Genomic DNA, 55943 nt, shown 5'->3' on the forward strand with positions numbered 1-55943 from the left:
ACTTAAATAACATTAGCCTGTCAATCAGGTAATTCGGTAAGGAACCCTTCGTGAAAAGGGTTCTTTACCTTTTTGTGTATATATTTAAAATTAAGTTCTACAAATCCATTAACAGATGTCTTCAAATACTGTAAATCAAAGAGTTAATTTTGCTTCGACTAAGAATCCGTTGGAATATCCGGATTTCCTGGAAGTACAATTGAAGTCATTCAAAGACTTTTTACAACTGGATACCCCACCCGAGAAACGTAAGAACGAGGGACTGTATAAAGTATTTGCTGAAAACTTCCCCATTGCCGATACAAGAAATAATTTTGTTCTTGAGTTTTTGGACTACTATATTGATCCGCCGCGTTATACTATAAACGAATGTATAGAGCGAGGGCTTACCTATAGTGTACCCTTAAAGGCAAAATTAAAATTATATTGTACCGACCCCGACCATGAAGATTTTGATACGGTTATTCAGGATGTATTCCTGGGTCCGATTCCTTACATGACGGATAAAGCTACGTTCGTCATCAACGGTGCGGAACGTGTTGTTGTGTCACAGCTTCACCGTTCTCCGGGCGTATTCTTCGGTCAGAGCGTGCATGCCAACGGTACTAAGTTATACTCAGCCCGTATCATCCCGTTCAAGGGTTCTTGGATTGAGTTTGCTACCGACATCAACAATGTCATGTATGCTTATATCGACCGTAAGAAGAAGTTGCCGGTAACCACATTGCTGAGAGCTATCGGTTTTGAGAATGATAAGGACATTCTTGAAATCTTCAACTTGGCAGAAGACGTGAAGGTGAACAAGACGAATCTCAAGAAGATTGTAGGTCGTAAGTTGGCGGCACGTGTATTGAAAACATGGATTGAGGATTTTGTAGACGAAGATACCGGTGAAGTTGTTTCTATCGAGCGTAACGAAGTTGTTATCGACCGTGAAACCATAATCGAGCCGGAACATGTTGACATTATATTAGAGTCGGGCGTTCAGAACATCCTTGTACACAAGGAAGAGCCGAACCAGTCTGACTACTCCATTATATATAATACTCTGCAGAAAGACCCCAGTAACTCGGAAAAAGAGGCAGTGCTTTACATCTACCGTCAGTTGCGAAATGCAGACCCGGCCGATGATGCCAGTGCACGCGAGGTTATCAACAACCTGTTCTTCTCAGAAAAGAGATATGACTTGGGTGATGTAGGTCGTTACCGTATCAACAGAAAGTTGAACTTGACGACAGATATGGACGTACGTGTCCTCACCAAGGAAGATATTATCGAGATTATCAAGTATCTGATCGAGTTGATTAACTCAAAAGCAGATGTTGATGATATCGACCACTTGAGTAACCGTCGTGTACGTACAGTAGGCGAACAATTGTCCAACCAGTTTGCTATCGGTTTGGCACGTATGTCACGTACCATCCGCGAGCGTATGAATGTTCGTGACAATGAAGTCTTCACTCCGATTGACTTGATTAACGCCAAGACTATTTCTTCCGTTATCAATTCATTCTTCGGAACGAACGCCTTGTCACAGTTCATGGACCAGACCAACCCGCTTGCCGAAATCACTCACAAGCGTCGTATGTCTGCTCTGGGTCCCGGTGGTTTGTCGCGTGAGCGTGCCGGTTTCGAGGTGCGTGACGTACACTATACTCACTACGGACGTCTGTGTCCGATTGAAACGCCTGAAGGTCCTAACATCGGTTTGATTTCTTCACTCTGTGTATTCGCCAAGATTAATGAGCTGGGTTTCATCGAGACTCCGTACCGTAAGGTGGCTAACGGAAAAGTAGACCTTTCGGATGAAGGTCTGGTTTATCTCACAGCCGAAGAAGAAGAAGAAAAGATTATCGCTCAGGGCAATGCGCCTTTGAACGATGACGGAACTTTCGTACGCGACAGAGTAAAATCACGTCAGGACGCCGACTATCCGGTTGTAGCGCCTGATGAAGTGGAATTGATGGACGTATCTCCCCAGCAGATTGCTTCTATTGCGGCCTCTTTGATTCCGTTCTTGGAGCATGACGATGCCAACCGTGCGTTGATGGGCTCTAACATGATGCGCCAGGCAGTTCCTTTGTTGAAGAGCGAAGCTCCGATTGTAGGTACAGGCATCGAACGTCAGCTCGCACGCGACTCTCGTACGCAGATTACTGCCGAGGGCGAGGGTGTGGTTGATTTTGTGGATGCTACGACTATCCGCATTCTGTATGACCGTACGGAAGACGAAGAGTTTGTAAGCTTCGAATCTGCACTGAAAGAATATACGATTCCTAAATGGCGTCGTACCAACCAGAACATGACGATTGACCTTCGACCTATTTGTGAGAAAGGTCAGCGTGTGACGAAAGGACAAATCCTTACCGAGGGTTACTCCACCGAACAGGGCGAGCTTGCTTTGGGTAAGAACCTGTTGGTTGCCTACATGCCTTGGAAGGGATATAACTATGAGGATGCCATTGTCTTGAACGAACGTGTGGTTCGCGAAGACCTTTTGACTTCCGTACACGTAGAAGAGTACTCTTTGGAAGTTCGTGAAACAAAGCGCGGTATGGAAGAGTTGACTTCCGATATTCCTAACGTAAGCGAAGAAGCTACAAAGGACCTCGACGAGAACGGTATCGTTCGCGTGGGTGCCCGTATCGAGCCGGGCGACATCCTAATTGGTAAGATTACTCCGAAGGGAGAATCAGACCCTTCTCCGGAAGAAAAGTTGCTTCGCGCCATCTTCGGTGATAAGGCTGGCGATGTGAAAGACGCTTCTTTGAAGGCATCTCCGTCTTTGAAAGGTGTTATTATCAGTAAGCGTCTGTTCTCCCGCGTCATCAAGACTCGTAGTTCCAAATTGGCGGACAAAGCGTTGCTGCCGAAGATCGACGATGAGTTCGACGGTAAGGTAGCCGACTTGAAGAAGATATTGGTGAATAAGCTCTTGAAGCTCACTGAAAACTACACATCCGAGGGTGTGAAGGACTATATGGGAGCCGAAGTAATTAGTAAGGGCGCTAAGTTCTCAGCTTCCGATTTCAGTGATATGGACTTCACCGCCATTCAATTGAGTAACTGGACAAAAGATGAGCACACAAACGGATTGATCCGTGCATTGGTGATGAACTTCATCAAGAAATATAAAGAGCTCGATGCAGAGTTGAAGCGTAAGAAATTCGCTATTACCATTGGTGACGAGTTACCTGCGGGTATCATTCAGATGGCTAAGGTTTACATTGCCAAGAAACGTAAGATTGGTGTTGGTGATAAGATGGCCGGTCGCCACGGTAACAAGGGTATTGTTTCGCGCGTGGTACGTCAGGAGGATATGCCGTTCTTGGCGGACGGTACTCCGGTAGATATCGTATTGAACCCACTGGGTGTGCCTTCACGTATGAACATCGGCCAGATATTCGAGGCGGTTCTGGGACGTGCCGGAAAGAATTTGGGCGTTAAGTTCGCTACGCCTATCTTCGACGGTGCCACGCTGGACGACCTGAACGAATGGACCGACAAGGCAGGTCTGCCCCGCTATGGCAAGACTACTTTGTTCGACGGTGGTACAGGTGAGGCGTTCGAGCAACAGGCTACGGTAGGTGTGACATACATGTTGAAACTCGGCCACATGGTTGAAGACAAGATGCACGCACGTTCTATCGGTCCGTACTCACTTATTACGCAACAGCCGCTGGGAGGTAAGGCGCAGTTCGGTGGTCAGCGTTTTGGAGAAATGGAAGTTTGGGCGCTCGAGGCATTCGGTGCGGCACACATCCTGCAAGAGATTTTGACTATTAAGTCTGATGATGTTGTCGGACGCTCCAAGGCTTACGAAGCAATCGTTAAGGGTGAGCCGATGCCTGCTCCGGGTATCCCCGAATCACTGAATGTATTGCTGCACGAGTTGAGAGGTTTGGGCTTGAGCATCAACTTAGAATAAATTGAAATTTGAGAATTGAGGATTGGGAGATGATACCTCTCAACCCTCAGTTCCCGACTTATCAACATTTATTTTTCAATTTTTAATTCTCAATTATCAATTATATATAAAAGTATGGCTTTTAGAAAAGATAACAAGATAAAGAGTAATTTCTCGAAAATCTCTATCGGTTTGGCTTCTCCCGAAGAAATCCTGGAGAATTCGAGTGGTGAAGTTTTAAAGCCTGAAACCATCAACTATCGTACGTATAAGCCAGAGCGCGACGGTTTGTTCTGCGAGCGCATTTTTGGTCCTATCAAGGACTATGAGTGCCATTGCGGTAAGTATAAACGCATCCGTTACAAAGGCATTGTCTGCGACCGTTGCGGTGTGGAAGTGACAGAAAAGAAAGTACGTCGCGAGCGTATGGGACACATCCAGTTGGTTGTGCCGGTAGCTCACATCTGGTATTTCCGTTCACTTCCTAATAAAATCGGTTACTTGTTGGGCTTGCCTACCAAGAAACTTGATGCCATTATCTACTACGAGCGTTATGTGGTTATCCAGCCGGGTGTATTGGAAGGCGAGGTAGCACAGTTCGATTTGCTCGAAGAAGGAGAATACCTGGATCTGTTGGACAAGTTGCCAAGCGACAACCAGTACCTCGAAGATTCAGACCCCAATAAGTTTGTTGCCAAGATGGGTGCGGAAGCTATTTACGACCTGCTGTCACGCATCGACCTCGACTCATTGTCTTACGACCTGCGTAACCGTGCGGGCAGCGATGCTTCGCAACAGCGTAAGAGTGAAGCTTTGAAGCGTCTGCAAGTAGTCGAGTCTTTCCGTGCATCACGCGGACGTAACAAGCCCGAGTGGATGATTGTACGTATCGTGCCGGTTATCCCACCCGAACTCCGTCCGTTGGTACCGTTGGATGGCGGACGTTTCGCCACTTCCGACCTGAACGACCTTTACCGTCGCGTTATCATCCGTAACAACCGCTTGAAGAGATTGATTGAAATCAAGGCTCCCGAAGTGATTTTGCGTAATGAGAAGCGCATGTTGCAGGAGGCTGTCGACTCATTGTTCGATAACTCCCGTAAGTCGAGCGCGGTGAAGACCGATGCCAACCGTCCTTTGAAGTCCCTTTCCGACAGCTTGAAAGGTAAGCAGGGACGTTTCCGTCAGAACCTGCTGGGTAAGCGCGTCGACTATTCCGCACGTTCCGTAATCGTTGTAGGTCCGGAATTGAAGATGGGCGAGTGCGGTATTCCTAAACTCATGGCAGCCGAACTCTATAAGCCGTTTATCATCCGCAAGCTCATCGAGCGCGGTATCGTAAAGACGGTGAAGAGCGCCAAGAAGATTGTAGATCGCAAGGAACCCGTTATCTGGGACATACTGGAACACGTAATGAAAGGACATCCGGTATTGCTGAACCGTGCCCCGACACTTCACCGTCTGGGTATTCAGGCATTCCAGCCTAAGATGATTGAAGGTAAGGCAATCCAGTTGCATCCGTTGGCATGTACGGCATTCAACGCCGACTTCGACGGTGACCAAATGGCCGTTCACTTGCCTTTGAGCAACGAAGCTATTCTGGAAGCGCAGATGCTGATGCTCCAGTCACATAATATCCTGAACCCTGCCAACGGTGCGCCTATCACAGTGCCTGCACAGGATATGGTACTCGGTTTGTACTATATCACCAAGTTGCGTAAGGGAGCTAAGGGTGAAGGCCTTACTTTCTACGGCCCCGAAGAAGCGCTTATTGCCTACAACGAAGGTAAGTGCGATATCCACGCGCCTATCAGCGTTATCGTTAAGGACATTGACGAAAACGGCAATGTAGTGGATAAGATGATGCACGACACTTCGGTAGGCCGTGTTATTGTAAACGAAATCGTACCTGCCAAAGCGGGTTACATCAATACGATTATTTCCAAGAAGTCACTTCGTGACATCATCAGCCACGTAATCAAGGTTTGTGGTGTGGCAGAAGCGGCCGAATTCCTCGACGGAATTAAGAACCTCGGTTATCAGATGGCCTTCAAGGGCGGTCTTTCGTTCAACTTGGGCGATATCATCATTCCCGAAGAGAAGGAAGCGCTGGTACAGAAAGGTTACGAAGAAGTAGAGCAGGTAATCAACAACTATAACATGGGTTTCATCACCAACAACGAGCGTTACAACCAGGTAATCGACATCTGGACACACGTAAACTCCGAGTTGTCAAACATCCTGATGAAAACCATTTCAAGCGACGACCAGGGATTCAACTCCGTATACATGATGTTGGATTCGGGAGCCCGTGGTTCTAAGGAACAGATTCGTCAGCTTTCCGGTATGCGTGGTTTGATGGCGAAGCCTCAGAAGGCAGGTGCCGAAGGTGGTCAGATTATCGAAAATCCGATTCTTTCTAACTTTAAGGAAGGTCTTTCCGTGTTGGAGTACTTTATCTCTACCCACGGTGCCCGTAAGGGTCTTGCCGATACCGCTTTGAAGACGGCCGATGCCGGATACCTGACCCGTCGTCTGGTCGACGTGTCTCACGATGTGATTATCAATGAAGAAGACTGCGGTACGCTCCGCGGACTGGTTTGTACGGCTTTGAAGAACAACGATGAAACAATCGCCACGCTGTACGAACGTATCCTGGGACGTGTATCCGTACATGATATCGTTCACCCTACAACCGGCGAATTGCTTGTTGCAGGCGGTGAGGAAATTACCGAAGCCATTGCGCAGAAGATTGAGGACTCTCCGATTGAGAGCGTTGAAATCCGTTCCGTATTGACTTGTGAATCCAAGAAAGGTGTTTGCGCCAAGTGTTACGGACGTAACCTGGCTACCAGCCGCATGGTTCAGAAGGGTGAAGCTGTCGGCGTAATCGCCGCACAGTCCATCGGTGAGCCGGGTACGCAGTTGACGTTGCGTACGTTCCACGCCGGTGGTACGGCGGCCAACATCGCTGCCAACGCAAGTATCGTTGCCAAAAATCCTTCCCGTCTGGAATTCGAAGAGCTCCGTACGGTAGATATCATTGACGAAGCAGGCGAACCCGCAAAAGTAGTGGTAGGTCGTTTGGCCGAAGTGCGCTTCGTAGATGTCAACACCGGTATCGTGCTTTCCACACACAACGTACCCTACGGTTCTACACTCTACGCAGCCGACGGCGAAGTGGTAGAGAAAGGCAAGTTGATTGCCCGTTGGGACCCGTTCAACGCGGTTATCATTACTGAAGCTACCGGTAAGATTGAGTTTGAAGGCGTTATCGAGAACGTTACCTATAAGGTGGAATCCGATGAATCTACCGGTTTGCGCGAAATCATCATCATCGAGTCTAAGGACAAGACGAAGGTTCCTACCGCGCATATCATGACCGAGGCCGGCGAGCTTATCCGTACTTACAACCTTCCTGTGGGCGGCCACGTGGTAGTAGAAGACGGACAGAAAGTAAAAGCCGGTGAAGTAATCGTGAAGATTCCGCGTGCCGTTGGTAAGGCGGGTGATATCACGGGTGGTCTTCCTCGTGTCACCGAATTATTCGAGGCCCGTAATCCGTCTAACCCTGCCGTGGTTTCCGAAATCGACGGTGAGGTTACAATGGGTAAAGTGAAACGCGGTAACCGTGAAATCATCGTTACCTCTAAGACCGGAGAAGTCAAGAAGTACCTTGTGCCGCTGTCCAAGCAGATTCTGGTACAGGAGAACGACTACGTGCGTGCTGGTACTCCGTTGTCCGACGGTGCTATTACGCCTGCCGATATCCTTGCCATTAAAGGTCCTACGGCTGTACAGGAATATATCGTGAACGAAGTACAAGACGTTTACCGTCTGCAAGGTGTGAAGATTAACGACAAGCACTTTGAAATCATCGTTCGCCAGATGATGCGTAAGGTTGAAATCGACGAGCCGGGCGATACCCGCTTCCTGGAACAACAGGTAGTGGACAAGCTCGAGTTCATGGAAGAAAACGACCGCATCTGGGGTAAGAAGGTAGTAGTAGACGCCGGAGATTCTCAGAACCTGCAACCGGGACAGATTGTCACTGCCCGCAAGTTGCGTGACGAGAACTCCATGCTGAAACGTCGCGACTTGAAACCCGTTTCGGTACGTGATGCAGTGCCCGCTACTTCTACACAGATTCTTCAGGGTATTACCCGTGCCGCTTTGCAGACTTCGAGCTTCATGTCGGCCGCTTCCTTCCAGGAAACGACGAAGGTGCTCAATGAAGCCGCTATCAACGGTAAGGTAGACCGTTTGGAAGGTATGAAGGAGAATGTTATCTGCGGTCACTTGATTCCTGCCGGTACAGGCCAGCGTGAGTTCGACAAGGTCATTGTCGGTTCAAAAGAAGAGTACGACCGTATGCTTGCCAACAAGAAAACGGTGCTCGACTATGCTGTGGATGATAAAGTAGAAGAGTAATATACTACGCTAATACAATCAGTGATTTTTATAATGAAAAAAGAGAGCCTTGCAAGAGGTTCTCTTTTTTCTTTTATCACATGGAGGCAAGAAGCTTTTGGATGGATATGGAGAAGATGGAGAGTTTACTTGCAATGCTTCAGCATATACTCCATTGGCGGCACATAGTCTCCGATGGCGGTTATGCTCTTGTTGTGTCCGAAGTAAACGTTCCCTGTTTCACCGTTACGGTGTTTCGCCACCATGATTACACCCAGTCCATCGGACGGATAGCCGCTCTCTCTGCATCTCTATACTGTAAAACACCACATGCCGTCCGGCGCTTGCAGCGGCTTTTGCCAGATGCAGGGCTATGGCAGTCTTGCCCACCGAGGGACGGGTGGCGATGATGTTCTGGTCGCACGCTTGCCAACCGGACGTCAGGCGGTCTAATCCGGCCAGTCCGGTGGGTATGCCCGTTACGCCGTTCTTGCTGTTTCCGATGCTCTGCTCCGCTTCGGCTATGGTCTCTTCCATAAGCTGCTGCATAGGGCGCAACTGTTGCGTCCAGCTACATTCGTTTTCGATACGGTCTGTCAGCAGGTGCGGGGCATTCAGTATATCTTCGATGTCGTAGGTAGGGGCCTCGGATCGGGAAGTCAGGCTGTTGATACCTACAATCAGTTCACGCCTCAGGTAGCGGTCTTTGATATGCTCGGCGTGCAGTTCGATGTGTGCCGAACTCGTCACTTTCGATGATAGACGGACGATGTCGTATGCACCGCTCGCTTCATCCAACTTACCTTGCTTTTGTAAAGCCTCTTTCACTGTCAGTATGTCTATCGGTTCGTTGTTGCGGTGCATGTTTTCAAGCACCGCATACAACGTTTGTGCCTTTTCGTGATAGAACATCTCCGGGCGCAGCGTCTGTGCCACCAGCGGGAAAGCTTTTTTCTCTATTATCAGCGCTCCAAGCACAGCCTCTTCTATTTCCGTTATTTGAAAATTCGTAGTATCCACTCTGTTTTGTTTTTTTATGTTTTTCCCCTGCTATCTCATATTTCACCCATTATGCTTTGCCTTTCCTCTCGCTTTTGTCAGTACCCGTCTTTCTCGTCCAGAAAACATTTGTCAGCCAGATAACTTGCCGCCTGTTTGTAATAGCGTATGTTGGTCAGCCCTTCGTAGTAGTAGGGTATCTGCTCTATCGCCATGTTGCGTTCTTCGTAGGAGAGGCGTAGCCATTCTCGGCGGGCGCGCCCTATGCTCCGCTTGGGCAAGAGGGTGAGGTCGTGATATGCCTGCCAGAAGCGGTCGAACTGTTCGTCCCGGCAGTCGCTTGCGGCAGGAAATCCACTACATAGATGTGGGCAAGGCTGTGGTCTATGCTGTACTTTATCAGTTGCAGTTTTTGCAAATTCAGGAAGAATCGGCGAACGCGGGTTTTGCTCCAGCGGAAAAGGCGTGCCCAGTGTCGAGGCTCTTAATGGAGTCGCCGCGCGGGTAGGTTATCGTCCGGTCATAGAGCGTCATGCTGCCTTCGCGATAGTTGACGTTGGCGATAAGGATGCAGTAGGCTTCCGTCTCGCTGGCGGGAGAGAAGTGGTGAAAAGGATGGGGGAGTGAACGAGCAAGTGTGCAAGGCTCTGGTTCTGGATACATCCGTATACCCGGGCAACCGTCGGCAACGTTCGCCGGTCGGCCTTACTTCCTCTTTGCAGTATCTTTGTTTTCCCAAGCCGGCGGAACCGGTAGCCGGCGAAGTGAACATAAAGATAGTATTCATTTAAAATCAAAAAGGAAACAAAAGTATGGCTATTGTATTTAAAAAGACATTGTGTAAGAATGTGACGGATAAGTCGGTGGTGGCAAAGTATCATCCGCAGTTGCTTACTTTAGGGCAGAGCGTAGGCATCGACCGCATGGCTTATCAGATGAAAGAGAACAGTTCGCTTTCCAAAGGAGATATCCTCAGTGTGATTGCCAATTTTGTGGAGTGTATGCGTACGAATCTGTATAACGGACATTCGGTAAACATCCGCGACTTTGGAGTGTTCAGCCTCTCGGCGCGTACCGAAGGTGCGGAAGCGGAAAAGGATTGTACGGCGAAGAAGATTCGGACGGTACGTATCAAATTCCGCCCCTCTATCGGTGTACGTCCCGACCCCGCTTCCACACGTGCGGAAGATGCCATGGAATTTGTAGACTTACAGACTTATCTGGACTCCCAGAAGGGTAACGGCGGGAATGGCGGCGGTAATGACGGGGAAGAAGAGAATCCGTTGGGATGAACCGTATCTGTGTGGTATGAACGAAAATAATGGAATGAAAGATGAAAGCGATTATTGAAAAGGTGTTGGAATGTCTGATGGCATACCTTCCGTTCCTGTCCAAACGAGGCAAGAAGAAAATGGAGAAAATGAAAAAGTTCAGCGAATTGGTCAGAGAACAGTATGCGTTCCTGGTCGGGCAGTTGGAGAAAGTGCTGCAGGATTATTTCGGGCTGAGTACGCGGGTCAAAGAAATGCATACCGAAATATTCTCGTTGAAAACGAAGCTGGTAAAAGAACTGCCCCGCCGGTGCATGCGTGAGAGTTGTGATAAAAGGCGACCGGAAAATAGCGTAACGGCAGTATAGAGGTTTCGCCCTTGCAGGTTGACAGGCTTGCAGGGGCGGACTTTTTTATTCTTTCCGGTAGGCGGCTGCTTTTGCATCGAAGTATTTTGTATGTTCTGAACGAAAGAAGTATATTTGCCTCTTAATTATAATGTATGGATAATATGGAAAATCAAGAGAATAATAACGGACAGTTGCAGATAGAACTGAAAGAAGAGGTGGCGCAAGGCACTTATGCCAATCTTGCCATCATCACTCACTCCAGCTCGGAGTTTATCATGGATTTTATACGGGTGATGCCGGGGATGCCCAAGGCCGGAGTGCAGTCGCGCATTGTGCTGGCGCCCGAGCACGCCAAACGTCTGCTGCGCGCGCTTGAAGAAAATATAGGTAAATACGAACGCACTTTCGGTTCTATCCGTATGCCGGACGAGCAACCTCTTCCGCCGCTGCCCAACATTAAGGGGGAAGCATAAAATCAAAAAAAAACTTGTAGTGCATTGATTATTCAAAACTTATTAGTATCTTTGCAGCCCAAAAGTGTATAGTTTTGAATTAATATAAACAATAATATATAACTAAAAACAATTAAAATGCCTACAATTCAGCAATTAGTAAGAAAAGGACGCGAGGTTTTGGTAGAGAAAAGTAAGTCTCCCGCCTTGGATTCTTGTCCTCAAAGACGTGGCGTTTGCGTGAGAGTGTACACTACCACTCCGAAGAAACCGAATTCAGCTATGCGTAAAGTAGCTCGTGTGCGTTTGACCAACGGTAAAGAGGTGAACTCTTACATTCCGGGAGAAGGTCACAACTTGCAGGAACACTCAATCGTATTGGTACGCGGCGGTCGTGTAAAAGACCTTCCGGGTGTACGTTATCACATCGTTCGTGGTACTTTGGATACCGCAGGCGTTGCCAACCGTACTCAAAGACGTTCCAAATACGGTGCTAAGCGTCCGAAACCGGGACAGGCCGCTCCCGCTAAGAAGAAATAATCAAGCGGCCGAAACTGATAAACAGTAAAATTAAAAGTAATAACTTACGTTTTAGTTTGTTGGAAATGCTAAAGGTTGAGTAAACACTCCGGTGGGAGAGTTGAAGAAGACAGAAGTAAACAACCAAGAACGAAAAACATTATTCTTTCAGACAAATGAGAAAAGCAAAACCTAAAAAACGTATCATCCTTCCGGATCCCGTTTTTAATGATGTGAAAGTTTCCAAGTTCGTTAACCACTTGATGTACGACGGAAAGAAGAATACCTCTTATGAAATCTTCTACGCCGCTTTGGAAACAGTGAAGAACAAAATGCAGAATGAAGAGAAATCAGCTCTTGAAATCTGGAAAAAAGCTTTGGATAACGTAACTCCTCAAGTGGAAGTGAAGTCTCGCCGTGTAGGTGGCGCTACTTTTCAAGTTCCTACTGAAATTCGTCCCGACCGCAAGGAGTCAATCTCAATGAAGAACCTGATTATCTTTGCACGCAAGCGTGGCGGTAAGTCTATGGCTGACAAACTGGCTGCTGAAATCATGGATGCTTTCAACGAACAAGGCGGTGCTTTCAAACGTAAAGAAGATATGCACAGAATGGCTGAAGCTAACCGTGCATTTGCTCATTTCAGATTCTAATACTATAAGAAACTAACCAATCGAAGATTAAAAACTTAAAGTAAAAGGAATTAGAAAATGGCAAAGAATGATTTACATTTGACACGTAATATCGGTATCATGGCCCACATCGATGCCGGAAAGACAACAACCTCTGAACGTATTTTGTTTTATACGGGTTTGACCCACAAAATCGGTGAGGTACACGATGGTGCCGCTACAATGGACTGGATGGAGCAAGAGCAGGAACGTGGTATCACTATCACTTCCGCCGCTACTACCACTCGTTGGAAATATGCCGGTGATACTTATAAAATCAACTTGATTGATACCCCGGGACACGTTGACTTTACCGCTGAGGTAGAGCGTTCTTTGCGTATTCTTGACGGCGCTGTTGCTGCTTATTGTGCAGTAGGTGGTGTTGAACCGCAATCCGAAACCGTTTGGCGTCAGGCTGATAAATATAACGTGCCGCGTATCGCATACGTTAATAAAATGGACCGTTCGGGTGCCGATTTCTTCGAAGTTGTTCGCCAGATGAAGGACGTTTTGGGTGCTAATCCTTGTCCTATCGTTGTGCCTATCGGTGCTGAAGAGTCTTTCAAAGGTCTGGTAGACCTTATCAAGATGAAAGCTATCTACTGGCATGATGAAACGATGGGTGCTGACTATACGGTAGAGGAAATCCCGGCCAACTTGATAGACGAAGCTAACGAATGGAGAGATAAAATGCTCGAAAAAGTAGCTGAGTTTGACGATGCTTTGATGGAGAAATATTTCGATGATCCTTCTACTATCACAGAAGAAGAAGTGTTGAGAGCTCTCCGTAACGCTACGGTACAAATGGCTGTTGTTCCTATGTTGTGCGGTTCTTCATTCAAAAACAAGGGTGTACAGACTTTGCTTGACTACGTTTGCGCATTCTTGCCTTCTCCGCTGGATACAGAAAATGTTGTCGGTACAAATCCCGAAACCGGTGCTGAAGAAGACCGTAAGCCGAGTGAAGACGAAAAGACTTCTGCCTTGGCGTTCAAGATTGCGACCGACCCGTATGTAGGCCGTTTGACTTTCTTCCGCGTTTACTCAGGTAAGATTGAAGCCGGTTCTTATATTTATAACTCTCGCTCTGGCAAGAAGGAACGTGTTTCCCGTCTGTTCCAGATGCACTCAAATAAGCAGAATCCTGTTGAAGTGATTGGTGCCGGTGATATTGGTGCAGGTGTAGGCTTTAAGGATATTCATACCGGTGATACGCTGTGCGACGAAACTGCGCCGATCGTATTGGAGTCTATGGACTTCCCCGAACCGGTAATCGGTATCGCAGTCGAACCTAAGACTCAGAAGGATATGGATAAGCTGTCTAACGGTTTGGCTAAATTGGCCGAAGAAGACCCGACGTTTACAGTCAAGACTGATGAGCAGACAGGCCAGACGGTTATCTCCGGTATGGGTGAGCTCCACTTGGATATCATCATCGACCGTCTGAAACGTGAGTTCAAGGTTGAATGTAATCAGGGTAAACCTCAGGTTAACTATAAGGAAGCTATCACGAAGACTGTTAACTTGCGCGAAGTTTACAAGAAGCAGTCGGGTGGTCGCGGTAAGTTTGCGGATATCATCGTGAATATCGGCCCTGTTGATGAGGACTTTACTCAAGGCGGTTTGCAGTTTGTTGACGAAGTGAAGGGCGGTAATATTCCTAAGGAATTCATCCCGTCTGTACAGAAGGGTTTCACAACTGCAATGAAGAACGGTGTGTTGGCCGGCTATCCGCTGGATTCACTGAAAGTGACTTTGGTCGACGGTTCTTTCCACCCGGTTGACTCTGACCAGTTGTCATTTGAAATCTGTGCTATTCAGGCATATAAGAACGCTTGTGCTAAGGCCGGTCCGGTATTGATGGAGCCTATCATGAAGCTGGAAGTTGTTACTCCGGAAGAAAACATGGGTGATGTTATCGGTGACTTGAATAAGCGTCGCGGTCAGGTAGAAGGTATGGAATCAAGTCGTTCGGGTGCCCGTATCGTGAAGGCGATGGTCCCGCTGGCAGAAATGTTCGGTTACGTGACTGCGTTGCGTACTATCACTTCTGGTCGTGCAACTTCTTCAATGGTATATTCTCACCATGCTCAGGTTTCTAACTCTATTGCCAAGGCAGTATTGGAAGAAGTAAAAGGTCGTACAGACTTAATCTAAAAAAATAACTAAAGTCCGTAGGTTAGCGAATGACTCTTAACCTACGGAACTTTATCTTATATAATAACACTATTAATAATTAAGACAGTAATGAGTCAAAAAATTAGAATCAAACTGAAATCTTACGACCACAACTTGGTTGACAAGTCAGCTGAGAAGATTGTAAGAACGGTGAAGACGACGGGCGCCATCGTTAGCGGTCCGATTCCTCTTCCTACGCATAAGCGTATCTTTACCGTAAACCGTTCGACTTTCGTTAACAAGAAGTCGCGTGAACAATTCGAACTCTCTTCTTACAAGAGATTGATCGACATCTATAGCTCAACAGCTAAGACAGTAGATGCTCTGATGAAGTTGGAGTTACCGAGTGGTGTGGAAGTAGAAATCAAAGTGTAAGTATTAAAAATTTAGTGAAATGCCAGGATTATTAGGAAAAAAAATCGGAATGACATCCGTTTTCAGTGCCGAGGGTAAGAATGTACCATGCACTGTTATCGAAGCAGGTCCTTGTGTTGTTACTCAGGTGAAGACTGTAGAAAAGGATGGCTATCAAGCTGTTCAGTTGGGTTTCCAGGACAAAAAGGAAAAGCACACTACAAAGCCTCTTATGGGCCACTTCAAGAGAGCCGGAGTAACTCCCAAGAAACACTTGGCTGAGTTCAAAGAATTTGAGACAGAATTGAATCTGGGTGATACTGTTACCGTAGAATTGTTCGAAGGCGTTGACTTCGTTGACGTTGTAGGTACTTCTAAAGGTAAAGGTTTCCAGGGTGTTGTGAAACGTCATGGTTTCGGTGGTGTAGGTCAGACTACTCACGGTCAGCACAATCGCGCTCGTAAGCCGGGTTCTATCGGTGCTTGTTCTTACCCTGCAAAAGTGTTCAAAGGAATGCGCATGGGCGGACAGCTTGGTGGAGATAGAGTGACTGTTCAAAATCTGCAGGTATTAAAAGTAATCGCGGAGCATAATCTCCTTTTGATTAAGGGTTCTGTTCCTGGTTGCAAAGGTTCAATCGTAATAATTGAGAAATAATGGAAGTTAACGTATATAACATTAAAGGTGAAGACACTGGGAGAAAGATTACGTTAAACGAGTCTATCTTCGGAATTGAGCCCAATGATCACGCTATCTACTTGGACGTTAAACAGTTTATGGCTAACCAGCGTCAGGGTACACACAAGTCAAAAGAAAGAAGTGAAATCAGCGGTTCCACTCGTAAAATCGGTCGCCAGAAAGGTGGCGGTGGTGCACGTCGTGGTGACATGAACTCACCGGTACTCGTTGGTGGTGGACGCGTATTCGGTCCGAAACCGAGAGATTATTACTTCAAACTGAATAAGAAAGTAAAGGCTCTGGCACGTAAGTCAGCTTTGTCATATAAAGCTCAGAACAATGCTATCGTTGTAGTAGAAGACTTCAATTTTGAAGCTCCTAAGACAAAAGATTTTGTTGTTATGACAAAAAAACTTAAAGTTTCTGACAAAAAGCTGCTTGTAGTTTTACCGGAAGCAAATAAAAACGTATATTTGTCGGCTCGTAACGTGAAGGGCGCCAATGTGCAGACTATCTCAGGGTTAAATACTTACAGAGTATTGGACGCTGGTGTTGTTGTGTTTGCTGAAAGTGCACTTTCTGCTATCGACAATATCTTAATGTAAAAAGGAGGCTTAAATAATGGGAATTATTATTAAACCGTTAGTGACAGAAAAAATGACTGCAATTACAGATAAGGCGAACAATCGTTTCGGCTTTATCGTGCGTCCTGAAGCTAATAAACTGGAAATTAAGAACGAAGTTGAAGCCCTTTACAACGTTACCGTGGTTGATGTGAACACCATTCGCTATGCCGGCAAAAACAAGAGCCGTTATACGCGTGCAGGTATCATCAACGGACGTACGAATGCTTATAAGAAAGCTATTGTTACGTTGAAAGAAGGAGATACTATTGATTTTTATAGCAATATTTAAAAGAAATGGCAGTACGTAAATTTAAGCCCACAACACCGGGGCAAAGACATAAAATTATTGGTACTTTCGAAGAGATTACTGCACGAGTACCAGAAAAGTCTCTTGTATTTGGTAAGAAATCTACCGGTGGTCGTAACAATACCGGTAAAATGACCATGCGCTACATCGGTGGCGGTAGTAAGAAGATTATCCGTATCGTAGACTTCAAGAGAAATAAGGACGGTGTACCTGCAGTGGTTAAAACAATTGAATACGATCCGAATCGTTCGGCTCGTATCGCTTTGTTGTTTTATGCAGATGGTGAAAAAAGATATATTATTGCTCCCAATGGATTGCAAGTTGGTGCGACTTTGATGTCAGGTGAAACTGCTGCTCCGGAAATCGGTAATGCTCTTCCGCTTCAGAATATTCCGGTCGGTACCGTAATTCACAACATCGAATTACGTCCGGGTCAAGGCGCTGCTTTGGTTCGCTCGGCCGGTAACTTCGCTCAGTTGACTTCAAGAGAAGGTAAATACTGCGTTATCAAGTTGCCTTCTGGTGAGGTTCGTCAGATCCTCAGTACATGTAAGGCTACTATCGGTAGCGTTGGTAACTCAGATCATGGATTGGAAAGTTCAGGTAAAGCTGGACGTTCTCGTTGGTTAGGACGTCGTCCGCGTAACCGTGGTGTTGTTATGAACCCGGTTGATCACCCGATGGGTGGTGGTGAAGGACGTGCTTCAGGAGGACACCCGAGATCTCGCAAGGGATTGTACGCTAAGGGTCTTAAGACAAGAGCTCCGAAGAAACAATCGTCTAAGTATATTATTGAGAGAAGAAAGAAGTAATCTGATTAATTGAGTAAATTATGAGTCGTTCATTAAAAAAAGGTCCGTATATTAACGTTAAGCTTGAGAAAAAAGTGCTTGCCATGAATGAGTCGGGCAAGAAAGTGGTAGTTAAGACTTGGGCCAGAGCTTCAATGATTTCGCCTGATTTCGTAGGCCATACTGTTGCAGTTCACAATGGAAATAAATTTATTCCTGTTTATGTTACCGAAAATATGGTAGGACACAAGTTGGGCGAATTCGCTCCAACTCGTACATTCAGAGGACACGCTGGTAACAAGAAAAAATAAAACAGGATTTATCTGAAATAATAAAGTAATAATATAATGGGAGCAAGAAAAAAAATATCGGCTGAAAAAAGAAAAGAAGCCCTTAAGACCATGTATTTTGCGAAATTGCAAAATGTTCCTACTTCCCCCCGTAAAATGCGTCTCGTGGCTGACATGATTCGTGGAATGGAAGTGAACAGAGCACTCGGCGTTTTGAAGTTCTCTTCAAAAGAGGCTGCAGCCAGAGTGGAAAAGTTGCTGCGCTCTGCAATTGCTAACTGGGAGCAGAAAAACGAACGTAAAGCTGAAAGCGGCGAGCTGTTCGTAACCAAGATTTTTGTTGATGGTGGCGCTACACTCAAAAGAATGAGACCGGCTCCGCAGGGTAGAGGTTACAGAATCCGCAAACGTTCAAACCACGTAACGTTGTTCGTTGGTTCTAAAAGTAATAACGAAGATCAAAATTAAGGTAAATGGGACAAAAAGTTAATCCAATAAGCAACCGTTTAGGAATTATCAGAGGATGGGATTCCAATTGGTATGGTGGAAAGAATTACGGCGACTCTTTGCTGGAAGATAGCAAGATTCGTAAATATTTGAACGCTCGTCTTGCTAAAGCAAGCGTTTCAAGAATTGTAATCGAACGTACACTGAAACTCGTGACTATTACCGTTTGTACAGCACGTCCGGGTATTATTATCGGTAAAGGTGGCCAAGAAGTTGATAAGCTGAAAGAAGAATTGAAGAAGGTCACTGATAAAGATATCCAGATCAATATCTTCGAAGTGAAAAGACCTGAGCTGGACGCTGTTATCGTGGCTAACAACATCGCTCGCCAGGTAGAAGGTAAAATCGCCTATCGCCGCGCTATCAAAATGGCTATCGCCAATACTATGCGTATGGGTGCGGAAGGTATCAAAATTCAGATTTCAGGACGTTTGAATGGTGCAGAAATGGCCCGTTCTGAAATGTATAAGGAAGGAAGGACTCCGTTGCACACTTTCAGAGCAGACATCGACTATTGTCATGCAGAAGCATTGACTAAGGTAGGTCTTCTCGGTATTAAAGTTTGGATTTGTAGAGGTGAAGTTTATGGTAAGAAGGAATTGGCTCCGAACTTTACGCAAAGCAAAGAAAGTGGTCGTGGAAGCAATAGCGGAAACAATGGCGGAAAGAACTTCAAAAGAAAGAAAAATAATCGCTAACGAATTTGATTTTTAGGAATTATGTTACAACCGAAAAAGACAAAATTCAGAAGACAACAAAAAGGCCGTCAAAAAGGTAATGCCCAAAGAGGAAACCAGTTGGCTTTCGGTTCTTTTGGTATTAAGGCCTTGGAGACGAAATGGATTACAGGCCGTCAGATTGAAGCTGCGCGTATTGCAGTGACAAGATATATGCAACGTCAAGGACAGATTTGGATTCGTATTTTCCCGGATAAACCTATTACAAGAAAGCCTGCTGACGTACGTATGGGTAAAGGTAAAGGTAGCCCCGAGGGATTCGTTGCTCCTGTTACACCGGGTAGAATTATTATCGAAGCTGAAGGAGTATCTTATGAAATCGCAAAAGAAGCTTTGCGCCTAGCTGCACAGAAGCTTCCTATCACAACCAAGTTTGTGGTTAGACGTGATTATGATATCCAAAATCAAAATGCGTAAGAAGTATGAAAATTGCAGAAATTAAAGAAATGACTACCAATGATTTGGTAGAAAGAGTAGAAGCAGAAGTGGCTAACTATAGCCAAATGGTTTTAAATCATTCTATTTCTCCTTTGGATAATCCTGCTCAGATCAAACAATTACGCAGGACTATTGCGCGTATGAAAACTGAATTACGCCAGAGAGAACTTAACAATAAATGATGAGCTTGATGGAAGCAAGAAATTTAAGAAAAGAAAGAACAGGGGTTGTGCTGAGCGATAAGATGGATAAGACTATCACCGTTGCAGCTAAGTTTAAGGAAAAACACCCCATATATGGTAAGTTCGTTAGTAAGACGAAGAAGTACCATGCTCATGATGAAAAGAATGAGTGCAATATCGGCGATACTGTACGCATCATGGAAACTCGTCCTTTGAGCAAGACTAAGAGATGGAGATTGGTTGAAATAATTGAAAGAGCTAAGTAATTATGATACAAGTAGAATCCAGACTTACAGTATGTGATAATAGTGGAGCAAAAGAGGCTCTCTGTATTCGCGTTTTGGGCGGTACAGGTCGTCGCTATGCTTCAGTAGGGGACGTGATTGTTGTTTCTGTAAAGAGCGTTATCCCTTCAAGTGATATTAAAAAAGGTGCAGTGTCTAAAGCTTTGATCGTACGTACTAAGAAAGAAATCCGTCGTGCTGATGGTTCTTATATACGTTTTGATGATAATGCTTGCGTGTTGCTGAACAATGCAGGTGAAATTAGAGGTAGTCGTATTTTCGGTCCGGTAGCTCGTGAACTTCGTGCTACTAACATGAAAGTTGTGTCACTCGCTCCTGAAGTACTTTAATTTTGTAAAAGATTTAAGTAATGAGTAAATTACATATTAAAAAAGGCGATACAGTTTACGTAAATTCTGGCGAAGACAAAGGTAAGACTGGTCGTGTATTGAAGGTTCTTGTTGATAAAAAACGTGCAATCGTTGAGGGTATCAACATGGTGTCTAAGAGCACAAAACCGAATGCAAAGAACCCGCAAGGTGGTATCGTGAAGCAAGAAGCTTCTATCCACATTTCAAACTTGAATCCGGTTGATCCAAAAACTGGTAAAGCAACGCGTGTTGGTAGAAAATTAAGTGCTGACGGCACTTTAGTGCGTTATTCTAAAAAATCAGGAGAGGAGATTAAGTAATGAGTAATACTGCTAGCCTTAAGAAAGAATATGCAGAGCGTATTGCGCCTGCATTGAAATCACAGTTCCAGTATTCTTCTTCAATGCAGGTACCCGTACTTAAGAAGATTGTTATCAATCAGGGTTTAGGTATGGCCGTTGCTGATAAGAAGATTATCGAAGTGGCAATTAATGAAATGACTGCGATCACTGGCCAGAAAGCCGTTGCAACCATTTCTCGTAAAGATATCGCTAACTTTAAGTTGCGTAAGAAAATGCCGATTGGCGTTATGGTAACTTTGCGTCGCGAGAGAATGTACGAATTCCTTGAAAAATTGGTTCGTGTAGCTCTGCCGCGTATCCGTGACTTCAAGGGTATTGAAAGTAAGTTCGATGGAAAGGGTAACTATACCCTTGGTATTCAGGAGCAAATCATTTTCCCTGAAATTAATATCGATAGTATTACCAGAATTCTCGGAATGAATATTACCTTTGTAACCTCTGCGCAAACAGATGAAGAAGGTTATGCCTTGTTGAAAGAATTCGGTTTACCGTTTAAGAACGCTAAAAAAGATTGATAATATGGCAAAGGAATCAATGAAAGCACGCGAAGTAAAGCGTGCCAAATTAGTAGCCAAATATGCCGAGAAAAGAGCTGCATTGAAGCAAATCGTTAGAACAGGTGATCCTGCTGAAGCTTTTGAAGCTGCACAGAAATTGCAGGACCTGCCTAAGAATTCTAACCCTATTCGTATGCACAACCGTTGTAAATTGACTGGTCGTCCTAAAGGATATATCCGTCAATTCGGTATCTCCAGAATTCAGTTCCGTGAGATGGCATCCAATGGTCTTATCCCAGGTGTAAAGAAAGCAAGCTGGTAATTTTTGTTTTTTAAATATTGTCAGGGTAGTCCTGATTAATTTAATTTATTTTTATATGACTGATCCAATAGCAGATTATTTGACGAGGTTGCGGAACGCTATTCAAGCAAAGCACAGAGTTGTTGAAGTTCCCGCTTCAAATTTGAAAAAAGAAATCACTAAGATTCTTTTTGAAAAAGGCTACATCCTTAATTACAAGTTTGTAGAAGATGGTCCTCAAGGTACTATTAAAGTTGCCTTGAAGTATGATCCGGTTAACAAAGTTAACGCTATCAAGAAACTGGAAAGAATTTCTTCTCCGGGTTTGCGTCAATATACCGGTTACAAAGATATGCCGCGAGTTATTAATGGTTTGGGTATTGCTATAATATCTACTTCCAAAGGTGTAATGACCAACAAAGAAGCCGCTGAACTGAAGATTGGTGGTGAAGTTTTGTGTTATGTATATTAATAGGAGGAATTAGCAATGTCAAGAATAGGAAAATTACCCATTAGTATCCCCGCTGGAGTAACAGTTACTCTGAAGGATAATGTGGTTGCCGTAAAGGGACCCAAAGGCGAAATGAGCCAATATGTAGATCCTGCTATCAATGTTGCCATCGAAGAAGGCCATGTCGTTTTGACAGAGAATGAAAATGCAATGCTGGATAATCCGAAGCAGAAGCATGCATTCCATGGCTTGTACCGTTCATTGGTTCACAACATGGTTGTTGGTGTATCTGAAGGATATAAGAAAGAGTTGGAGCTTGTCGGTGTAGGTTATCGTGCTTCTAACCAAGGCAATATTATTGAATTGAACTTAGGTTACACGCACAGTATCTTTATTCAGTTGCCTGCTGAGATCAAAGTAGAAACAAAATCTGAAAGAAATAAGAATCCTCTTATCATTTTGGAATCTTGCGACAAACAATTGCTTGGTCAAGTTTGCTCTAAAATACGTTCTTTCCGTAAGCCTGAACCGTATAAAGGTAAAGGTATTAAGTTTGTTGGCGAAGAAATTCGTAGAAAGTCTGGTAAATCAGCCGGTGCTAAATAATCATTTAAATTGATAGTATTATGACAACAAAAATAGAAAGACGTATTAAGATTAAATATAGAGTACGCAATAAGATTTCAGGTACAACTGAATGTCCGCGTATGAGTGTGTTTAGAAGCAATAAGCAAATCTATGTTCAGATTATCGACGATTTGTCCGGTAAGACGTTGGCTGCGGCTTCTTCTTTGGGTATGACTGAAAAAATGCCAAAGAAAGAACAAGCTGCCAAAGTAGGTGAACTGATTGCAAAGAAAGCTCAGGAAGCAGGTATAACTACTGTTGTTTTCGACCGTAATGGTTACTTGTATCATGGGAGAGTAAAAGAAGTGGCTGATGCTGCTCGTAACGGTGGACTTAAATTTTAATCATTATGGCAGGACTTAATAATAGAGTTAAGATTACAAACGATATAGAACTGAAAGACAGATTGGTTGCTATTAATCGTGTAACCAAAGTAACCAAGGGTGGTAGAACTTTTAGTTTCTCTGCTATTGTGGTAGTAGGAAATGAAGAAGGTATCATCGGTTGGGGCCTTGGTAAAGCTGGCGAAGTAACTGCCGCTATTGCTAAGGGTGTTGAATCTGCAAAGAAGAACCTGACTAAAGTGCCTGTACTGAAAGGTACGGTTCCTCACGAACAGTCTGCTAAGTTTGGTGGTGCTGAGGTATTCATTAAGCCGGCTTCTCACGGTACTGGTGTTGTGGCAGGCGGTGCGATGCGTGCAGTGCTTGAGAGTGTTGGGGTAACGGACGTTTTGGCTAAATCCAAAGGCTCTTCCAACCCGCACAACTTAGTGAAAGCTACTATTTTGGCATTAAGCGAAATGCGTGATGCCCGTATGGTTGCTCAGAACAGAGGAGTTAGTATGGAAAAAGTATTTAGAGGATAAGGAGGAAGAATATGTCGACTATAAAGATTAAACAAGTTAAAAGTAGAATTGGTGCTCCTGCTGATCAGAAGAGAACTCTCGACGCACTGGGACTTCATAAGTTGAATCGTGTGGTTGAACACGAATGCACTCCTTCAATTCTTGGAATGGTGGATAAGGTTAAACACTTGGTTACCATTGTTAAGTAATTATTTGTTGAATATAAAACGAATTACAATATGAACTTAAGTAATTTAAAACCTGCAGAGGGATCTACTAAAACAAGAAAGAGAATCGGACGTGGTCCGGGTTCTGGTTTGGGAGGTACTTCTACCAGAGGTCATAAAGGAGCTAAATCAAGATCTGGATACTCTAAGAAAATCGGTTTTGAAGGTGGTCAGATGCCTCTTCAACGTCGTGTTCCTAAGTTTGGCTTTAAAAATATCAACCGTGTAGAGTATAAAGCTATCAATTTGGATACAATTCAAAAACTGGCCGAAGCTAAAAAATTGCAGACTGTAGGTATCAATGACTTCATCGCTGCTGGTTTCATTTCTGCAAGCCAGTTGGTAAAAGTATTAGGTAACGGAACTTTGACTGCTAAGTTGGATGTACAAGCACATGCATTCTCTAAGACTGCTGTTGCTGCCATCGAAGCTGCTGGTGGACAAGTAGTAAAACTCTAATTCGATGAGAAAAGCTATTGAAACATTAAAGAATATATGGAAAATTGAGGATCTGAGACAACGGATCCTCATTACCATATTGTTTGTGGCAATTTACCGTTTTGGTTCGTATGTTGTATTGCCGGGTATTAATCCGTCAATGTTGACACAATTGCATCAACAAACAAGCGAGGGTCTTTTAGCCTTGTTAAACATGTTTTCTGGAGGAGCATTCTCTAATGCATCTATCTTTGCATTAGGTATCATGCCTTATATCTCCGCTTCCATTGTGATTCAGTTGCTGGGTATTGCGGTACCGTATTTCCAGAAATTGCAACGCGAAGGTGAGAGTGGTAGAAGAAAAATGAATCAGTATACTCGTTATCTGACGATTATCATTCTGTTGGTTCAGGCTCCTTCTTATTTGCTCAATCTTAAAATGCAGGCTGGTCCTTCCTTAAATGCTTCATTAGATTGGACTCTGTTTATGCTTACTTCTACCATTATATTGGCGGCTGGAAGTATGTTTATTTTGTGGCTTGGTGAGAGAATTACAGACAAAGGAATTGGTAATGGTATTTCTTTGATTATCATGGTAGGTATCATTGCACGTTTACCGCAGTCTTTATTTCAGGAATTGATTTCCCGTATGACTGATAAGACCGGTGGTTTGGTGATGTTCTTGATTGAGCTTGTAGTCTTATTGCTTGTTATTGCGTTTGCCATTCTATTGGTGCAAGGTACAAGAAAGATTCCTGTTCAATATGCAAAGAAAATTGTTGGTAATAAACAATATGGCGGTGCAAGACAGTACATTCCTTTGAAAGTAAATGCAGCTAACGTGATGCCTATCATTTTTGCTCAGGCAATCATGTTCATTCCTATTACTCTCGTTGGATTTTCGAATGTAAATAATGCGAGCGGTTTCATACATGCATTAACTGATCATACAAGCTTTTGGTATAATTTGATTTTTGCGGTATTGATTATACTGTTTACGTATTTCTATACTGCAATTACCATTAACCCGACTCAGATGGCTGAGGATATGAAGAGGAATAACGGTTTCATTCCGGGTATCAAACCGGGAAAGCAAACGGCAGAGTACATTGACGTGATTATGTCACGTATCACTTTGCCGGGTTCTTTCTTCTTGGCTTTGGTTGCTATTATGCCTGCATTTGCCGGTATATTCGGTGTGAAAGCAGAGTTTGCTCAATTCTTCGGCGGTACATCTTTGTTAATTCTTGTAGGTGTGGTTCTTGATACTCTCCAGCAGGTTGAAAGTCATTTGTTGATGAGACACTATGACGGTTTGCTGAAGTCAGGACGTATTAAAGGCCGTAGCGGTACAGTGGCTGCGTATTAATCTTATTTGAAGAATGATATTTCTTAAAACTGAAGATGAAATAGAGCTGCTCCGTAAGAGTAATTTGCTTGTGGGGAAAACGTTGGCTGAGATAGCTAAGGTTATAAAGCCCGGAGTTACTACGAAAGAGTTGGATAAAGTAGCGGAAGAGTTCATTAGAGATAATGGTGCTGTTCCTACTTTCAAAGGTTTTCCCAATCAATACGGTGATCCGTTTCCGGCTTCAATTTGTACTTCTGTAAATGAACAGGTAGTACATGGTATTCCAAGTGATGATGTGGTACTTAAAGAAGGTGATATTGTTTCTGTTGATTGCGGTACGTACATGAACGGCTTTTGTGGTGACTCGGCTTATACGTTTTGTGTAGGTGAGGTTGATGAAGAAGTTCGCAAATTACTGAAAGTTACTAAGGAAGCGCTATATATAGGGATACAGAATGCTGTTCAGGGCAAGCGGTTGGGTGATATAGGATATGCTATACAACAACATTGTGAGTCTAATTCTTATGGTGTAGTGCGTGAGTTTGTCGGTCATGGCATTGGCAAGGAGATGCATGAAGATCCTCAGGTTCCTAATTACGGTAAGCGTGGTTACGGGACGATGTTGAAAAAAGGTTTGTGTATCGCAATCGAGCCGATGATTACTTTAGGTAATCGGCAAATAGTAATGGAACGCGACGGCTGGACGGTTAGAACCAAAGACTGTAAATACGCAGCTCATTTTGAGCATACCATAGCAGTTGGAAGTGGTGAAGCTGATATATTGTCATCGTTCAAATTCATTGAAGAAGTATTAGGAGATAAAGCAATTTAAGAAGTTAATATGGCAAAGCAATCTGCAATAGAACAAGATGGAGTTATAGTTGAAGCATTGTCTAATGCAATGTTTCGTGTTGAATTAGAAAACGGACATGAGATTACTGCGCATATTTCCGGTAAGATGCGGATGCACTACATCAAGATCCTGCCGGGTGATAAAGTAAGAGTCGAAATGTCTCCTTACGATTTATCGAAAGGAAGAATTGTATTTAGATATAAATAAAATTAAGATATGAAAGTAAGAGCATCCTTAAAGAAACGTACGCCAGAGTGTAAGATCGTTAGACGTAATGGCCGTTTGTATGTTATTAACAAGAAAAATCCTAAGTATAAACAACGTCAAGGATAATATTATTATTTTTGCAAAAAAAATAATTTAGTATATGGCTATAAGAATAGTTGGTGTCGATTTGCCTCAAAACAAGAGAGGTGAAGTTGCGTTGACCTATGTATATGGAATAGGTCGTAGTAGTTCAGCAAAGATTTTGGACAAAGCAGGTGTAGACAAAGACCTGAAAGTAAAAGACTGGACGGATGATCAGGCTGCCAAGATTCGTGAGATCATTGGTGCAGAGTATAAAGTAGAAGGTGATCTTCGCTCTGAAGTTCAATTGAACATCAAGCGTTTAATGGATATCGGTTGCTACCGTGGTGTACGTCACCGTATCGGTCTCCCTGTTAGAGGCCAGAGTACAAAGAATAACGCTCGTACTCGTAAGGGTAGAAAGAAAACCGTTGCTAATAAGAAAAAAGCTACTAAATAATAATTGTTGATATGGCAAAAAAAACAGTTGCAGCAAAAAAGAGAAATGTAAAGGTAGATGCTAATGGACAGTTGCATGTTCATTCATCTTTCAACAACATTATTGTTTCTCTGGCTAATAGTGAAGGTCAGATTATTTCTTGGTCTTCTGCCGGAAAGATGGGATTTAGAGGTTCTAAGAAGAACACTCCTTATGCAGCACAAATGGCTGCTCAAGACTGTGCTAAGATAGCATACGATCTTGGCTTGAGAAAGGTAAAAGCATATGTGAAGGGTCCAGGTAACGGACGTGAGTCTGCTATTAGAACTATCCACGGTGCAGGTATCGAAGTTACCGAAATCATTGACGTAACTCCGCTTCCACATAATGGTTGTCGTCCTCCGAAAAGACGTAGAGTTTAAGATTTACCTTTAATAAAAATGAAACTTGATATTGTTATTGGATTGTAAATTCTTCTCTACAATCGCGGCTGCAACAAATTAAGTTCATGAATAACAATTAAATATTTAAAAAGAAATGGCTAGATATACTGGACCAAAATCAAGAATAGCCCGTAAATTCGGTGAAGGTATCTTTGGAGCAGATAAAGTATTGTCAAAGAAGAACTATCCTCCCGGACAGCACGGTAATTCAAGAAAGAGAAAAACTTCTGAATATGGTGTTCAACTTCGTGAGAAACAGAAAGCCAAATACACCTATGGAGTTTTGGAAAAACAATTCCGCAACCTGTTTGAGAAGGCAGCTACCGCTAAAGGTATTACCGGTGAGGTACTTCTTCAATTATTGGAAGGTCGTCTCGACAATGTAGTATTCCGTTTGGGTATTGCTCCGACTCGTGCAGCTGCTCGTCAGTTGGTTAGTCACAAGCATATTACTGTAGATGGTGAAGTGGTAAACGTTCCTTCATATGCAGTAAAACCGGGTCAGGTTATTGGCGTTCGTGAAAGATCTAAATCTTTGGAAGTTATCGCTAACTCATTGGCTGGCTTTAATCACAGCAAGTATCCTTGGTTGGAATGGGATGACAACGCTAAAGTAGGTAAGTTATTGCACATACCTGAAAGAGCGGACATTCCTGAAAACATTAAAGAGCATTTGATTGTAGAATTGTATTCTAAATAATAATTAATTTCATGGCGATATTAGCATTTCAAAAACCTGATAAAGTATTAATGTTGGAAGCGGACTCTAAATTCGGAAAGTTCGAATTTCGTCCGTTGGAGCCCGGTTTCGGTATTACCGTGGGTAATGCACTGCGCCGCATCCTGCTTTCCTCATTGGAGGGTTTTGCCATCACTACTATCAAAATAGAAGGTGTTGAGCATGAATTCTCCAGTGTTCCGGGAGTTAAAGAGGATGTTACTAACATTATCTTGAATCTGAAACAAGTGAGATTCAAGCAAGTAGTTGAAGAATTCGAGAGCGAGAAGGTAAGTATTACAATCGAGAATTCAAGTGAATTTAAAGCAGGTGACATAGGTAAGTATTTGACTGGATTTGAAGTGTTAAATCCTGAATTAGTTATTTGTCATTTAGATTCAAAATCAACTATGCAGATAGATATTACGATCAACAAAGGTCGTGGTTATGTTCCTGCTGACGAAAACCGCGAATATTGCACCGACGTGAACGTAATTCCTATCGATTCTATTTATACTCCGATACGTAATGTTAAGTATCAGGTAGAAAACTTCCGCGTTGAGCAGAAGACTGACTACGAGAAGCTGGTGCTTGAGATTACTACGGATGGTTCCATTCACCCGAAAGAAGCTCTGAAAGAAGCTGCGAAAATTCTGATTTATCACTTCATGCTCTTCTCTGATGAGAAGATTACGCTGGAAAGCAACGATGTTGACGGCAATGAAGAGTTTGATGAAGAAGTATTGCACATGCGTCAGTTGCTGAAGACCAAGCTTGTTGATATGGATCTCTCGGTTCGTGCTCTCAACTGTTTGAAGGCCGCCGATGTAGAGACTTTGGGCGACTTGGTACAATTCAACAAGACCGATTTGCTGAAGTTCAGAAATTTCGGAAAGAAATCGCTTACCGAGCTTGATGATTTGCTGGAAAGTCTGAATCTGTCGTTTGGAACTGATATTTCTAAATATAAATTAGATAAAGAATAAAAAATGAGACATAATAAAAAATTCAACCATTTGGGTCGTACTGCCTCTCATAGAAACGCTATGTTGGCTAATATGGCGTGTTCTTTGATTAAGCACAAAAGAATCACTACGACCGTTGCAAAGGCTAAAGCTTTGAAGAAATTCGTTGAGCCTTTGATTACAAAAGCTAAGGACGATACGACAAATTCTCGTCGTGTAGTATTTAGCAATTTGCAAGACAAGTATGCTGTAACTGAGTTATTCAAAGAAATCTCTGTGAAGATTGCTGATCGTCCGGGTGGTTACACTCGTATCATCAAAACCGGTAACCGTTTGGGTGATAACGCAGAAATGTGCTTCATTGAACTCGTTGACTACAACGAAAACATGGCTAAGGAAAAGGTTGCTAAGAAAGCTACCCGTACCCGTCGTTCAAAGAAGGCTGCTGCTGAAGCTGCTCCCGCTGCAGAAACTGCACCGGTTGCCGAAGCTCCTGCTGCTGAAGAAGCGAAAGCAGAATAATTCAACTATTCTTTTTATATATAGAAAGCCGTCCCAGCGATTGGGGCGGCTTTTTTGTTTATACTTTTATTTACATGAACAAACATTAAAAGATGTGTGTATAAAGCTAATCAATGAAATAAACTGTTATATTTGCAGATAGTTATGGGCAAATACTTAAAAGTCATAGGTTTTTTGGTGCTTGCGTTGGCTTTGTGGCAGACGTCGGGTGCTGCATTTACTGTCAGTGGTGCGGTAAGTGCGGAAGATTCTGTGAATATCCGGACAGTGACTGCCGCTCATTATCAGGACGAGGCATGTTTCACTTCACCCCAATTGCCCTATCTGCCGGTTGCTGAGCTGGCAAGTAATAACGGACATGTCCAGTCGCTTACCATGTCCCGTATTCAGCGTTCCTATATCACTGAATATATCTTTTCACTGAAAGACTGGGTGGATAAGCTTGCCCAGCGCGAAGCGGTTCTGTCTTTACATAGAGAGAAACTCTATGATGCTACCGCTTACTACCGTTGCCAGCCTGTGTGTGAGTACTACATCTTCACACTGAGGCGAATCCTGATTTAATGTCTTATTGTACTCGGGCTTTTCCCTTGTGTACGGGCGCTGAGTGTCCGTATGGGGAGAGATTGTATTCTTTATTTCAATAATTCATTAATTCATAAAACTATTTATATTATGGCAACTCAAACAATCGACGCAACTCTTTTCGCGTCTTCACATCCCGATATCGCAAAACGTACAAGTGTTTCCGGACTCATCATCTCCTTGGTAATGATGGTAGTGGGTATTCTTATCTTTGTATCTATTTTTGAAATGAACGATAAATCCTCTACCATAAGCATGGGGCTGATGGTACTGGGCACGGCATTGATTTTATTGGGAGTATTCCGTTTGTTCTGGAAATCCAAAGAAATCGTGTACCTGCCTACGGGAAGCGTGGCAAAGGAACGCAGCATGTTTTTCGATTTGAAATATATAGGCAAGCTGACCGAGATGATTGAAAACGGTAATCTGGACAGTGAGGCCGGAGTGAAAAGCGAATCAAGCGGTAACGTGCGTATGGATATTATGATTTCGCAGGACAACAAATTTGCTGCGCTGCAACTGTTCCAGTTTGTGCCTTACACCTATACTCCGGTGACTTCCGTACGCTATTTCACGGGTAGCGAGGCGGCGGCGGTTTCGGCTTTCTTGTCTAAATGCAAGGCTGTCTAAATAAGTTCGCGTAAATAAAAAACAATCAATTTAGCTTTTCAGTATAAAGTGGGGATTAGTCAGTGACGGCAATCCCCATTTTTTTCATAAGGAAGCAGGCGTTCATATTCTGCGCCACGCCCGGGCGGAGACGGTAGGAGAAGGTCAGCTCGTTGTCGGTGATATCCGCTTCGAAGCGGCAGTTGCGGATATTCTTCGGGAAAAGGTCGATAAGTGTGCCCAGCAGCAGGTCGTGGGTAGCGATGATACCATTTGCCTGCAAAGTCATGAACTGCTTGATGAGTGCAAAAGACCCTTTTTGTTTATCCATTGAGTTTGTTCCTTTCAAAATTTCGTCCAGAATGATAAACAGTTCCTCTCCCGATTGCAGTTTGTCGATAATGAGTTTCAGACGCTTGAGTTCGGCAAAAAAGTAGGACTCGTTGTCGGTCAGGGAGTCGCTGGTGCGCAGACTGGTGATAAGGCGGGCGGGATACACTTCCATTTCTTCCGCGCAGACAGGCATACCGGTACAGGCGAGCAGATAATTGATACCTATCGTACGCAGGTAAGTACTTTTTCCTGCCATGTTGGCGCCGGTGATGATGATGAAGAAAGGCCGCTTCTCCATATCGATGTCGTTGCGCACACAGCGGTCACGATGCATCAGAGGATGTCCCAAAGCCTTTGCACGGAGCATGAAATGGGCATTGCCGTCGGTATTCTCCGTATCGGCGCCCTTTGCACCGGAAGGGATGCCGGCTTTGGCGGCAATCATATCAGCCTTGTCGAGCAGGGTAGGATAAGAATAGCCGGGATGATTATAAGCAAAAGTTGCCAACGAGTTAAGAGCGTCCATCTGTCCGAGGGCGTCGAGCCAGTGAGGCAGTTCGCCGGCATATTGCTCTTTCCAGGCTTCGATGCGCATCACCTGCCGCAGTTCCCAGAAGAAGAGACCGTTGAGAATGACGTACATAAACACATTGTTGCGTTGGTCCAGCTCATTCATCAGTTTGCTCAACCGGCTGATGGAGAGAGAGGCTTTCCGCTGTTCGCCGCCGATTTCTTCTTTGATACTTTTCAGCAAACCGCATTGCATGGGGCGGGCTTCCATGAGCTTGAGCAGTCCGGCATACGTGCCGAGAATTTGCAGTTTCTTGCCGTACACGGCTTGCATCCTGGTAATCTTTCCGGTAAAGGCGAATCCGGCGGTGACGAAGAGTGTCCAGATTATTCCCCATATACTTACCGGCAAATAACCGGCAACGACCGACAGCAAACATACACTATTGATGCCCGTAACGATTATCGGCAGAACGCGCAAGAACCTGTTCCTGCGAAATACGCCGGGACTTGCCGCCCATGCTTTCAACTCGGTTTCGTCGGCCGCCTTGCCTTTATGCAGCAGGCCGAGGACGCGGAAACGCTGGCGGAATTTCAGTGCGGGAGCCAGCTCGCGTACGGCTGCCTGCCGTTTCTGTATCTCTTCTTTCTTTTCGAGATGTCGCCCCAGCCAGTCGGCCAGCAGACGTTTTCCCGGTTCGGTGCAAGTGCGGTTGACGTACTGAAACAACGAATGCGCACCGAATACGTCCAGGTCGTAGGCATACAGATGCGCAGGGTCGGTAAACTCCTCGCCGCTGTCGAAGCAGGATGTGTCATAGTCCAGTGCGGCCAGTTCCTGCCGGTTGACCTCTATCTTTTTCTCCAGATAGTCTTTGCGGTGGAACAGACGGTTATGGTATTTTATCAGCAGGATAAAAGGCAGAAGGGTGACAAGCGCAATCCCTGCCAGTACCGCCCAGCTTTCCGCCCGGAAACAGATAAGTCCTGCCACTCCCGCGATAAACAGCAGCAACCGCAACGTGCCGATGCGGTAAATCTGTCGCTGTACTTTATTCAACTGCTGTTGCGCTTCGTCCGCAATGCGGCGGTAGGTTGATTTTATATTCTCGATGCTTTCCATTTATTTTCATGCTTTATTGGTAGGCAAAGATAAGCAAATATATGGTTTTCCCCCTAAGGATAGATGAAATACCAACCGTTGGTATTCAAAGTACCATGGTTTGGTACGAGGCCTACCAACCGTTGGTACGGAAGCTACCATTGCTTGGTATTCGAACTGCCAACGGTTGGTATTTGTATTTTCCCCCGCAGCGGCGGGATTCTGCAAGGCCGGTGCCGGTATATGGAAATCACTTTGTGGGAGATACGGCGTTTTTTTCTTCTGTATGTTTGCTGAATAACGATAAAAAATGTACCTTTCGCTCAAGAAAGCAAAGTTCCAAAAAGAAAGGATAGCGATATGAAAAGAAGTTGGGTGTTAGGAATATGGGCGTTATTGGCTTTGCCGTGCTCGGCGCAGCAGATAATGTATTCCAACTTGAAAGAATTGGTGGAAGACCGCGGAGATACGGTCACCATATTGAAAGTTGAGAAGCGTTCCAAGAACCAGATTTATTTGATGGGGGGAGCGGATTATCGTATAGAGGCTGAGGATAACTCAGGTTTGTGTCGTTATTTGAAATCCCGTTGTTATGCGGTGCGGATAGACACGTCGCTTTATGTCAACTGCAGGAAGATGCGCTATAAACGCTATCGTTTCGGCGGCTGGTATGCGCCTGCGATGTGGGTGAAAGGGAAGATTTATTACTGTGCGCAACCTGTGGGGCAGGTTGCCGCGAGCACTGCCACTCCGCCTGACGCGACGAAGCTGGGCGGTGAAGTGGGGGATGCCATCAATGCCTCGGGGCTGGTATTCGCGCGTGTGTACTATGAATTGAATCCGGAGACGGGACGCTCGGAGTTTGTAGGCAGGAAGAAGATGCTGGAATTGCTGGCGGGCTATCCGGAGCTGAAAGAAGCTTTTGAAAAAGAAACGAGCGAATCGTCCGAGGTCATCGGAAAGTATCTGAGACAACTTGAGTCTGAACCGACTTGTTCCACCGAATAGGCTCAAGCGCTTGTCGGGCTGACCCAAAAAGCGAAAGAAAAATGCCGGACTTTTCGGCGAAGATACGCTGAAGCAGATAAAAGTGCAGAAGAACGGAGATGTCAATATCAGTTTGCGAGTGCGGGACAGCCGGCATAATCGGGTATTTGAGTGGGCAATGACGCTCTATCATGATTCCAACCAATGTTTCGTGCAGGCAAGTAAAGTTTACATGGCAGGGAATTTCAGTTTCAAGGGGCGTATTCTGCCTTTACCGGCAAATTAATTCTGAATATATAGGCTTATGACGGAAAATATGAATTTGGCGATAAAGCCCGGCGGGATAATATTTCTGTGGACTGTTTCGGCATTGCTCGTATTGCTGCTTGTTGTCGGAATCTTTAGTAACAGAGTACGTCAGTACTTTTATGCCCACCCGAAGGTTGAGTTTTGGGTAGGTGGTACTTATTTTGTCTGCCCATTTCTTTTGCTGGAGCAATACATGGATTGGTGGCGGGCTGCTCTTATCGCCTTGGTACTTTCTCTCGTTTTCGAATTTCTTTTACGGAGAAATAAGCGGAAAGACTAATCCTGTGCGGGACTGTTTCGGATTATGCGATGATGTCGCTAAAATGAGAATCCGTAATCTAAATAAGCTGCGCACTGTTTCTACTTTACTAAATGATAAAATTCCCGGTGTTCTGTTGCGAATATCGGGAATTATTTTTATATTGCGGCAGATACGCGCCCGTATCTGTTGACAATTTGTAACTATTCACCTTAATATACTATGGAGATTACTTTAAGCAAAACACTGCCCCCTTATCCCACCTTCGTAGAAGGTATCCGGCGGGCGCCCGACCGCGGTTACACCCTCGACCCCGCGCAAACGGCTACGGCATTGAAGAATGCCCTGCGCTACATCCCTGAAGAACTGCACGAAACGCTTGCTCCGGAATTTATGGAGGAGCTCCGCACGCGCGGACGCATTTACGGTTACCGTTATCGTCCGCAAGGCGACCTCAAGGCGAAGCCCATTGACGAGTACAAAGGGCGCTGCATCGAGGGCAAAGCCTTTCAGGTGATGATAGACAACAACCTCTGTTTCGACATCGCCCTCTATCCCTACGAGCTCGTCACCTATGGCGAAACCGGGCAGGTATGCCAGAACTGGATGCAATACCGCTTGATAAAGCAATATCTCGAAGTCCTTACCGATGACCAGACGCTCGTTATCGAAAGCGGACACCCGCTGGGACTGTTCAAGTCGAAGCCCGAAGCGCCGCGCGTCATCATTACGAATGCGATGATGGTGGGGCTGTACGATAATCAGCGGGACTGGCACACCGCCATGCAGATGGGCGTTGCCAATTACGGTCAGATGACTGCCGGCGGATGGATGTATATCGGTCCGCAGGGTATCGTGCACGGTACTTTCAATACCCTCTTGAATGCCGGACGGCTGAAACTCGGTATCCCCCAGGACGGCGACCTGCGCGGGCGGCTTTTCGTTTCTTCCGGTCTGGGCGGCATGAGCGGCGCCCAACCCAAAGCCGCCGAGATGTCGGGAGCTGCCGCTATCATAGCCGAGGTGGACGCCTCACGTATCGAAACCCGTCATCGGCAGGGCTGGGTGGGGCATGTGACGGATTCGCTGCCGCAGGCTTTCGCATTGGTGAAAGAGGCCATGGACAACCATGCTCCGATTTCTGTGGCCTATCACGGCAATGTGGTAGACCTTTTGGAATATGCCGTAAAAGAACGGATACATATCGATTTGCTTTCCGACCAGACATCCTGTCATGCGGCGTACGACGGCGGCTACTGCCCCGTGGGACTGACCTTTGAGGAGCGTACCCGGATGTTGCATGAGAATCCGGCGGAGTTCCGCCGTAAAGTGGATGTCACGTTAAAACGTCATTTCCTTGCCATCAAGGAACTCGTGGGCAGGGGCACGTACTTCTTCGATTATGGCAATTCCTTTATGAAAGCCGTCTTCGATGCCGGTGTTCCCGAGATAGCGCGCGACGGCAGTGACAAAAACGGCTTCATCTTCCCCAGCTATGTGGAAGACATTATGGGACCGGAACTTTTTGATTACGGCTACGGGCCGTTCCGCTGGGTTTGCCTCAGTGGCAGGCATGAAGATTTGGTAAAGACAGACCGTGCCGCCATGGAGTGTATCGACCCTACCCGCCGCGGACAGGATTTGGATAATTATAACTGGATACGCGATGCCGAGAAGAACAATCTGGTGGTAGGTACGCAGGCGCGCATCCTCTATCAGGATGCCGAGGGGCGTATGAGAATTGCGCTGCGTTTCAATGAGATGGTGCGCCGTGGTGAGGTAGGCCCCATTATGCTGGGACGTGACCACCACGATGTCAGCGGCACGGACTCTCCTTTCCGCGAGACGTCCAACATAAAAGACGGCAGCAACGTAATGGCGGATATGGCGGTGCAATGCTTTGCCGGTAACTGCGCACGGGGCATGAGCCTGGTGGCGTTGCACAACGGTGGCGGGGTAGGTATCGGCAAAGCCGTCAACGGCGGCTTCGGCATGGTGTGCGACGGTTCCGAGCGGGTGGATGAAATCCTGCGTTCCGCCATGCTTTGGGATGTTATGGGCGGTGTGGCACGCCGTTCATGGGCACGCAATGCGCATGCCATGGAGACAAGTGAAGAATTTAACCGCACTCATTCGGAAGGTTATCACATCACGATACCTTACGTGGCGGATGAAGAACTGATAAACAAATACATAAATAAATGATGAATTAAGAATGAAGAATGAAGAATTAGGCTGCGCAATGTAAATGCGCCGCAAGGTAATTCTTCATTCTTCATTCATCATTCTTAACTTAAAAGGGTTATGAATAAAATCGTAGAATGTGTCCCTAATTTCAGTGAGGGACGTGATTTGCAGAAGATAGACCGGATAGTGGCTCCGTTTCGCGGCAGACAAGGCGTGAAGTTGCTGGATTACAGTAATGACGAAGACCATAACCGGCTGGTTGTTACCGTGGTGGGTGAACCCGAACCGCTTCGCGACGCCGTGCTCGAGGCCATCGGCGTGGCTGTGCAGCTTATCGACCTGAACAGGCATCAAGGCCAGCATCCCCGTATGGGAGCTGTGGACGTGGTTCCCTTTATTCCTATCAGGAATGTAACCATGGAAGAAGCCGTTGCGCTTTCCAAAGAAGTGGGCGCGGAAGTGGCAAAACGTTATAATCTGCCTGTCTTCCTTTACGAGAAATCCGCATCGGCGCCTCACAGGGAAAATCTGGCGGCCGTCCGTAAAGGAGAATTCGAGGGAATGGCGGAGAAAATAAAGCTTCCCGAATGGCAGCCCGATTTCGGTCCGGCGGAACGCCATCCTACTGCGGGAACGGTAGCCATTGGCGCACGTATGCCGTTGGTGGCGTATAACATCAATCTCAGCACTCCCAGTCTGGAAATTGCGCACGACATCGCCAAGAAGATACGCTTCATCGGCGGCGGCCTGCGCTACTGCAAGGCTATGGGAGTGGAACTGAAAGACCGGGGGATTACCCAGGTGTCCATCAACATGACCGACTATACCCGTACGGCGCTTTATCGTGCTTTCGAGTTGGTACGCATCGAAGCGCGCCGCTACGGCGTCAGCATTGTGGGCAGTGAGATTATCGGCCTTGTGCCTATGGAAGCGCTGATTGATACGGCTTCCTACTACCTCGGACTGGAGAACTTCTCGATGCGGCAAGTGCTGGAAGCCAGAATAATGGAGTAACTTCCCGATTCTTTTTTAAACCTGAAAATATGACGGAGAACCTTATCATCTTCAATGCCCGTGTCGTGACTCCGGTTGGCTTTTCCGCCCGCCGCGGCAGGGAAATGGAAGAACTTTGTATCATGGATAACGCTACGGTGGAAGTCACCGGCGGCGTCATTACCTACGTAGGCCCCAATCGTGGCGAAGAGCGCGACGGCTATTATCAGCGTTACTGGCATTACAATGCCCGCGGCAAGTGTCTTTTGCCGGGTTTTGTCGATTCGCATACGCATTTCGTCTTTGGCGGGGAGCGTGCCGAAGAGTTTTCCTGGCGGTTGAAGGGCGAAAGCTATATGTCCATTATGGAGCGTGGCGGCGGTATTGTCAGTACGGTGAAAGCCACCCGCGAGTGCAATTTTATCCAGTTGCGCGGCAAGGCGGAAGGATTTTTGAAACAAATGAGCGCTATGGGAGTGACCACCGTCGAGGGCAAAAGCGGATACGGGCTGGACAAAGAAACCGAGCTGCTGCAGCTCCGTGTGATGCGCAGCCTGAATAATGACGAACACAAGCGGGTGGACATCGTTTCCACTTTTCTCGGTGCGCATGCGGTGCCTCAGGAGTATGGCGGACGTACGGACGATTATGTGGATTTCATTATCCGTGAAGTCATGCCCGCCGTCGTCCATAACAGGCTGGCGGAATTTTGCGATGTCTTTTGCGAGCAAGGCGTGTTCTCCATCGAGCAGTCCCGCCGCTTGCTGACCGCTGCCCGTGAAATGGGGCTGGCCTTGAAACTCCATGCCGACGAAATCGTGCCGTTGGGCGGTGCGGGGCTGGCTGCGGAACTCTCCGCTGTCTCCGCCGACCACTTGCTGCACGCTTCCGATGCCGATATCCGTGCCATGGCAGACAAGGGCACGGTTGCCACATTGCTGCCTCTTACCGCCTTTGCCTTGAAAGAACCGTATGCCCGCGGACGTGAAATGATTGATGCGGGGTGCGCCGTTGCGCTTGCCACCGACCTTAATCCCGGCAGTTGTTTCTCCGGTTCCATTCCGCTGACCTTTGCGCTGGCGTGCATCTATATGAAGATGAGTATCGAGGAAGCCATTACTGCCCTCACGCTGAATGGCGCTGCCGCCTTGAACCGCGCCGACAGCATCGGCAGTATCGAGGTGGGGAAGAAAGGGGATTTTGTAGTGCTGAATACGGACAATTACCATTTTCTGCCCTACTACGTGGGGATGAACTGTGTGCACACCACGGTGAAGGAAGGCATGCTCTATCCCGTACTCTGAAACAAAGAACTTATGCTTTATACTGAATTACTTTATACTTAATTTACACTTAAATACCATGTTAGTCGATTTAACACTCAAAGAGTTTTTGAATAAAGTGGCGGGCAGCGATCCCGTCCCCGGTGGCGGCAGTATCGCCGCCTTGAACGGAGCCATTGCCTCGGCTTTGGCGGCAATGGTTGCCAACCTTACTATCGGCAAGAAAGGCTATGAGGAGCATGAAGAACTGATGCAACACATCGCCGGTGTGGCTTTGCAAGAGCAAAATACCTTTATCGAGGATATTGACCGCGATTCCGAAGCCTACGACAGTGTGTTTGCCTGCTTCAAGATGCCGAAAGCCACCGATGAAGAAAAGGCCGCCCGCAGCGCTGCCATTCAGGAAGCTACCAAGTTTGCCGCGCTTGTGCCCATGCAGGTGGCCCGCAATGCCTACGAACTGATGACCGTCATCATGGATGTAGCCCGCTTGGGAAACCGCAATGCCGTAACCGATGCCTGTGTGGCGATGATGTCCGCCCGTTCCGCCGTATTGGGAGCGCTGATGAATGTGCGCATCAACCTCGGTTCGCTGAAAGATAAGGAGTTTGCGGCCAAGCTGCAAACCGAAGCCGCCGAACTGGAGCGCCTTGCCTGCGCCAAAGAAAAAGAATTGTTGGACGAAATCAATGAGGAACTCAAAGTATGAAGAATGTCTACCATGTCGGTTCGGGCGAACTGACTTTCGACCTTATCGAACGCATCATCAACGAGAACCTGAAACTCGAGTTGGCTCCCGAGGCCAAAGAGCGCATACAGAAATGCCGCGACTACCTGGATAAGAAAACGGCCGAGTCCGCAGAACCTCTGTATGGCATAACCACCGGGTTCGGCTCCTTGTGCAGCAAGAACATCTCACAGGATGAGCTGGGCACTTTGCAGGAAAACCTCATCAAAAGCCATGCCTGCAGCGTGGGTGAAGAAATCCGCCCGGTCATCATCAAACTGATGATGTTGCTCAAGGCGCATGCACTGTCTTTGGGGCATAGCGGTGTGCAGGTCATTACCGTGCAGCGCATCCTCGACTTTTTCAATAACGACGTGATGCCTATCGTCTACGACCGCGGCTCGCTCGGAGCTTCGGGCGACCTTGCGCCGCTTGCCAATCTTTTCCTGCCCCTTATCGGTGTGGGCGATGTGTACTACAAAGGCCGGAAGCGCGAAGCGATCAGCGTACTCGATGAATTCGGCTGGGAACCCGTCAAGCTGATGAGCAAAGAGGGACTTGCCCTGTTGAACGGTACGCAATTCATGAGCGCCAACGGTGTCTTTGCCATTCTTAAAGCCTTCCGCCTCTCCAAGAAAGCCGACTTAATAGCCGCTCTTTCGTTGGAAGCCTTTGACGGCCGCATCGACCCTTTCATGGATTGCATCCAGCAAATCCGTCCCCACAAAGGACAAATCGAGACGGGAGAGAACTTCCGCAAACTCTTGGAAGGCAGCGAACTCATAGCCCGTCCCGGCAAGCATGTGCAAGACCCGTACTCTTTCCGTTGTATTCCTCAGGTGCATGGGGCGACAAAAGATGCCATCCGCTATGTCTCCTCAGTCTTGTTAACGGAAATTAATTCCGTAACGGACAACCCCACCATCTTCCCCGACGAAGACCGTATCATTTCGGGTGGAAACTTCCACGGCCAGCCGTTGGCTATTTCGTATGATTTTTTGGGCATCGCCCTTGCCGAGTTGGGGAATATTTCCGAACGCCGTATCGCTCAGCTTATCATGGGACTGCGCGGACTGCCGGAATTCCTGGTTGCCAACCCCGGCTTGAACTCGGGATTTATGATTCCCCAATATGCCGCCGCTTCTATGGTAAGTCAGAACAAAATGTACTGTTATGCCGCCAGCAGCGATTCCATCGTCTCCAGCAACGGACAAGAAGACCATGTAAGCATGGGTGCCAATGCCGCCACGAAGCTCTATCGCATCATGGACAACCTGGAGCACATCCTTTCCATCGAACTGATGAATGCCGCGCAAGGCATCGACTTCCGCCGTCCGCAAAAAACTTCACCCGTTTTGGAACGTTTCCTGCACGAATACCGCAAGGAAGTTCCTTTCGTGAAAGACGACATTGTAATGTATAAAGAAATTCATAAAACTGTGGCGTTCCTCAGTCGGACTAAGTTCGATTATTAGGAATCTTCCCAATAAATCTGCCATAACCCTAATTTTTATTAATCGTTTAACAAAAGAAAGAAAACTTAATTGGTGAATTGAGTTTTCTTTCTATATTTGCTTCGTTTTATTCCGAAAATGAATAAAAAGAGTTTTTGAACTTTAAAAGGAAGAGAAATGAGCGAATATACCAAGCACCTTACTCCCCGCCCTGAATTGAGGGAACGGATTATTGAGACTGCGGTGGAAGCTTTTTCTGCGCACGGTATTAAAAGTATTACAATGGATGATATTGCGACTTCATTGGGTATTTCCAAACGTACCCTTTATGAAGTTTTTTCTGACAAGGAAACCTTGTTGGAGGAGTGCATTCTGAAAGGTCAGAAAGAAGGGGATGAGTTTCTGAGAAATGTGCTTGCCACATCCGAAAACGTATTGGAAGTACTGCTGAAATGCTACCAACGCAGTATCGAGCAGTTCCATGCCACCAACAAGAAGTTTTTTGAGGACATCAAGAAGTACCCCAAAGCTTATGAACTGATGACGAGCCGACACAACCAGGACTCGGAAGAGACGGTAAATTTCTTTAAAGAAGGCGTAAAGCAAGGCATCTTCCGCGATGATGTGAATTTTGCCATCATCAACCTGTTGGTAAGGGAGCAGATTGATGTGTTGATGAATACGGACATTTGCAAAGAATATTCTTTCCTTGAAGTTTACGAATCCATCATGTTCACTTTCCTGCGGGGAATCTCTACGGAGAAAGGCGCGCATGAGTTGGAGGTGTTTATCCGGGAATACCGAAAAAAGACAATCACCGGAAATAACGAGACAGAGAACGATTAGAAAACGATTAATTGCTTTATGAAGATGCAGAGATTTTTTGAGGGTAAGAAATGGATGTTGGCCGTTGCCATACTATTGGCGGGCGGCTATACACGAGCACAAGGGACGCAAGATACCTTGACCCTGAACCTTGACAAAGCCTTGGAGATTGCTTTGAGCGACAATCCCACCATTAAAGTGGCGGAAGAGGAGATTGCTCTCAAGAAAGTAAGCCATAAAGAGGCTTGGCAAAACTTATTGCCGGAAGCAAGTATTTCGGGCACGATGAGCCATACCATTACGGCGCCGCAGTTCAGTATCGGCGACCAGACCGTGAAGATGGGTAAGGATAAGGCGAATACCGCTACCGGGACGCTGAATATCAGTCTGCCTTTGTTTGCTCCGGCTGTGTATCGGGCCATGTCGATGACAAAGACGGATATAGAACTGGCTGTGGAGAAGTCGCGGGCTTCCAAGCAAGACCTGGTGAATCAGGTGACCAAGGCCTACTACCAGTTGATGCTGACCCAGGACTCATACGATGTGTTGCAGAAAAGCTATAAACTGGCGGAAGACAATTATAACATCGTCAATGCCAAGTATCGGCAGGGTACTGTCAGCGAATTCGATAAGATTACCGCCGAGGTGCAGATGCGCAGCGTGAAACCGAGTGTCATCTCTGCCGGGAATGCCGTGACGCTTTCCAAACTGCAGCTTAAAGTGTTGATGGGCATTACCGCCGATGTGGATATTAAGATTGACGATAGTCTGGCGGCCTATGAGGGAGTGGTGTTTGCCAACCAGCTGGACAATACGGTTCACGAGGGTTTGGTGAACAATACTACCATGAAGCAGTTGGAGTTGAACCGCCTGATGCTTCAGAAGAACATCAAGTCGCTGCGCACCAACTTCATGCCGACGTTGGGTCTGGGCTATTCGTATCAATATCAGTCCATGAATAACGACAGTTGGAATGTCTTTAATTATAACTATGGAAGCAGTTCTTCTCTGGTATTCAGCCTGAGCATTCCTTTATATAAGGCAAGTAACTTCACGAAGCTGAAGTCCAATCGCATTCAGATGCGCCAGTTAGACCAAAACCGTCTTGACACGGAACGTAAGCTGAATATGCAGATTACGAGCTATCAGGATAATATGTCGGCCAGTTCCGAGCAGGTATCCAGCAACAAAGAAAATGTGATGCAGGCCGAAAAGGCGGTGCAGATTGCCGGTAAACGCTACGAGGTAGGTAAGGGAACCGTGCTCGAGCTGAATACCTCGCAAGTGCAGCTCACCGAAGCGGAACTTACTTACAACCAATCCATATATGATTATCTGGTGGCTAAGGCCGACCTCGACCAGGTGTTGGGAAGAGACTACATCATCAAAAATCAGAAATAAAATAAGAATAACGATATGAAAAAAAGTTTTCAATTGATTGCCCTGCTTGCAGTAGCACTGTTGGGCGCTTGCAGCGGCGGAAAGGACAAAGCTGTTGCTGAACAGGTGGATGAAAAGCCGAGAGTGAAGCTGGCGGATGTAAAAGCGCGTCCGGTAGAGCAGATTCATGAGTACACAGCTACCGTGGAAGCAGAGGTAAAGAACAATATAGCCCCTTCCTCCCCGGTGCGTATCGACAGAATATTGGTGGAAGTGGGCGACCGCGTATCCAAAGGCCAGAAGCTGGTCAGCATGGATGAGGCGAACCTGAAACAAACCAAGTTCCAGCTGGACAACCAGGAGATTGAGTTCAAACGTATGGACGAGCTGTACAAAGTAGGCGGCGCGTCCAAGTCGGAATGGGATGCGGCCAAAATGGCTTTGGATATCAAGGAAACGGCGTACCGCAACCTGCTGGAAAATACTTCGCTGCTCAGCCCGATAAACGGTGTCGTAACAGCCCGCAACTATGACAGCGGCGACATGTACAGTGGCGGCGAACCGGTATTGGTGGTGGAACAGATTACTCCGGTGAAATTGATCATCAACGTGTCCGAAACCTACTTCACCCAAGTCAGGAAAGGCGCTCCGGTAGCGGTGAAGCTGGATGTCTACGGTGACGAACCCTTTGAAGGCTATATCAGTCTGGTTTATCCTACGGTAGACCCGAACACCCGTACTTTCCCCGTAGAGATTAAACTCGCCAATAAAGACCGGCGCGTACGTCCGGGAATGTTTGCCCGCGCCACGCTTAATTTCGGTACCAAGGACAATGTGGTTGTACCCGATTTGGCTATCGTGAAGCAATCCGGCTCCGGCGACCGCTATGTATATGTGTACAAAGACGGTAAGGTTACTTACAACAAGGTGGAACTCGGCCGCCGCATGGGTGCTGAATACGAGCTGGTTTCCGGCGTGCCCGATAATTCACGGGTAGTTATAGCCGGGCAGACCAAGCTGGTCAACGGTATGGAAGTAGAGGTGGAAAAATAATTCTTCATTCATCATTCTTAATTCTTAATTAAAAAGAGTATGAGTTTATACGAAGGTGCGGTTAAGAAACCGATTATGACTTCGCTCTGCTTCCTGGCAGTGGTGATATTTGGTCTGTTCTCTTTGTCAAAGTTGCCTATCGACTTGTATCCGGACATCGATACGAACACGATTATGGTAATGACGGCCTATCCGGGAGCGAGTGCTTCGGATATTGAGAACAACGTGACCCGTCCGTTGGAAAATGTTTTGAACTCTGTCAGCGATTTGAAGCACATCACTTCCCGTTCTTCGGAGAATATGTCGTTGATTACGCTGGAGTTTGAGTTCGGCAATGATATCGACGTGCTGACAAACGATGTGCGCGACAAGCTGGATATGGTAAGTTCCGAACTTCCCGATGATGCGGAGAATCCCATCATCTTCAAGTTCAGCACGGATATGATTCCTATCGTGCTGCTGTCCGTACAGGCCAACGAGAGCCAGTCGGCGCTTTATAAGATTCTGGACGACCGTGTGGTAAATCCTTTGGCGCGTATTCCCGGTGTGGGTACGGTGTCCATCAGTGGTGCGCCGCAACGTGAAATCCAGGTGTATTGCGACCCTTACAAGCTGGAAGCGTACAATTTGAGCATCGAAACCATCAGTTCCATAATCGGGGCGGAGAACAAGAACATACCGGGCGGTAACTTCGACATCGGTAACGAAACCTATTCGTTGCGTGTGGAAGGTGAGTTCGACGACTCCCGTCAGTTGGCGGATGTGGTTGTAGGCACATACAATGGCGCTACGGTCTATCTGCGCGATGTTGCCCGGATTGTGGATACCGTGGAGGAGCGTGCGCAGGAAACCTACAACAACGGTGTGCAGGGAGCTATGATTGTCGTTCAGAAGCAGTCGGGCGCCAATTCCGTGGAAATCTCCAAGAAAGTGCAGGACGCGCTGCCCCGCTTGCAGAAGAACTTGCCGAGCGACGTGAAGCTGGGCGTCATAGTCGATACGTCCGAGAACATCCTGAATACAATCGACAGTTTGACGGAAACGGTACTGTATGCCTTGCTGTTCGTTGTCATCGTGGTGTTCCTGTTCTTGGGACGCTGGCGTGCCACGCTGATTATCTGTATTACGATTCCGCTCTCTCTGATTGCTTCGTTCATATACCTTGCCATTTCGGGGAATACGATTAATATCATTTCGCTTTCGTCACTCTCCATAGCCATCGGTATGGTGGTGGACGATGCCATTGTGGTGTTGGAGAACGTCACGACGCACATCGAGCGCGGTTCCGATCCCAAGCAGGCGTCCGTTCACGGTACGAACGAGGTGGCGATTTCCGTAATCGCTTCTACGCTGACGATGATTGCCGTGTTCTTCCCGCTGACGATGGTTACCGGTATGTCCGGCGTGCTGTTCAAGCAGTTGGGCTGGATGATGTGCGCCATTATGTTCGTCTCCACCGTTGCGGCCCTGACGCTTACGCCGATGCTCTGTTCGCAGTTGCTGCGTTTGCAGCGTAAGCAGTCCAAGGTGTTCCGGATATTCTTCGGACCGATAGAGCGTACGCTGGACGGCTTGGACAACTGGTACGCACGTATGCTGAACTGGGCGGTGCGTCACCGTATGTCGGTGCTTCTCGGTTGCGTGGTATTCTTCATCTTGAGTTTGTTCTGCGCAAAGTCCATCGGTACCGAGTTCTTCCCGGCGCAGGACAACGCGCGTATTGCCGTACAGCTGGAGTTGCCCATCGGTACCCGTAAAGAGGTGGCGCAGGAAGTTTCGGAGAAGCTGACCAACCAATGGCTGCAAAAGTATAAAGGCGTCATGAAGATATGTAACTATACCGTGGGACAGGCCGACTCGGATAATACCTGGGCTTCCATGCAGGACAACGGTTCGCATATCATCTCCTTTAATATCAGCTTGGTAGACCCGGGCGACCGTGACGTGACGCTGGAAGCCGTCTGCGACGAGATGCGCGAGGACCTGAAGGCTTATCCTGAGTTCAGCAAGGCGCAGGTAATCCTCGGCGGCAGCAATACGGGTATGTCCGCCCAGGCATCCGCCGACTTCGAGGTCTACGGTTACAGCATGGAGGAGACCGATAGCGTTGCCGCCCGTCTGAAACGTGAGCTGCTGAATGTGAAAGGCGTGTCCGAAGTCAACATCAGCCGTAGCGATTACCAGCCCGAATATCAGGTTGACTTCGACCGCGAGAAGCTGGCGCTTCACGGACTGAACCTGTCTACCGCCGCTACCTATCTGCGCAACCGTATTAATGGCGCGACAGCTTCCAAATATCGTGAGGACGGTGACGAATACGACATCAAAGTGCGTTATGCCCCCGAATTCCGTACCAGCCTCGAGAGTATTGAAAACATTCTGGTGTACAATGCCAAGGGTGAAGGCATCCGCATCAAAGACCTCGGAACGGTCGTGGAACGCTTTGCTCCGCCTACCATCGAGCGTAAAGACCGCGAGCGTATCGTGACGGTATCCGCCGTTATTTCCGGCGCTCCGCTGGGCGACGTGGTGGCTGCGGGTAATACTATCATAGATAAGATAGAGAAACCGTCCGACATCACCATTCAGATATCGGGTTCTTACGAAGACCAGCAGGATTCGTTCCGCGATTTGGGAACATTGGGCGTGTTGATAATCATTCTTGTGTTCATCGTAATGGCCGCCCAGTTCGAGTCGCTGACCTATCCGTTCATCCTTATCCTCTCGGTTCCGTTCGCCATGAGCGGTGTGCTGATGGCGCTGTTCATCACCAATACCACGCTGAGTGTGATGAGCTTGCTGGGTAGCATCATGTTGATAGGTATTGTGGTGAAGAACGGTATCGTGCTCATCGACTATACGATTCTCTGCCGTGAGCGCGGACAGTCGGTGCTGAATGCGGTGGTTACGGCGGGCAAGAGCCGTCTCCGTCCGGTGTTGATGACGACCATGACTACCATTCTCGGTATGATTCCGATGGCTGTCAGTACCGGTCAGGGTTCTGAGATGTGGAGTCCGATGGCGATTGCCGTAATCGGCGGTCTGACGATTTCTACCATCCTGACGTTGATTTATGTGCCCACCATGTACTGTATCTTCGGTGGTGTCGGCATCAAACGTCAGCGTCGCAAGATGCAGAAGCAGCTGAACGCTTACTTTGAAGAACAGAAACAGACTAATAATTAACAGCAGACATTTAACAGTTGAATAATGAAATCAGTATTAATCACATTCGATCAAGCATATTACGAGCGCATTATCGCTACGCTCGACAGGCTGAATTGCCGGGGTTTCACTTATTGGGAGCAGGTTCGCGGACGCGGTTCCAAAACCGGAGACCCTCATTACGGCAGCCATGCCTGGCCTTCCATGTGTTCCGCCATTCTTACAATAGTGGAAGACGGAAAGGTGGACTCCCTGCTGGAAGTCCTTCACAACATGGATAAGCAAACCGAGCAATTGGGGCTTCGGGCATTTGTCTGGAACATAGAGAAGACCATCTGAGGTTTTCCGTGGCATGAACGGCAGTTATCCTCATGGGAAAAAGATATTTCCCGTGAGGATAATTCTTTTTTGCGGGAAGATATTTATTTTCATCCGATTCTCTATCTTTGCGCCCGGATTGGTTATGGAAAAGAGCGTTTTGAAACATACAGGTTGGTTGATGCTTATTGTGGTGGCCTTGCTTTTGCTGATGAGCCTGTTGCCGGGAGCCACGATAGGGCGTTATGTGTTGAGGCGGGTAGACATACTTGGCGATGTGCGTCCCGTGCCGGAAGTCGTGAGCGAGCCCGACAGTCTGCTGCCGCCACCCCCGACAGTGAAGCCGGCCTTTGTAGACACCTGTCGAGGCGGCATGACCTACATTGAAGATTACAGTGACTCCACCCTGCGCGGCATGACACCTTTTTATCGTGCGTTGGACGAGTTGGCGACCCATCCCCGCCTGGTACGCGTCGCCTACTTCGGAGATTCTTTCATCGAGGCGGATATCCTTACGGCCGACCTGCGCGCCATGTTGCAGGAACGTTATGGCGGATGCGGGGTAGGCTTCGTCACGATTACTTCCATGACCAGCGGCTACCGTCCCACGGTGCGGCACAACTTCAGCGGCTGGCAGAGCCATTCCGTCATGGATTCCGTATTCTTCGACCGTAGTAAACAGGGCATTTCGGGACACTATTTCATTCCGCATCCCGGCGCCTACGTGGAACTTCGCGGACAGAAGAACTACGCATCCCGGCTCGATACCTGCGAACACGCTTCCATCTTCTTTTATAATAAAGGCGAAGTCACCCTCTCGGCGTCCGTCAACAAGGGAGAGCCGCAGACCGAAACATTCCCGCCCACGGGCGAACTCCGTGAAATGGATGTGACGGGACACATCGGTTCTGTACGCTGGAAAGTGGAAAGCGCCGATTCCACCTTATTCTACGGACTGGCCATGGACGGCACGCAAGGAATTATTGTGGATAACTTCTCGCTCCGCGGCAGCTCCGGCCTGTCTTTGCGCTCCGTACCCGTATGGATGATGCGCGAATTCAACGAGCAGCGTCCTTATGATTTGATAATCCTTCAGTACGGACTGAATGTCGCAACGGAACGCGGACGGAACTACGACCGCTACCGCGACGGCATGGCAACCACCATTGCCCACCTGAAGAACGCTTTTCCGCAAGCGGGTATCCTCATCGTCAGCGTGGGTGACCGCGAGTATAAAACCGAAGAAGGCGACCTGCGCACCATGCCCGGTATCAAGAACTTAGTCCGTTACCAGCAGAACCTGGCCGCCGACAGCGGAGTGGCCTTCTGGAATATGTTCGAGGCGATGGGCGGCGAGGGCAGTATGGCGGATATGGTACATGCCAAGCCCTCTTTGGCCAATTATGATTATACGCATATCAACTTCCGTGGCGGCAGGCATCTGGCCGAATTGCTTTATGAGGCGTTGATTTACGGTAAAGAACAATACGACAGGAGGCGTGCCTATGAAGCGGAACCATAAAAGGTATTTACGATCGGGCGACTTACGATTTGCTGTTTGCTGCGTGGTGTTGACTTTGCTTTTTTTGCCGCTGCGGCGAGCCTGTGCCCAAGATGCGCTTCCGGGTTGTCCCCGGCTTCAGGAAACGGCGTTTGATTGCGACACGCTTATGGTCTGCAGACAGCGTACGGATACCCTGCCCGTTCCTCTCATCGCCCTGCCCGCAGCCTTTCGGCAACTGGGCGGGAACGAGCTGATAGACAGTGTCGGCATTCTGAAACCCTTTTGGGAGAAGTTGCGCATGCTCCGTCTGGGCATCGCTACCGATACGATACGTATTGTACATGTGGGCGACAGCCATGTCCGCGGCCATATCTTTCCCGAAACCACGGGCGGGCGGCTTCAGCAAACATTCGGCGCACTGTCTTATACGGACGTGGGAATAAACGGCGCCTTTTGCGTAACCTTTACCCGTCCGGAGCGTGTGGCGGATATCGCCGCGCTGCGTCCCGACCTCGTCATTCTCTCCTTTGGAACGAACGAGAGCCACAACCGGCGATACAACTCCATGCTGCACTACCGGCAGATGGACGAACTGGTGCGCATGCTTCGTGACAGGCTGCCCGGCATCCCGATGCTGATGACTACTCCGCCCGGTTCGTACGAGAGTTTCCGTCAGCGACGTCGCAGGCGTACTTATAAGATTAATCCCCGCACCTCTGTTGCCGTGCAGACCATCCGCCGCTTTGCCGATGCCAACGGACTGGCCGTGTGGGATATGTACGAGGCTTTCGGCGGTGTCCGCCGGGCCTGCCTCAATTGGCGGGAAGCGGGACTGATGCGTCCCGACCATGTGCATTATCTCCCGGAAGGGTATGTATTGCAGGGCGAAATGTTCTATCGCGCCTTGCTGAAAGCGTATAATGACTATTGCAGCCAGTGAATGTATTTTAACTCATTAAGCCGTAAACCGACCGATGTGGAATATTAGCGAACTTCCGAACAAACTGAATATAGACCTTACCCGCCTGCACGACTTGCTCGTGTACGACCCGCACGCGCCGATGATATTCAGCAGCGGCATTTTCCTGTGGCTGTTTGCCGCCTTTATCGTGTTCTACCTGCTTTTGCAGCGTCGTACCACCGCCCGCCTGATGTTCGTAACCCTGTTTTCTTACTACTTCTATTATAAAAGCAGCGGTACGTATTTCTTTCTGCTCGCCATCGTTACGGTGAGCGACTTCCTCATAGCCCGCCTTATGGCGCATGCCACTGCGCGTTGGCTGCGTAAAACATGGGTTTTCCTTAGTTTGACAATCAACCTGGGATTGCTGTGCTACTTTAAATATACGAATTTCCTGGGCGACTTCTTTGCTTCGCTGACGGGCGGCACGTTTACCGCCATGGACATATTCCTTCCCGTGGGCATATCATTCTTCACTTTCCAGTCGCTGAGTTACACGATTGATGTGTATCGCAAGGAGATAACGCCCCTCACCAATCTGCTGGACTATGCGTTCTACGTATCTTTCTTCCCGCAGTTGGTGGCAGGGCCTATTGTGCGCGCACGCGACTTTATCCCGCAAATCCGCCGTCCGCTGTTCGTCTCCGGAGAGATGTTCGGCAGGGGCGTCTTCTTGATTGTAAGCGGACTGTTCAAGAAAGCGGTTATCTCGGACTATATCAGCATCAACTTTGTGGAGCGCATCTTCGATAATCCGACTTTGTATTCGGGCGTGGAAAACCTTATGGGCGTTTACGGCTATGCGCTCCAAATCTATTGCGATTTCTCCGGGTACAGCGATATGGCTATCGGCATTGCCTTGCTGCTGGGCTTCCATTTTAATATGAACTTCGATTCGCCTTATAAGTCGGCATCCATTACAGAGTTTTGGCGTCGTTGGCATATTTCGCTTTCCAGTTGGCTGCGCGATTATCTCTATATCTCTTTGGGCGGCAACCGTAAAGGTAAGATACGCCAGTACGCCAACCTTATTATCACCATGTTTCTGGGCGGTTTGTGGCATGGGGCTTCCTGGAATTTCGTCTTTTGGGGCATGTTGCATGGCGTTGCTTTGGCAGCCCATAAGTTCTGGATGGGCATTACCGGCAGGAAGAAAGGCGAACGCAGTCATGGCATCCGCCGTTTCTTTGGCATCGTTATCACGTTCCACTTCGTTTGCTTCTGTTGGATATTCTTCCGCAATGCCGATTTCTCCACTTCGCTGGATATGCTGAGGCAGATATTCACTACTTTCCGTCCCGGACTTTTCCCGCAGCTGGTGGAGGGGTATTGGGAAGTGTTTGCCTTGATGGGGCTCGGTTTCTTCCTGCATTTCGTTCCGGACAGTTGGGAGCATGCTTGCAGCAAGGCGGTGGTTCGTCTGCCGTTGGTAGGGAAGGCGTTGCTGCTGGTTGCCATGGTCTATCTGGTTATTCAGATGAAGAGTTCGGAGATACAACCGTTCATTTACTTCCAGTTCTGAGAAGTGCAGAAACTAAAACCCGCTTACTTGAGTAACTGTTTTGATTCTTTTTGTCAGGTTTTCTCAGAAGTCTGATTTGAAAATTCATCTGATAGGGTAACTCATCAGATTGGTTAATTAAGCAGATTTGATGATTCATCCGACCTGACAAAACCTAAGCCTGAAAGGCTTTTATCATATAGCCCGGGGTAACACCCCGGGTATAAATGTTCCCGGTATTCTGCGCCCTGTAAGGGCAGAATCATTGAATATTAGCCTTTTGCCCTTACAGGGCGCAATATTAATGGTATTCATATACCCGGGGTGTTACCCCGGGCTATATGATAAAAGGCTTTCAGCCTTAGGTTACTCCATTATTAACTTCCGATTCTCATTATTGAGAAACTATTTGGATGCCTTCCTCTTATTCCACTACGATTTCATCAATGAACAGGAACGGTATTCTCCCTTCTCCCGGATGTCCTTTGGGCAGGGCGGGCGTACGCTTAATCAGTACCTTGACATAGCGTGCTTTTACGGGTTCAAAGGTAATCCCGTAGCTCTCCACCGCTTTCTTGCGGCTGTCCGTTTCGGCCGGGAAGTCTTTGCTTGCCACTTCACGGAAACTCTTATTATCGTCCGACACTGATACCGTCAACCCCGTACATCCTGCAATCCAGGCGCTCATATCTACTACGGCATGGGTAGCGACACGTTTTATTTCCGGTAATCCGGCAGTGTTCCCGGCAGTTGCATTTCCGGTCGGTGAGCCGAGGTCGATGACGGCTGTCACATCTCCGTCTATAAAGCCAATCCAGTCGCCCGTGGCATAGTTGTCGTTGCCGCTCATGCCGTCTACCAGAGTGGCGGCACCCTTAAAGGCATATTTCGGAGCGGGCTGCGTGCCTGTTAACTCAATCGGCCGGAAAGTGGCTTTATTGAAATCGATGCTTCTTGCTATCACCTTGCTTCTCCCTTCGGGACGGATGGCGACGGCACGCAGGTCGGCGGATTGCCGGGTCACTATTCCGGTTCCGTTGTACCGCTGCGAGGCTGTGGTGGGTTCGGTGCCGTCCAAAGTATAGTAGACGGGGGCATTGTCGATGGTGTGCAATGTGGTCACCACGGCTCCGTTACCCTCTTCGGTTTCCTCTTGGGTCGTGGTGAATTCGGCCTGGATGTCGAATATATGCTTGGCGTAGTTCATGCCGTCCCGTTGATATAGCTCCATGAGGCGAGGCAGGCGTTTGGTGAAGTCGGCGTAATCTTTCTTTTCGGGCTGCGTCCACTGCACTTCGGCAAGGGCGGCCATACGCGGCAGTACCATATACTCTACATGCTCCGTTGTGGCGATGTATTCCGTCCACAGGTTGGCCTGTGCGCCGAGGATATGCTTGGTCTGTTCGTCGGTGAGCGAGGCGGTAGGGTCGAGGCTGTACACTTTCTCCACCGGTACGTAACCTCCTATGCCGAGGGGTTCGTCTTTGGTATCGGCGGTTTGGAAATAGTCGAAGTAGCAATATACGTTGGGCGTCATAATCACGTCGTGTCCCAACCGGGCGGCTTTGATGCCGCCGGATGTGCCGCGCCAGGACATAACGGTGGCGTTCGGCGCCACGTCACCTTCCAGAATCTCATCCCAGCCGATAATCTGCCGTCCTTTGCTGTTGAGGAACTTTTCGATACGTGTCATGCAGTAGCTTTGCAGGCGGTCTTCGGCCGTATGCCGTTTGTCCGCTTTCAAGCCTTCCGCTTGGATGCGCGCCTGACATTTGGGACACTTCGCCCAGCGGGAACGGGGAGCTTCGTCGCCGCCGATATGTACAAACCTGGAAGGGAATATTTCGGTGATTTCCGCCATTACGTCTTCGAGGAACTGCATGGTCTTTTCGTTGCCGATGCATAATACATCCTCAAAGATGCCCCAGTCGGGAGATACTTCGTACGGTCCGCCCGTACATCCCATATCGGGGTAGGCGGCTAAGGCGGCAAGCATGTGTCCGGGCAGGTCTACTTCGGGAATCACGGTGATGTAACGCTCTTGCGCGTACTTCACAATCTCTTTGGCTTGTTCCTGCGTATAGAAGCCGCCGTACGGGGTGTTGTCGTATTCCCCGCTTCTTGCTTTGCCGATGACGGTGCGGTTGCGCATGGAGCCGATTTCCGTCAGCTTCGGATATTTCTTTATTTCGATTCGCCAGCCCTGGTCGTCCGTCAGGTGCCAGTGGAAGGTATTCATGTTGTGCAGCGCCAGCAGGTCGATATACTCTTTTACGAATTCGAGAGGGAAGAAGTGCCGGCATACGTCGAGATGCATGCCGCGGTATGCAAAGCGGGGTTCGTCTTTGATGTTGCCTGCCGGTATCGAGATATCGGCTCCCTGCGCTGCGGCGGGGATGGATTTCCGTAATGTCTGGCAGCCGTAGAATACGCCGTTCTCTGTCCGGCCGTTGATTCGGATGCCTTCGGAAGTTGTTGTCAGCGTATAGCCTTCTTTGTCGGCAATGTCCGCGTCGAGGCCTAAGCCGATCGCGTTCTTCACCGTTTCGCCCTCTTTCAAGGCTTTTACCCGGGGCGCATATCCGGTGGATTGACGGATGTATCCGGACAGAAATTCCGCATTGCGTTTCAGCAAGGCATTGCCTTCGGGGTAGGTGATGGAAACGCTTTTGCTTAATAGGAACGGCTTTTCCTGTGTCAGACTGACCTCTTGGGGGAGAGGAATTACTTGGTAATCGGCTTCTTTCTCCGCCCGGCACGAAGTGCATGCCAGGGCTACGACGCCTGCAAGGAGTACGTGGTTAAGTTTTGTCATCATAGATTTGATTGGTTTTTAATAAGTTTCCCACAAATATATGGAAAAAAACACTTATGGACGGAACTCAGCCACGCTTTTCTTCATCATGCCTTTTTGGCCCGGAACGCCTTGGGCGACATGCCTGTGTGTTTCTTGAAGAATCGCCCGAAGAATGACTGGTCGGGGAAACGGTATTTTTCAGCTATCTCTTTCAGCGACAGTCCGGTGGACTGCAAAGCCACTTTGAGCTCCAGTATAAGAAAGTCGTCTATGATTTCTTTGGCGGTTGTCTTTCCCATTTCTTTGGTGATGGCGGAGAGATACCGGGTGGATATGCAGAGTTGTTCGGCATAAAACGCGACGTCCCTCTGGGTGACGCAATGCGTATGTACCAGATTAATGAACTTTTTGAACAATTCATCTTTCCGGTTGCTTCCCTCTATCTGTTCCTGTGTAAAGAGCCGTTGCACCTTGTCGTACGTATCCAAAAAGAATATCTGGAGCAGGTTTTGGGCGATGGTTTGTTGAAAACGGTTGGCGGAATCTTTGTAAATTGCATTACTGGCTTCAATAAGTCCCGTTATGGAACGCAAGGCTTCTTTTTCCGTATGAGTATAGCAGGCATTCTCCTTCAGAAAGTGGATAAACGGCGGGTCGAGGCGGAAGCAGGCAGCCTTGAACATCTCGTCCGAATAGGCAAAATAGTGTATCCGGAAGTCCTTACTCGCCGATGTGAGGGAGAAGATGGAGTTGGGTAATATCATTATGTTTGTATTGGGAACGATGTGGTAGCGTTCCAAATCAATCGTGATATCCGCCTCTCCGCTGATGCAAAACATAAGCGCTCCATTGGGCAATTTGATGAGACGTTTGTAAAAAAACTCCAGATTGTCCGTTCCGGCTCTGAACGGTTCTGCTTGGGTTGTCAATAGTGGATTCATCTTTTCTGATAGTCGTTGATTTACGTCGGCAAATGTACCGGTTCTTTTTGGTTTATTAAATAGTCTGTTCCGAATTTGAACAATCGCGTACGTCCTATGAACTGAGTTTTTGTTCAGAAACGGCATACCTTTGCCCCCGACTTTCAAAGTTATCAGTAAATCACTTTTAAGATAAAAAGAGTATGACAACAAAAAAGAGTATGATGAAACAGATGATAACCGTCATCTGCAGTGCAACATTGGCAGCCTGCGGCAACGCTCCTGCCGTACAAACCCGGTCGGAATATCAGGTGATGGATATCACTATATCCGACAAAGAATTGCAAACAACTTATTCGGCGGCTATCCGCGGACGACAGGACATCGACATTTACCCGCAGGTGTCGGGAACGCTCACCCGGCTTTGTGTGGAAGAAGGGCAGGCTGTGCGCAAGGGACAGATATTGTTTATCATCGACCAAGTGCCGTATATAGCGGCTCTGCGTACTGCCGAGGCTAATGTGGAGGC

64 protein-coding genes (2 of these 64 running past the window's edge) are annotated in these 55943 nt (G+C 47.3%); 58 read left to right on the forward strand and 6 right to left on the reverse strand.

Going from position 1 to position 55943, the window contains the following annotated elements; all coding sequences use genetic code 11:
* The 3 genes from rplL to rpoC form a co-directional block, all read left to right on the forward strand.
* Positions 1-10: the 3' portion of a 50S ribosomal protein L7/L12 gene (rplL, locus tag I2F54_RS02295; protein WP_009122245.1), read on the forward strand. It extends 368 nt beyond the left edge of the window; the window shows 10 of its 378 coding nt (coding positions 369-378); the start codon falls outside the window, past its left edge; the stop codon is at positions 8-10.
* Between the two features lie 105 nt (positions 11-115).
* Positions 116-3928, forward strand: a complete 3813-nt coding sequence (gene rpoB, locus I2F54_RS02300) for a DNA-directed RNA polymerase subunit beta (RefSeq protein ID WP_195500427.1) — start codon at positions 116-118, stop codon at positions 3926-3928.
* A 114-nt stretch (positions 3929-4042) separates the two neighbouring features.
* The gene (gene rpoC / locus I2F54_RS02305) at positions 4043-8338 is read left to right on the forward strand and encodes a DNA-directed RNA polymerase subunit beta' (RefSeq protein ID WP_087425480.1); all 4296 of its coding nucleotides are present in this window, start codon (positions 4043-4045) and stop codon (positions 8336-8338) included.
* Positions 8339-8563: 225 nt separating this feature from the next.
* On the opposite strand, the gene I2F54_RS02310 is transcribed toward rpoC, so the two are convergent.
* The 3 genes from I2F54_RS02310 to I2F54_RS02320 all read right to left on the reverse strand — a co-directional run bounded on the left by I2F54_RS02310 (position 8564) and on the right by I2F54_RS02320 (position 9734).
* Positions 8564-9337, reverse strand: a complete 774-nt coding sequence (locus I2F54_RS02310) for a replicative DNA helicase (RefSeq protein WP_410518259.1) — start codon at positions 9335-9337, stop codon at positions 8564-8566.
* A gap of 77 nt (positions 9338-9414) precedes the next feature.
* Positions 9415-9597: a hypothetical protein gene (locus I2F54_RS02315; RefSeq protein WP_195500428.1), complete on the reverse strand. Its 183-nt coding sequence runs from the start codon at positions 9595-9597 to the stop codon at positions 9415-9417.
* On the reverse strand, positions 9579-9734 hold the full coding sequence (locus tag I2F54_RS02320) for a hypothetical protein (RefSeq protein ID WP_195500429.1): 156 nt from the start codon (positions 9732-9734) through the stop codon (positions 9579-9581). Before I2F54_RS02320 ends, I2F54_RS02315 begins: the two co-directional genes overlap by 19 nt.
* A gap of 205 nt (positions 9735-9939) precedes the next feature.
* On the opposite strand from I2F54_RS02320, the gene I2F54_RS02325 reads away from it, so the two are divergent.
* From I2F54_RS02325 to I2F54_RS02515, 39 genes are all read left to right on the forward strand, one after another.
* Positions 9940-10107: a hypothetical protein gene (locus I2F54_RS02325; RefSeq protein ID WP_195500430.1), complete on the forward strand. Its 168-nt coding sequence runs from the start codon at positions 9940-9942 to the stop codon at positions 10105-10107.
* Positions 10108-10128: 21 nt separating this feature from the next.
* Entirely contained in the window at positions 10129-10608 is a 480-nt protein-coding gene (locus I2F54_RS02330) for an HU family DNA-binding protein (RefSeq protein ID WP_195500431.1), read from the forward strand.
* A 41-nt stretch (positions 10609-10649) separates the two neighbouring features.
* Positions 10650-10955, forward strand: a complete 306-nt coding sequence (locus tag I2F54_RS02335) for a hypothetical protein (RefSeq protein ID WP_195500432.1) — start codon at positions 10650-10652, stop codon at positions 10953-10955.
* Positions 10956-11098: 143 nt separating this feature from the next.
* On the forward strand, positions 11099-11410 hold the full coding sequence (locus I2F54_RS02340; protein ID WP_195500433.1) for a DUF3467 domain-containing protein: 312 nt from the start codon (positions 11099-11101) through the stop codon (positions 11408-11410).
* A gap of 117 nt (positions 11411-11527) precedes the next feature.
* Positions 11528-11929, forward strand: coding sequence for a 30S ribosomal protein S12 (gene rpsL / locus I2F54_RS02345; RefSeq protein ID WP_004291249.1), 402 nt, complete (start codon positions 11528-11530; stop codon positions 11927-11929).
* Positions 11930-12084: 155 nt separating this feature from the next.
* Positions 12085-12561 carry a 30S ribosomal protein S7 gene (gene rpsG, locus I2F54_RS02350; RefSeq protein ID WP_005656559.1) on the forward strand — a complete coding sequence of 159 codons (477 nt, stop codon included), beginning with the start codon at positions 12085-12087 and terminating at the stop codon, positions 12559-12561.
* A 57-nt stretch (positions 12562-12618) separates the two neighbouring features.
* Positions 12619-14736 (forward strand): elongation factor G, encoded by a 2118-nt coding sequence (fusA, locus tag I2F54_RS02355; RefSeq protein WP_009122255.1) that lies wholly within the window; start codon positions 12619-12621, stop codon positions 14734-14736.
* Positions 14737-14826: 90 nt separating this feature from the next.
* Entirely contained in the window at positions 14827-15132 is a 306-nt protein-coding gene (rpsJ, locus tag I2F54_RS02360) for a 30S ribosomal protein S10 (protein WP_004291244.1), read from the forward strand.
* A gap of 19 nt (positions 15133-15151) precedes the next feature.
* Positions 15152-15769: a 50S ribosomal protein L3 gene (rplC, locus tag I2F54_RS02365; protein ID WP_195500434.1), complete on the forward strand. Its 618-nt coding sequence runs from the start codon at positions 15152-15154 to the stop codon at positions 15767-15769.
* Positions 15769-16395 carry a 50S ribosomal protein L4 gene (gene rplD / locus I2F54_RS02370; RefSeq protein ID WP_087412065.1) on the forward strand — a complete coding sequence of 209 codons (627 nt, stop codon included), beginning with the start codon at positions 15769-15771 and terminating at the stop codon, positions 16393-16395. The genes rplC and rplD overlap by 1 nt, the downstream gene beginning before the upstream one ends.
* Positions 16396-16411: 16 nt before the next feature.
* Positions 16412-16705: a 50S ribosomal protein L23 gene (gene rplW / locus I2F54_RS02375; RefSeq protein WP_087412064.1), complete on the forward strand. Its 294-nt coding sequence runs from the start codon at positions 16412-16414 to the stop codon at positions 16703-16705.
* A gap of 5 nt (positions 16706-16710) precedes the next feature.
* Positions 16711-17535 (forward strand): 50S ribosomal protein L2, encoded by an 825-nt coding sequence (gene rplB, locus I2F54_RS02380; protein ID WP_009122259.1) that lies wholly within the window; start codon positions 16711-16713, stop codon positions 17533-17535.
* A gap of 20 nt (positions 17536-17555) precedes the next feature.
* Positions 17556-17825 (forward strand): 30S ribosomal protein S19, encoded by a 270-nt coding sequence (gene rpsS / locus I2F54_RS02385; RefSeq protein WP_002558070.1) that lies wholly within the window; start codon positions 17556-17558, stop codon positions 17823-17825.
* A gap of 36 nt (positions 17826-17861) precedes the next feature.
* Positions 17862-18272 carry a 50S ribosomal protein L22 gene (gene rplV, locus I2F54_RS02390; protein ID WP_004291236.1) on the forward strand — a complete coding sequence of 137 codons (411 nt, stop codon included), beginning with the start codon at positions 17862-17864 and terminating at the stop codon, positions 18270-18272.
* A gap of 5 nt (positions 18273-18277) precedes the next feature.
* The gene (rpsC, locus tag I2F54_RS02395) at positions 18278-19009 is read left to right on the forward strand and encodes a 30S ribosomal protein S3 (RefSeq protein WP_004291235.1); all 732 of its coding nucleotides are present in this window, start codon (positions 18278-18280) and stop codon (positions 19007-19009) included.
* 21 nt (positions 19010-19030) lie between these two features.
* On the forward strand, positions 19031-19465 hold the full coding sequence (rplP, locus tag I2F54_RS02400) for a 50S ribosomal protein L16 (RefSeq protein ID WP_005656538.1): 435 nt from the start codon (positions 19031-19033) through the stop codon (positions 19463-19465).
* A gap of 5 nt (positions 19466-19470) precedes the next feature.
* Positions 19471-19668 (forward strand): 50S ribosomal protein L29, encoded by a 198-nt coding sequence (gene rpmC, locus I2F54_RS02405; protein WP_005656537.1) that lies wholly within the window; start codon positions 19471-19473, stop codon positions 19666-19668.
* Complete coding sequence (gene rpsQ, locus I2F54_RS02410; protein ID WP_005656533.1) at positions 19665-19934, forward strand: 30S ribosomal protein S17; 270 nt, start codon at positions 19665-19667, stop codon at positions 19932-19934. The genes rpmC and rpsQ overlap by 4 nt, the downstream gene beginning before the upstream one ends.
* Positions 19935-19936: 2 nt before the next feature.
* Positions 19937-20302, forward strand: coding sequence for a 50S ribosomal protein L14 (gene rplN / locus I2F54_RS02415; RefSeq protein WP_005825700.1), 366 nt, complete (start codon positions 19937-19939; stop codon positions 20300-20302).
* Positions 20303-20322: 20 nt separating this feature from the next.
* A complete protein-coding gene (gene rplX / locus I2F54_RS02420; RefSeq protein WP_005656526.1) occupies positions 20323-20643 on the forward strand; it encodes a 50S ribosomal protein L24 in 321 nt (106 codons plus the stop codon).
* Entirely contained in the window at positions 20643-21200 is a 558-nt protein-coding gene (gene rplE, locus I2F54_RS02425) for a 50S ribosomal protein L5 (protein ID WP_004294559.1), read from the forward strand. Before rplX ends, rplE begins: the two co-directional genes overlap by 1 nt.
* A 4-nt stretch (positions 21201-21204) precedes the next feature.
* A complete protein-coding gene (gene rpsN, locus I2F54_RS02430) occupies positions 21205-21504 on the forward strand; it encodes a 30S ribosomal protein S14 (protein ID WP_005656523.1) in 300 nt (99 codons plus the stop codon).
* A gap of 55 nt (positions 21505-21559) precedes the next feature.
* Complete coding sequence (rpsH, locus tag I2F54_RS02435) at positions 21560-21955, forward strand: 30S ribosomal protein S8 (protein ID WP_004291226.1); 396 nt, start codon at positions 21560-21562, stop codon at positions 21953-21955.
* Positions 21956-21970: 15 nt separating this feature from the next.
* Positions 21971-22540: a 50S ribosomal protein L6 gene (gene rplF, locus I2F54_RS02440; RefSeq protein WP_009122260.1), complete on the forward strand. Its 570-nt coding sequence runs from the start codon at positions 21971-21973 to the stop codon at positions 22538-22540.
* Between the two features lie 20 nt (positions 22541-22560).
* A complete protein-coding gene (rplR, locus tag I2F54_RS02445) occupies positions 22561-22905 on the forward strand; it encodes a 50S ribosomal protein L18 (protein ID WP_005656518.1) in 345 nt (114 codons plus the stop codon).
* A gap of 5 nt (positions 22906-22910) precedes the next feature.
* Positions 22911-23429, forward strand: coding sequence for a 30S ribosomal protein S5 (gene rpsE, locus I2F54_RS02450; protein WP_005656517.1), 519 nt, complete (start codon positions 22911-22913; stop codon positions 23427-23429).
* An 11-nt stretch (positions 23430-23440) separates the two neighbouring features.
* Entirely contained in the window at positions 23441-23617 is a 177-nt protein-coding gene (gene rpmD, locus I2F54_RS02455) for a 50S ribosomal protein L30 (protein WP_004291222.1), read from the forward strand.
* A gap of 30 nt (positions 23618-23647) precedes the next feature.
* Entirely contained in the window at positions 23648-24094 is a 447-nt protein-coding gene (gene rplO / locus I2F54_RS02460; protein ID WP_009122261.1) for a 50S ribosomal protein L15, read from the forward strand.
* A 4-nt stretch (positions 24095-24098) separates the two neighbouring features.
* On the forward strand, positions 24099-25442 hold the full coding sequence (gene secY, locus I2F54_RS02465; RefSeq protein WP_005656513.1) for a preprotein translocase subunit SecY: 1344 nt from the start codon (positions 24099-24101) through the stop codon (positions 25440-25442).
* Between the two features lie 13 nt (positions 25443-25455).
* Positions 25456-26256, forward strand: coding sequence for a type I methionyl aminopeptidase (map, locus tag I2F54_RS02470; RefSeq protein ID WP_195500435.1), 801 nt, complete (start codon positions 25456-25458; stop codon positions 26254-26256).
* 9 nt (positions 26257-26265) lie between these two features.
* Positions 26266-26484 carry a translation initiation factor IF-1 gene (infA, locus tag I2F54_RS02475; RefSeq protein ID WP_002558052.1) on the forward strand — a complete coding sequence of 73 codons (219 nt, stop codon included), beginning with the start codon at positions 26266-26268 and terminating at the stop codon, positions 26482-26484.
* Positions 26485-26493: 9 nt separating this feature from the next.
* A complete protein-coding gene (gene ykgO, locus I2F54_RS02480; protein ID WP_002558051.1) occupies positions 26494-26610 on the forward strand; it encodes a type B 50S ribosomal protein L36 in 117 nt (38 codons plus the stop codon).
* 34 nt (positions 26611-26644) lie between these two features.
* The gene (gene rpsM, locus I2F54_RS02485) at positions 26645-27025 is read left to right on the forward strand and encodes a 30S ribosomal protein S13 (RefSeq protein ID WP_009122263.1); all 381 of its coding nucleotides are present in this window, start codon (positions 26645-26647) and stop codon (positions 27023-27025) included.
* Between the two features lie 11 nt (positions 27026-27036).
* Positions 27037-27426: a 30S ribosomal protein S11 gene (gene rpsK, locus I2F54_RS02490; protein ID WP_002558049.1), complete on the forward strand. Its 390-nt coding sequence runs from the start codon at positions 27037-27039 to the stop codon at positions 27424-27426.
* 115 nt (positions 27427-27541) lie between these two features.
* On the forward strand, positions 27542-28147 hold the full coding sequence (gene rpsD / locus I2F54_RS02495; protein ID WP_009122264.1) for a 30S ribosomal protein S4: 606 nt from the start codon (positions 27542-27544) through the stop codon (positions 28145-28147).
* A gap of 11 nt (positions 28148-28158) precedes the next feature.
* Entirely contained in the window at positions 28159-29151 is a 993-nt protein-coding gene (locus tag I2F54_RS02500; RefSeq protein ID WP_009122265.1) for a DNA-directed RNA polymerase subunit alpha, read from the forward strand.
* A 3-nt stretch (positions 29152-29154) separates the two neighbouring features.
* Positions 29155-29652, forward strand: a complete 498-nt coding sequence (rplQ, locus tag I2F54_RS02505) for a 50S ribosomal protein L17 (RefSeq protein WP_009122266.1) — start codon at positions 29155-29157, stop codon at positions 29650-29652.
* 144 nt (positions 29653-29796) lie between these two features.
* Complete coding sequence (locus I2F54_RS02510) at positions 29797-30216, forward strand: hypothetical protein (RefSeq protein ID WP_009122267.1); 420 nt, start codon at positions 29797-29799, stop codon at positions 30214-30216.
* A gap of 111 nt (positions 30217-30327) precedes the next feature.
* Positions 30328-30867, forward strand: a complete 540-nt coding sequence (locus tag I2F54_RS02515) for a hypothetical protein (protein ID WP_022217905.1) — start codon at positions 30328-30330, stop codon at positions 30865-30867.
* Between the two features lie 55 nt (positions 30868-30922).
* Here the strand turns inward: I2F54_RS02515 and I2F54_RS02520 are convergent, their stop codons facing one another.
* Positions 30923-32812, reverse strand: a complete 1890-nt coding sequence (locus I2F54_RS02520; protein ID WP_195500436.1) for a MutS family DNA mismatch repair protein — start codon at positions 32810-32812, stop codon at positions 30923-30925.
* A 339-nt stretch (positions 32813-33151) separates the two neighbouring features.
* On the opposite strand from I2F54_RS02520, the gene I2F54_RS02525 reads away from it, so the two are divergent.
* The 15 genes from I2F54_RS02525 to I2F54_RS02600 all read left to right on the forward strand — a co-directional run bounded on the left by I2F54_RS02525 (position 33152) and on the right by I2F54_RS02600 (position 51718).
* Positions 33152-33799, forward strand: coding sequence for a DUF6563 family protein (locus tag I2F54_RS02525; protein ID WP_087412057.1), 648 nt, complete (start codon positions 33152-33154; stop codon positions 33797-33799).
* Positions 33800-34082: 283 nt separating this feature from the next.
* The gene (locus I2F54_RS02535) at positions 34083-34367 is read left to right on the forward strand and encodes a hypothetical protein (protein WP_195500437.1); all 285 of its coding nucleotides are present in this window, start codon (positions 34083-34085) and stop codon (positions 34365-34367) included.
* A gap of 201 nt (positions 34368-34568) precedes the next feature.
* Positions 34569-36551, forward strand: coding sequence for a urocanate hydratase (locus I2F54_RS02540; protein WP_195500438.1), 1983 nt, complete (start codon positions 34569-34571; stop codon positions 36549-36551).
* A 99-nt stretch (positions 36552-36650) separates the two neighbouring features.
* The gene (gene ftcD, locus I2F54_RS02545; RefSeq protein ID WP_022217900.1) at positions 36651-37547 is read left to right on the forward strand and encodes a glutamate formimidoyltransferase; all 897 of its coding nucleotides are present in this window, start codon (positions 36651-36653) and stop codon (positions 37545-37547) included.
* A gap of 29 nt (positions 37548-37576) precedes the next feature.
* Positions 37577-38830 (forward strand): imidazolonepropionase, encoded by a 1254-nt coding sequence (hutI, locus tag I2F54_RS02550; RefSeq protein WP_195500439.1) that lies wholly within the window; start codon positions 37577-37579, stop codon positions 38828-38830.
* A gap of 58 nt (positions 38831-38888) precedes the next feature.
* On the forward strand, positions 38889-39518 hold the full coding sequence (locus tag I2F54_RS02555) for a cyclodeaminase/cyclohydrolase family protein (RefSeq protein WP_009122279.1): 630 nt from the start codon (positions 38889-38891) through the stop codon (positions 39516-39518).
* Complete coding sequence (gene hutH, locus I2F54_RS02560) at positions 39515-41011, forward strand: histidine ammonia-lyase (protein ID WP_009122280.1); 1497 nt, start codon at positions 39515-39517, stop codon at positions 41009-41011. Before I2F54_RS02555 ends, hutH begins: the two co-directional genes overlap by 4 nt.
* A gap of 156 nt (positions 41012-41167) precedes the next feature.
* The gene (locus I2F54_RS02565) at positions 41168-41836 is read left to right on the forward strand and encodes a TetR/AcrR family transcriptional regulator (RefSeq protein WP_022217897.1); all 669 of its coding nucleotides are present in this window, start codon (positions 41168-41170) and stop codon (positions 41834-41836) included.
* A gap of 18 nt (positions 41837-41854) precedes the next feature.
* Complete coding sequence (locus tag I2F54_RS02570) at positions 41855-43216, forward strand: TolC family protein (RefSeq protein WP_009122282.1); 1362 nt, start codon at positions 41855-41857, stop codon at positions 43214-43216.
* Positions 43217-43231: 15 nt separating this feature from the next.
* Entirely contained in the window at positions 43232-44248 is a 1017-nt protein-coding gene (locus I2F54_RS02575; protein WP_195500440.1) for an efflux RND transporter periplasmic adaptor subunit, read from the forward strand.
* A gap of 39 nt (positions 44249-44287) precedes the next feature.
* Positions 44288-47434 (forward strand): efflux RND transporter permease subunit, encoded by a 3147-nt coding sequence (locus I2F54_RS02580; RefSeq protein WP_009122284.1) that lies wholly within the window; start codon positions 44288-44290, stop codon positions 47432-47434.
* 24 nt (positions 47435-47458) lie between these two features.
* On the forward strand, positions 47459-47752 hold the full coding sequence (locus I2F54_RS02585; RefSeq protein ID WP_195500441.1) for a PG0541 family transporter-associated protein: 294 nt from the start codon (positions 47459-47461) through the stop codon (positions 47750-47752).
* Positions 47753-47876: 124 nt separating this feature from the next.
* Positions 47877-49253, forward strand: coding sequence for an SGNH/GDSL hydrolase family protein (locus tag I2F54_RS02590; protein ID WP_195500442.1), 1377 nt, complete (start codon positions 47877-47879; stop codon positions 49251-49253).
* A complete protein-coding gene (locus I2F54_RS02595) occupies positions 49237-50175 on the forward strand; it encodes an SGNH/GDSL hydrolase family protein (RefSeq protein ID WP_195500443.1) in 939 nt (312 codons plus the stop codon). The genes I2F54_RS02590 and I2F54_RS02595 overlap by 17 nt, the downstream gene beginning before the upstream one ends.
* Positions 50176-50209: 34 nt before the next feature.
* Complete coding sequence (locus I2F54_RS02600) at positions 50210-51718, forward strand: MBOAT family O-acyltransferase (RefSeq protein WP_087412054.1); 1509 nt, start codon at positions 50210-50212, stop codon at positions 51716-51718.
* 403 nt (positions 51719-52121) lie between these two features.
* Here the strand turns inward: I2F54_RS02600 and I2F54_RS02605 are convergent, their stop codons facing one another.
* Positions 52122-54512, reverse strand: a complete 2391-nt coding sequence (locus tag I2F54_RS02605) for a glycoside hydrolase family 20 protein (RefSeq protein WP_195500459.1) — start codon at positions 54510-54512, stop codon at positions 52122-52124.
* 86 nt (positions 54513-54598) lie between these two features.
* Entirely contained in the window at positions 54599-55435 is an 837-nt protein-coding gene (locus I2F54_RS02610) for a helix-turn-helix domain-containing protein (protein WP_039950826.1), read from the reverse strand.
* A gap of 182 nt (positions 55436-55617) precedes the next feature.
* Here I2F54_RS02610 and I2F54_RS02615 point away from each other — a divergent pair, with 182 nt between their 5' ends.
* A protein-coding gene (locus I2F54_RS02615; protein WP_195500444.1) for an efflux RND transporter periplasmic adaptor subunit crosses the window boundary here: on the forward strand, positions 55618-55943 show its beginning. Its footprint extends 814 nt past the window's final position; the window shows 326 of its 1140 coding nt (coding positions 1-326); it begins with the start codon at positions 55618-55620; the stop codon falls past the right edge of the window.

Origin of the sequence: Bacteroides clarus, from assembly GCF_015555825.1 — a bacterium.
Taxonomy (GTDB): Bacteria; Bacteroidota; Bacteroidia; order Bacteroidales; family Bacteroidaceae; genus Bacteroides; species Bacteroides clarus.

What these genes read in the sequence shown, in the direction of transcription:
- I2F54_RS02540 (WP_195500438.1), top strand. Translation starts at nt 34,569, where the DNA reads ATGGAGATTACTTTAAGCAAAACACTGCCCCCTTATCCCACCTTCGTA.
- I2F54_RS02600 (WP_087412054.1), top strand. Translation starts at nt 50,210, where the DNA reads ATGTGGAATATTAGCGAACTTCCGAACAAACTGAATATAGACCTTACC.
- rplR (WP_005656518.1), top strand. Translation starts at nt 22,561, where the DNA reads ATGACAACAAAAATAGAAAGACGTATTAAGATTAAATATAGAGTACGC.
- rpsG (WP_005656559.1), top strand. Translation starts at nt 12,085, where the DNA reads ATGAGAAAAGCAAAACCTAAAAAACGTATCATCCTTCCGGATCCCGTT.
- I2F54_RS02595 (WP_195500443.1), top strand. Translation starts at nt 49,237, where the DNA reads ATGAAGCGGAACCATAAAAGGTATTTACGATCGGGCGACTTACGATTT.
- rplO (WP_009122261.1), top strand. Translation starts at nt 23,648, where the DNA reads ATGAACTTAAGTAATTTAAAACCTGCAGAGGGATCTACTAAAACAAGA.
- rplE (WP_004294559.1), top strand. Translation starts at nt 20,643, where the DNA reads ATGAGTAATACTGCTAGCCTTAAGAAAGAATATGCAGAGCGTATTGCG.
- hutI (WP_195500439.1), top strand. Translation starts at nt 37,577, where the DNA reads ATGACGGAGAACCTTATCATCTTCAATGCCCGTGTCGTGACTCCGGTT.
- rpmC (WP_005656537.1), top strand. Translation starts at nt 19,471, where the DNA reads ATGAAAATTGCAGAAATTAAAGAAATGACTACCAATGATTTGGTAGAA.
- rplP (WP_005656538.1), top strand. Translation starts at nt 19,031, where the DNA reads ATGTTACAACCGAAAAAGACAAAATTCAGAAGACAACAAAAAGGCCGT.
- I2F54_RS02565 (WP_022217897.1), top strand. Translation starts at nt 41,168, where the DNA reads ATGAGCGAATATACCAAGCACCTTACTCCCCGCCCTGAATTGAGGGAA.
- rpsM (WP_009122263.1), top strand. Translation starts at nt 26,645, where the DNA reads ATGGCTATAAGAATAGTTGGTGTCGATTTGCCTCAAAACAAGAGAGGT.
- secY (WP_005656513.1), top strand. Translation starts at nt 24,099, where the DNA reads ATGAGAAAAGCTATTGAAACATTAAAGAATATATGGAAAATTGAGGAT.
- map (WP_195500435.1), top strand. Translation starts at nt 25,456, where the DNA reads ATGATATTTCTTAAAACTGAAGATGAAATAGAGCTGCTCCGTAAGAGT.
- rplX (WP_005656526.1), top strand. Translation starts at nt 20,323, where the DNA reads ATGAGTAAATTACATATTAAAAAAGGCGATACAGTTTACGTAAATTCT.
- rplC (WP_195500434.1), top strand. Translation starts at nt 15,152, where the DNA reads ATGCCAGGATTATTAGGAAAAAAAATCGGAATGACATCCGTTTTCAGT.
- rplD (WP_087412065.1), top strand. Translation starts at nt 15,769, where the DNA reads ATGGAAGTTAACGTATATAACATTAAAGGTGAAGACACTGGGAGAAAG.
- I2F54_RS02605 (WP_195500459.1), bottom strand. Translation starts at nt 54,512, where the DNA reads ATGACAAAACTTAACCACGTACTCCTTGCAGGCGTCGTAGCCCTGGCA.
- rplN (WP_005825700.1), top strand. Translation starts at nt 19,937, where the DNA reads ATGATACAAGTAGAATCCAGACTTACAGTATGTGATAATAGTGGAGCA.
- I2F54_RS02520 (WP_195500436.1), bottom strand. Translation starts at nt 32,812, where the DNA reads ATGGAAAGCATCGAGAATATAAAATCAACCTACCGCCGCATTGCGGAC.
- rpsJ (WP_004291244.1), top strand. Translation starts at nt 14,827, where the DNA reads ATGAGTCAAAAAATTAGAATCAAACTGAAATCTTACGACCACAACTTG.
- hutH (WP_009122280.1), top strand. Translation starts at nt 39,515, where the DNA reads ATGAAGAATGTCTACCATGTCGGTTCGGGCGAACTGACTTTCGACCTT.
- I2F54_RS02330 (WP_195500431.1), top strand. Translation starts at nt 10,129, where the DNA reads ATGGCTATTGTATTTAAAAAGACATTGTGTAAGAATGTGACGGATAAG.
- rpsN (WP_005656523.1), top strand. Translation starts at nt 21,205, where the DNA reads ATGGCAAAGGAATCAATGAAAGCACGCGAAGTAAAGCGTGCCAAATTA.
- rpoC (WP_087425480.1), top strand. Translation starts at nt 4,043, where the DNA reads ATGGCTTTTAGAAAAGATAACAAGATAAAGAGTAATTTCTCGAAAATC.
- rplF (WP_009122260.1), top strand. Translation starts at nt 21,971, where the DNA reads ATGTCAAGAATAGGAAAATTACCCATTAGTATCCCCGCTGGAGTAACA.
- rpsQ (WP_005656533.1), top strand. Translation starts at nt 19,665, where the DNA reads ATGATGAGCTTGATGGAAGCAAGAAATTTAAGAAAAGAAAGAACAGGG.
- fusA (WP_009122255.1), top strand. Translation starts at nt 12,619, where the DNA reads ATGGCAAAGAATGATTTACATTTGACACGTAATATCGGTATCATGGCC.
- rpsC (WP_004291235.1), top strand. Translation starts at nt 18,278, where the DNA reads ATGGGACAAAAAGTTAATCCAATAAGCAACCGTTTAGGAATTATCAGA.
- rpsH (WP_004291226.1), top strand. Translation starts at nt 21,560, where the DNA reads ATGACTGATCCAATAGCAGATTATTTGACGAGGTTGCGGAACGCTATT.
- rpsE (WP_005656517.1), top strand. Translation starts at nt 22,911, where the DNA reads ATGGCAGGACTTAATAATAGAGTTAAGATTACAAACGATATAGAACTG.
- ykgO (WP_002558051.1), top strand. Translation starts at nt 26,494, where the DNA reads ATGAAAGTAAGAGCATCCTTAAAGAAACGTACGCCAGAGTGTAAGATC.
- I2F54_RS02535 (WP_195500437.1), top strand. Translation starts at nt 34,083, where the DNA reads ATGACGGAAAATATGAATTTGGCGATAAAGCCCGGCGGGATAATATTT.
- I2F54_RS02580 (WP_009122284.1), top strand. Translation starts at nt 44,288, where the DNA reads ATGAGTTTATACGAAGGTGCGGTTAAGAAACCGATTATGACTTCGCTC.
- rpsS (WP_002558070.1), top strand. Translation starts at nt 17,556, where the DNA reads ATGAGTCGTTCATTAAAAAAAGGTCCGTATATTAACGTTAAGCTTGAG.
- I2F54_RS02500 (WP_009122265.1), top strand. Translation starts at nt 28,159, where the DNA reads ATGGCGATATTAGCATTTCAAAAACCTGATAAAGTATTAATGTTGGAA.
- rpoB (WP_195500427.1), top strand. Translation starts at nt 116, where the DNA reads ATGTCTTCAAATACTGTAAATCAAAGAGTTAATTTTGCTTCGACTAAG.
- ftcD (WP_022217900.1), top strand. Translation starts at nt 36,651, where the DNA reads ATGAATAAAATCGTAGAATGTGTCCCTAATTTCAGTGAGGGACGTGAT.
- I2F54_RS02510 (WP_009122267.1), top strand. Translation starts at nt 29,797, where the DNA reads ATGGGCAAATACTTAAAAGTCATAGGTTTTTTGGTGCTTGCGTTGGCT.
- I2F54_RS02515 (WP_022217905.1), top strand. Translation starts at nt 30,328, where the DNA reads ATGGCAACTCAAACAATCGACGCAACTCTTTTCGCGTCTTCACATCCC.
- rplQ (WP_009122266.1), top strand. Translation starts at nt 29,155, where the DNA reads ATGAGACATAATAAAAAATTCAACCATTTGGGTCGTACTGCCTCTCAT.
- I2F54_RS02525 (WP_087412057.1), top strand. Translation starts at nt 33,152, where the DNA reads ATGAAAAGAAGTTGGGTGTTAGGAATATGGGCGTTATTGGCTTTGCCG.
- rpsK (WP_002558049.1), top strand. Translation starts at nt 27,037, where the DNA reads ATGGCAAAAAAAACAGTTGCAGCAAAAAAGAGAAATGTAAAGGTAGAT.
- rpsL (WP_004291249.1), top strand. Translation starts at nt 11,528, where the DNA reads ATGCCTACAATTCAGCAATTAGTAAGAAAAGGACGCGAGGTTTTGGTA.
- I2F54_RS02340 (WP_195500433.1), top strand. Translation starts at nt 11,099, where the DNA reads ATGGAAAATCAAGAGAATAATAACGGACAGTTGCAGATAGAACTGAAA.
- I2F54_RS02590 (WP_195500442.1), top strand. Translation starts at nt 47,877, where the DNA reads ATGGAAAAGAGCGTTTTGAAACATACAGGTTGGTTGATGCTTATTGTG.
- rplW (WP_087412064.1), top strand. Translation starts at nt 16,412, where the DNA reads ATGGGAATTATTATTAAACCGTTAGTGACAGAAAAAATGACTGCAATT.
- I2F54_RS02335 (WP_195500432.1), top strand. Translation starts at nt 10,650, where the DNA reads ATGAAAGCGATTATTGAAAAGGTGTTGGAATGTCTGATGGCATACCTT.
- rpsD (WP_009122264.1), top strand. Translation starts at nt 27,542, where the DNA reads ATGGCTAGATATACTGGACCAAAATCAAGAATAGCCCGTAAATTCGGT.
- I2F54_RS02575 (WP_195500440.1), top strand. Translation starts at nt 43,232, where the DNA reads ATGAAAAAAAGTTTTCAATTGATTGCCCTGCTTGCAGTAGCACTGTTG.
- infA (WP_002558052.1), top strand. Translation starts at nt 26,266, where the DNA reads ATGGCAAAGCAATCTGCAATAGAACAAGATGGAGTTATAGTTGAAGCA.
- rplB (WP_009122259.1), top strand. Translation starts at nt 16,711, where the DNA reads ATGGCAGTACGTAAATTTAAGCCCACAACACCGGGGCAAAGACATAAA.
- I2F54_RS02585 (WP_195500441.1), top strand. Translation starts at nt 47,459, where the DNA reads ATGAAATCAGTATTAATCACATTCGATCAAGCATATTACGAGCGCATT.
- I2F54_RS02555 (WP_009122279.1), top strand. Translation starts at nt 38,889, where the DNA reads ATGTTAGTCGATTTAACACTCAAAGAGTTTTTGAATAAAGTGGCGGGC.
- rplV (WP_004291236.1), top strand. Translation starts at nt 17,862, where the DNA reads ATGGGAGCAAGAAAAAAAATATCGGCTGAAAAAAGAAAAGAAGCCCTT.
- I2F54_RS02570 (WP_009122282.1), top strand. Translation starts at nt 41,855, where the DNA reads ATGAAGATGCAGAGATTTTTTGAGGGTAAGAAATGGATGTTGGCCGTT.
- rpmD (WP_004291222.1), top strand. Translation starts at nt 23,441, where the DNA reads ATGTCGACTATAAAGATTAAACAAGTTAAAAGTAGAATTGGTGCTCCT.
- I2F54_RS02610 (WP_039950826.1), bottom strand. Translation starts at nt 55,435, where the DNA reads ATGAATCCACTATTGACAACCCAAGCAGAACCGTTCAGAGCCGGAACG.